This window comes from Hephaestia mangrovi, assembly GCF_019880555.1.
Classification (GTDB): Bacteria; Pseudomonadota; Alphaproteobacteria; order Sphingomonadales; family Sphingomonadaceae; genus Sphingomonas; species Sphingomonas mangrovi.
This window is the reverse complement of sequence record NZ_JAINVU010000005.1, coordinates 1-57671: the sequence shown is the minus strand read 5'-3', so window position 1 is coordinate 57671 and position 57671 is coordinate 1. Positions and strand designations below refer to the sequence as shown.

Here is a 57671-nt window from a genome sequence, read left to right as displayed (position 1 = left end):
GACCGATATCGATGCCGTGATTGAACGCGAGCTCGGCACCGAGCGAGCGACCGCTGTTCATCATGATGCCCAACTCGTGCTTGCGGTTGGCGAGCAGCGATTCAAGCTGGGGATCGCGCATGAGGCTTTTCGCCATATCGCCCATTGCCGCACGCGTCGCCTTGTGGCCGGACATGTCGCCGGCCTGGTATTGGACAGTGCTCATCGTATCGAGCTCCTGCCAGCGCTGGACGAACCGGTCCGCGCGCGAACGCGGGTTGGTGCGCACTTCGGTCTCCGTCTGGAGCGCGCGGATCGCGCGGTTGACGCGCCCGCGCGCGGCGTCAGCGGCGAGGCTGGGATCGTTGGCATAGGCGGCTTCGGCATCGCGCCAGCCATGCGGGCGCACCGCCTCGAACGCCTTGCGCGCATCGGCCAGCTCGCGGTGCTGCTCGGGTGTCGCTTGTTGACCCTGATCCTGCGCCGTGAACACCGCGTCCACCGCGCGGGCATGGCGCTTGAGCGCCTCGGTGCGCGCGTGACGAGCGACCGCTTCGGGATTGGGCGTCGCCACCGGCAGACCGAGGTCGAGCTGCCCCTGCCGCTGCATCTGGGGTGGTGCCGGGATTTCGGGTAGCGCACCGGTTTGCAGGCGCAACCCGTCGAACATCCCCCGCACCTGTTCCGGCACCTTGCGGACGATCGCTGCGATCCGCTCACGCACGGTGATCCCCCGCCTTGCTGAAGCTGGGCGACGTAGAGATGGATGTGCTCGCCAAGCGGGCCTGCCCGCAGGCTCCGCATTACCCGGCTTCTGCTCACATAAACGTCGGTGATCATGATCGCTCCTCCGCGCACGTGATGTGCGTGGGGAGCAGGAAACTATGCCGAGCCGATTACCCCAAAACCCGCAGATGCCCTGACCCTTCCACGGCCACGCGGGATAGTCGGACGCTCGGCATAAACGCCTTTATGCCGCGCGCGGCATAACGGCGTGTAGAAGGTCTTCACCAGCAGCACGCAGTGATAGAGGCGCTCGGTGGCTTGGTGCATCAAGAACGCGGCATCCTTTAGCCGTCCCTGATCACGACTTAAGATTGCGGTCTCGAGCATTCCGTTAGCGGCGGGCATCCACTCCTCGAAATACTCCTGCGCCATCTTCAACGCCTGCTCGGGCGTCTTCGGCTTGGGCTCGTGAAGCTCGGTATCCTCGGCTTGGTAGAGCGCGATGCCGTCGTCGCGGATGTCCATGAAGAAATAGCGGCCATGCGCGAGGCCGTCGTTCACTTCCTGCAGCGTATGGACGATGAAGTTAACCGGCGTCCTCAGCGTTTTCGTGATCGCCAGCTCGCGGTTGAGGCGTTCCTCGAGCTTGAGCCAGTAATCGACGCGGTCGGTCAGCCGCTTGTCGTTGACGATGATCAGGATGTCGAAGTCTGACTGATAGCCCTTAGCGGTGTGCGGCTCATCGACCCAGCCGCCGCGTGCGTAGCTGCCGTACAGGATGATCTTGTCGATCCGGCCGCGCTTCTTCCACTGGTGTCGAGCAAGCGCCAGCGCGTCGTCGAACTCCTTCCTCGAAGATGATCTGCACCACGCGTTCGAGCTCGCGCTGCTTCGCCGGCGGCAGATGATCGAGGTCGGTGCGCATCGAGTATTCCTAACAACATGATCAAGCGATTGCACTCCGCGCAACGCGATCACGCGCGGTCTTCTCGAAGGCCACCTACGCCAGCGCCTGTATTTGCGCGCCAGGGTGCACTGGTGGCGAAAACGGCATTGCGTCCTCGTGCTCCGTGCTGATCCTGGCCTTCGCGCAACACTGCGCTGCAACGAGGCATGTGATGACCGACGCTCCAGACCGCGTACTACGCCTTGCCGCCGTGCTCGACCGCACCGGCCTGAGCCGCTCTACCCTCTACCGTAAGATCGACGCGGGCACGTTTCCGAAGCAGGTTCAAATTGCACATCGCTGCGTCGGGTGGCGCGAGTCTGCCATTTCCGCCTGGCTGAGCAATCCGATGTTTTATTCGACGACGGATGATGCTGACCGCGGTCGCCTCTAGCGATCGATTGCTCCGTCGCTGCACCATTAGGCAGCCGCCACTTCGCTTCGGCCTCCAACGGGCTTTGACGCCCGCAACTCATCCAGGTGATCGCTCCACCATTGGTGCATCGCGACCGGCTCTTCCCAATAGAAACCGCGGTTATAAGTCCCGCGGACTGAATCGGTATCGGCATGGGCGAGTGACCGCTCGATCGCGTCGGGACTCCACCTGCCGCTTTCATTGAGCAAAGTGGAGGCGGTTGTGCGCAGACCATGGGCGGTTACTTCGCCAACGGCGTATCCCATCCGCCGAAATGCTTGGTTGACGGTATTCTCACTGAGTGGCCGCCGCGATGTGTGGAATGCAGGGAACACAAAGCCGCTCGGACCGGTCAGCGGCTTCAACTCGATAAGGAAGCCAGAACCTGTCGTGAAAGGGGCACTGCATGCTGGCGACGCATCTTCATGCGGTCGGCAGGAATCTTCCAGACAGCCTTCTCAAGATCGAACTCCGGCCATTCCGCCTGTCGCAATTCGCCGGGTCGGGCCATGACGTGTGGTGTTATCTGCATCGCGATGCGAGTGATCGTATTACCCGAGTAGCCATCGATCGCACGCAATAGCTCGCCGAGCAGCTCCGGATCGAGGATCGCGCTGTGGTGCTTCACCTTTGGTGTAATTAGCGCTCCGCGCAGGACCGCTGTTGGATCGGCTTCGCCGCGGCCAGTCGCTACGGCATAGCGAAAGACACGACTCGCGAATGAACGGCAGCGGCGAGCAGTTTCGTGTTTGCCCCTCGCCTCAATACGCTTGAGCGCCGCCAGCACTTCGACGGGTTTCAATTCGGACACTGGTTCAGCCGCGAGCGGCGCCAGCTGCTCCAGCAGCCAGTTCGCCTTGGTCGTTGTTGTATCGGCGCGCCCCTCTGCCACCATATTATCGATGTATTCCTTGGCGACATCGCCGAACGTGTTCGCTGCCGCGTAGCGGGCGAGCAATTTCTCCTGCCGGCGCTCCTTGACGGGATCGATCCCGTCACGGAGCTGTTGGCGAGCTTCGTCACGTTTCCGACGCGCTTCGGCCAGACTGACCTCCGGGTAGCTTCCAAAGGCTATTCGCTTGTCCTTGCCCAAGTAGCTATATTTGAAGCGCCAGAGCTTTGATCCGTTGGGCCTCACCTCAATGTAGAGACCGCGTTCATCGGTGAGTTTGTAAATCCGCTCTCTCGGCCTGAGGGCACGGATCTCCACATCTTTCAGGGCCATGACAACCATCCTCGAATCGCCTTGGCTTTGCGATCAATCGACGCCCGTCCGACCCCTAGACGGTGGCCCGCGGGCCACCACTTCCGATCGGGCCACCGTGACCCATTTGGTGGCCCGACGGTGGCCCGGATCTCATGAAATCCGGCGGGATGCCTTCGAACAAAACCAAGGGGAAAATGGCAGATTTCCGCCATTTGTCGATGACCTTGGGATGTTTTGGGGAGAGTAAATGGTGCCCAGAAGAGCTTTCGGCCGGGCGACCTAAGCGATTGATTTCGCAGTCAAATCATAGACTTACGAAGTCGCCATAGGCAGCACTAGCACGCTTTTAATTCGTGGAAAAGGCTGGACGGCGATGGACGTATCAGTTTGAGCACTCTCGACCACCAGTCGCGTCTGATCTTGGGACGGTCCCGAAAGTCTGCTCTTGGTGGCAAAACTAGTGGAACGGCCGTTCGTTCAGGCGGCTCCAGCGCGAGCGGTCGCGTCCTTCGTCCCAGTGGTGGTCTCACCCGGCTCGCGGTTAAAGGAGGGCGGCCGTCAGCCTCCCGGCGGGCCACCCAATCCTGCATCGTGATGCACTCCGGGAAATGGAGCTGCTCGTCATGGTGTAGCCAGCTCCGATATGCGCCGTCGAACCCAAGCCGTTCGAGGATGATCCGGGTAACGATTTCGCGCGCCCAGATCGTATGATCGAGCGTGTCGGGCTCCTGGTCGTCGAGGTCCCGCGATACCCGGGTATGGACGATGGTGTTGCGCTGGCCGATGACCGCTCTCAGCAACCTTCCGGGAAATCGTTCGTAACGATGCCGCGCGCGGCCACGAGCGCCAGGATCTTCTCGTCGAGTGGACGCCGGTTCAGCTCCGGCACCTTGCGCGCCATCCCTTCCGGGACATCACGCGACGCGAGCAGATCGCGCACCTAGCTTGCGATGCGCCGGAAGGCGTTCGGCCGCATGAACAGATCGACCTCGTCGAGCCCGCAGCGGTCAAGGATATTCTCCAGCGCGCTGTTCGCGCGCTGCCTGCGGTTGAAGCGAAAAATACGACAGAGCCATCCGACAATCCCCGTGCGGCACCGAATGATTCGCGCGCGCTTGGCAGCGCGCTTGGCAGAAGGCATAGCATGGCGACCTTCGCCGTTCAGGCCTGTGCCGGTGCTACGGCGGCGAGATGCTCCCGGCTCTTGGCAATCAGGCCGGCAACGAAGATCGAGCTGGTTTGCAGCACGGAATCGAGATCGACCTCATCGACGCCTTCGCCCCTGATCTTGAAGCTGGCGACGATCTGGATGCCGACATTGGGAAAGGGCGCGGCCGCTTCCCAGAAGCGATAGCTGTCATTTGCAGCGAAGTGGCCCGCAGGCACTTGCTCGATATGGTGGCCCGGCGCAAACCACTGGACGGCGTGCGCGCCCGCCGTGCCCGGCCTCAGCTCCCAATGCTTGGCCTCATTGGAGAGCGTCTTCACCGTCTTCAGATAGGCGAGATAGGTGCGGTGCTGCTCGCGGGCGGCGGTGAACAGTTCGGCCCAATCGTCGCCGATATAGAGGCGAGCCTCCGCGATCCGCTTGCCAAAAGCGTCGTCATCGTCGGTGATCGGGAAATAGAGCCTGCCAGCCTTGCCGGTGTTAGCTTGGACGCGGGCTGCGGCTGCGACATGATCCAGCGCATGGACGAGATTGTTGGCGATATCGGCGATTACCGGCTTCAATTCCCGCAGGACGGTGCGGTCCAAGGTGAGTTCGGCGGCATGCGCCATACCGTTCGCCGACGTCGATCGGCGTAAATGCCAGAGCCTTCCAGCGCCGACGCCGTTGCGCGCGTTGAATTCGCGCCGGTGTGCCTGTGCGCGATCATAAAGCAATTGCGCGTCGTCGAAATGGTCGCTTGCCCCCATTTCCATGGCATAGCCGCAATCCTGCCAGTTCGCGATTATTGAAGGTGGTTATTTGCGGTGCACCCCTTCGGCCATGGCGGAGACGACGACGCGCGACTATGCCTTCCATGAAACCGAAGGAGATACTGTCCGTGACTTACCAGCCCTTGACCCAGCCCTGACGTTCGATTTCAGCGACGACTTCACAATGACAGAGAATGGCGCCGACGCGCTCGACTACGTCGTCGATCCGCCGTCCATCAGTGCCACCAATGAAAATGGCGTTGGGTCGCTCGTCGCGCGCGTGTTCGCCGCTTGGGGACAAGCATCCGCGACGGTTTCCCTGCTGTCAAATCGCTACCAGCGCCAATGGCCCGGCGCGATCGCCGCGCTCAACGATCATAAGGGCGCCCTCATGGGCGCTTGGGAGCGTTTGGGCGAACCTGCGGGGTCACACGCGCTGGCTTGATGCTTCACGCCCTCCGAGACCGCGCAGATCTCTCACCTATACGCATGCTTGTTGACCGATTAGACAAGGTTTGGTCCCTTGCCTGAATAACAGGCGGCGTTCATCAAGCCGAACCTTTAATGGATCCGACCGCTTCGTCGGCGAGGTTTGGCGCGTCGGCTAGCTCTTCGCACAAAATGAGGTTCGAGCCATTATTGGTTGGTCGCTGCCGTATGCTCGCGTAAGGGGGAGATGGAAACTCAGCTCAGTTTTGTGGGAGAAAAAGGACAAATCCTGCAAATGTAGAAACTGAAGCGGCGCGATGCCCCGAGATCGGGAACTGTCGAGGTTGCGATGCCGGTGTCGAATTTGTCCATCGCCGCATAGACAACGTCACTGCTATAATCAGTTAGATGGGGTTTGCGTGCAAATGGGCGGTTCCTCTCGATCACTCACCAAGCTGAAAAAATGAAAGCCCACCCTTCAGTACCCATGGAACGAACCAACACCCGCAGTCGCGCAGGTGGCTCGGCGACGGGCGGCGGCATGAACTTCCAAGCAGCGGTCACAGCGATCTGTTCCGTCCGCACGGCGCGCGGTTCCGCCCTGGGCTGGCTCGACGGACTGACTCACGATGTCCCTGTTGCCGTCGCGGCGGAAACCGGCGGTCCCGGCGACGACATTCGCGTGGATCTTGCGGGCGGCGAAGTCGTCGAGATCCAGGTCAAGCGTGGCCTCAAGAAGGGCCCGGATCTGTGGCAGGCCGTGACGAGCCTGGCACAGGGACTCTTCAGTGGCGAAATCGCGTTCGGTGTCCTGGCGGTCTGCCCCAACAGCAGCCAGAAGCTTCGCCGCGAACTCGCTCGCGACATTCGCCGCCTCGGCGATGGCCTCGTCGAAGGAACGAGTGCCATCGGTCGGGAACTCGTGGCCAAACTCGAAACAGCCGGTTTCGAGCCTCGGGACATTTGCAGCAGGCTCCGCTTGGTCACGGTCTCGGCGCTGACCGGCGCCGATGCTGCATCGATCGACGCGGCCAAGGCTGAACTGGGCCAACTCTGCGAGCGGCGCGATCAGATCGACACCGCCTGGCTGGCGCTTGAGACGGATGCCGACGCGCTGATCGAGCGGCGCGGTCGTCGCGACTTAACCAGTCTCCTGCAATGCCTTCGCGCGCGCAAGATTGCGCTCACCGCCGACACTCGTGCGGGCCCCGTCGTCCTGCTCGAGCGTCTGACTCGGTGGAATTTTGAGGCCCAGGCGACTTTTTCGATTATTGGGTGCCGTAAACCGCTCCAGATCGATCACGATTGGCTTGCCCTGGCGGCGGTAGTGCGAAAAACACCCACCGAGCGGGCGACGGACGCGAACAACAGCCTGGTCAATGAGCTGAAGGCCTATCACGACTGGGAGCGGCTGTCGCGGGACCGCGATAGCCAGACGGTTAATCCAGAAACGCTGGGCCGTTTCATCAAACGCGGCGTCGTTGTGGCCGGGCCCGGCCTCGGCAAGTCCACGATGCTCAAGCGGATCGTGCGGCGATACAGCGAGGACGGCATTCCGGTCCTCAGGATTCGTCTCGCGACGATCGCCGCGAGTATGCGTGCCGGTCTGCCATTTGAAGATGCCGTGTTCCGTCACGGCCTGGATGGCAGCGGCCTATCTGCCGACGAGGTAAAGCGCGCCGGCTGGTCCAATTGGCTGCTCCTCGGCGATGGTCTCGACGAATGCGGCGACTTGCAGCACGCGGTCGCCGAAGGGGTTGAGCGGTTCGCGCAAGGCTATCCCGACAGCAGGATTCTCGTCACGACCCGGCCTGTCGGATACCGCGCCGCGCATTTTGCCGCATGGCGCCACTATGATCTCGCGCCGCTTGAGCCATCAGAAGCGCCCAGGCATGTCGCGGCATTGCTGGCCGCGCTATCCGACGACGGTGCTGAGGCCAAACAGTCCAAGTTCGTCGCCGACCAATTGAAGAGCCGAGAAATCCGCGAGATCGTCGGGCGTACACCGCTCCTGCTCGGCATGGCCGCCGCGGTCCTGGCCAATTATCAGAACCTTGGCGCAACACGAGAGATATTGTTCGAGCAGATCTTCGCGCTCATCGACGACATTCCCCGCCGCTCGGTGTCAAAGCCTGCCGCCGACGCGGTGCTCAATCGCTTGCTCGATATCCTGGCCTGGCACCTAACGGGACACCCCCTCTTGCCATGCTCGGAGATGGAACGTCTCTGCGCCGCGGATCTCGCCGCCGAAACGGGCGATCCTTTCCTGAAAGCAATCGGCATCGTACAATCAGCCTTGGCCTATTGGGAAGACGCAGGCCTGATCGAACGCGTCGGGAGCGGAAAGATTCAGGTCTACGGCTTCATCCACAAGAGCCTCGGCGAATTCGCAGCAGCGCGCCATTTGTGTGAATTGCAGGGCCCGAGGCAGGACGAGGCGCTACAGCAATGCATGTCGAGCAGCGCATGGAACGAGGTTCTGCGCTTCGCCGGTCTGCGCGGCCCTGCTGAGGAGGTCGCGGCGCAGATCGCCGGATTGCAAAAGAGCAGCCCGGGCTTAGCGGACAAGTTGGCTTACGGCGCCCGCCTTCTCGCCGAGGTGCCCGACCGAATTTCAGTGGTCACGCGCGAACGGCTGCTGACAAATATCTTCGACTTGGTCGGCGAGAACCGCGAGCCCGAGGCGTCTCGCCTAGGCATGTCGCTGATTGCCATTGCCAAGCTCTTTCCCGAGGACGTCGCCCCGCAAGCGGCGAAGGTCCGTGTAATTCCGCAGACTTGGCCAAGGTTGGTTGCCTGGAATTGTCTCGTCGCCGCTGGGCCACGCTTCTACGATATCGACGATCTGGTCGCGGCGATCGAACCCACGATCTCGGTCGGCTCCATCGGAATGGAAACCAGTCTGGGCGGAGGCCTGATCCTGCATGGTGGCGAGGCCGGCGACCTCTCGGTCGAACTGGCGCTAGCCGCTGCCCCGGACATTGCAATGCGGTGCGAGCGCTCCGACGCTGAAGCGGTTATCAGTACGATCTTCAATTTGATCGCTCGGCATAACTTTGAATTCGCTAGGCGCGCCCGCGAGCTCATCGACCTGGAAGGCTGGAACGTCAGCATCGAGCGCGATCCTCATCCTTACAGAGGTCTCGAACTAGGCGGCTGGGAAAAGGCTCAACTGCGCGGCGACCAGTTTGTGCTCGACGCCCTCGCGGGAGATGAGGTCGAAGAGGCCGACTTCGACGACTTTACGCACCTGCTCAATCTCAGCGCCTTCGTGCAGATGAGCAATATGTCGGAAGTGCCTGCTTCCGATGTCTGGGCGTGGACGAGGCAGTTTGATCCCGCACCAGCTAAACACGTGATTCAAATTTTTGCCGCGATCAGCGGGCTCGACCCTGCCGGGCTAAGAAGCGAGGCTGCCCGGGCCAAGTTCATACTCCGGGAATCACAGCAAAAGCCGGAGAATGAGCGATGGCGCTACCAGCTGCTGCAGTTGCTCGAAAGCGTCGATCCGCCCATGCCCGCGTGGAACTCCGCACGCGATCACGAAGTCGACCTCATCAAGATCGAATCCGCCGTTCATCATTCGTCTCGCTGGATCGTCTGGATGGCGGCGAATCTGCTCGAACACTGCCTGGATGGGCCTGAGCTAGAGGCCTGCGTCGAGCGCCTTTATCGCGAGGGGCACGGCATCGCGCTCTGGGCGGCCGCGGGCATAGCTGGCGAACTGCCGCCGTCGACCCGCATCGCACTGACGATGACCCAATTGGAACGGCCGCTTCGCCGCGGTTCGCAGTACCTGTTCAAGGGACTCGTGATGTGGCGTGCGCCGCTCACGCAAGATCTGATGGACGTGCTCGAGTCTGGCTTGTTCGCGTCCGAAGTCGAGGTCGCATGCGCAGCAGCGGAACTTGCCGAGCATTTGGCTGAGCTGTGCCCCGAAGCCTTCGCTGCGATGGGCGCGACGACGATCATCGACCGGAGCTGGCAGCATTGGCTTAGGCATGAGGAACCCTATCCGCAGGGCGGCGGTGTGATCCCACAAAGTCCTCGCGCGGCGCTAGCGCGCGCGCTTATCGCGCTCGGGGAAGACGGCAAAGTGATCTCGCTGGCGCGCGGCGACAGTCGATCTGATGTCAAGGACGTGGGCAATGCGCGGTTCCGGAAGGTGATCTTGGCCACGTCCGAAGCCTTCGACGGATTTCTCACCGATGTCGAGAGCGAGAAGCTCTCGCCACATGAGTTGGGCGAGATATTGCGGCAAAAGCCAGAACTGAATCGCGAGCAAATCGATCACATTGAGCGATTGCTGAGTTCGCCCTCGGATCGCCTGCGGTTCAACGCTATGGGCATTCTGAACGATCGCTACCTCGCGGGCCATGCAATCGCCTCGCATGCTAACCGGCTACGTTTGGACCAAAACAGGCAAATCAGTGAACGAGCGGCGAGGATACGGTGATGACGGTGTCAAGCGATCGCTGTTCTAATGAGCAGCAGTGCCGCGGGCGCCTGAACGATTGACCGCTTCTGCAGATTGAAAGCAGGCGGTCGAACGTCTGGTATGTTGGCGACTGCCGACCGGCGCCTCTCGATCCTCGGTTACCTCAGCCCCATCGACTTCGAACGCGAAGCTGGGGTAGCCCGATTTAGCCTATCTCGGCGTCCATCAACCCGGCAGCAGGCCACCGCGCGACGTTCTGTCCATGATTGATATCTATGAACGCGCGGCGGATCATCGCGGTAGGCAGGGCGTCGTGTTCGAGCGGGACGACGACTCGTCCTTCATGTATCTGCTCAATCTGACACCGTATCAGAATCATCAAAACGTAAAGGCGTTTGATCTGCGCAAAGTCAACGCAATGCCCGAAAACGCATCTGTACTCTCGTAATGGAATTCTGCAGCAGACGTAGCGGGCCTCTTCATCAACGGGCATTTTACTGCGCTCTTTGATTTAACGGGCGACGCCCCTTGGGGAAGATAAGCGACCTCCGAGGATGAGAGGCGGATTGTGTTTCACTGAGCGCCTGCTTTCTCCGAGGCATGGTTGACACATTGTCGCGATAACGTGCTGGGGGGTGACACCGAAACGCAGCGTCGGTACGGGCGAGGCACAAGAACGGAGCACTGTCCGAGTTAGGCGCGTCCATTGAGGCCGAATGATGGATCGCAAGGCCGCGCTGACGCGAGATAGGCATTGGGAGTTTGGATGTTCAAACCCGCACACTATGCGAGCCTGTTGGCCGTTTTGGCGGCATCCGCATCGGCTAACGCATCGAGGGACTTGCAATCGCCGACGCAACAACTGGATGCGCTCGCGAACCGGTTTGTCGATCAGGATCTCGCCCACGATCCGACACTTGCTTACGAAGCGGGCTTGGCCACGACGGTCCATGATCGATTTGAAGACCGGACACCGGCGGCTATTGCGTCGTTCGCACGGGAAGAGCGGGAAGACCTGCAAGCACTGCTGAAGCTGGACGCTTCAACCTTGCCGCCCGCCGCGATGCCGACATACGCGAGATTGCGCGAAAAGCTCGAGAGCGACCTGCAATTGCGCGTCTGCAAGAGAGAGTTGTGGAACGTCAATCACTTCGATGGCTGGCAATCGACGTTCGCTGACGTTGCTGACGCTCAACCGATCGATACCCCCGACCAACGCGCGCAGGCACTTCGGCGCTGGGCCAGCCTGCCCACCTATGTCGATGTCGAGATCGCCAATCTGAAGCGTGGCCTCGACCAAGGCTATACAGCGCCGAAGTCTGTCGTCAGGCGCGTCATTCGGCAGATGAATGGCCTTGCGACCGGCGTGCCGGAGAAATCACCCTTCTTCTCTCCCGCGGCACGCTCGAACGACGCCGAGTTCAAGGCAGCTTTCCGGCAACTGATTGTCGAACGCATCGATCCCGCGTTGAAGCGCTACGGCCAATTCCTGAAGCTGACCTATTTGCCACGCGCGCGTGTCGGCGTCGCGATATCCGACCTTCCCAATGGACCGGCTTGCTATCGCGCCTTCCTGCGCGCGGAAACGACACTCAACCGTTCACCTGGGGAGGTTTTCGCGCTTGGACAACAGACCGTTGCCGCGAACAGTGCGAAGGTCTTGCGCCTGGGTCGCGAACTCTACGGGACTTCCGATATTCCGACAACGTTGAGCCGAGTGAAGGCCGCGCCCGGCGAGCATTTCAAATCAAGAGATGAGCTGCTCGCTTTCTCGCGGCATTTTCTTGCGCGCGCCAAGTCGAAGACGGCCGCATCGCTGATCGGCCAGTTGCCGAAGCAGGATGTGGTCGTCGAGCCCGAGCGCGCCTTCGAAGAAGCAGCCGGGGTTTCCTCTCACCTCGACATCCAGCCCGATACGACGAAGCCTGCGATATACAGGATCGAACTCGGCAACTGGGCTAGCGAGACGCGGGCGGAAGCGGAAATTGTCGTGGCGCATGAGAGCCTTCCCGGCCATCATCTCCAGATCGCCTTCGCGCGCGAGATCAGTCCCGCCACTCGCTTGTCGAAATTGATCTCGAACGCCGCCTACCAGGAAGGCTGGGCGCGCTATGCCGAAGGCATGGCCGAGGAGGCCGGAATCTATGATACACCGAACGCAGCAATCCTGCGACGCATCTGGCCGGCGAGAGGCATGGTCGTCGATCCAGGTCTCCATACCTTCCACTGGACGCGCGCGCAGGCGATCAAATATCTGATGTCGACGGGACGCTTCACCCGAAAATCGGCTGACGCCGAAGTCGATCGGATCGCGGTGATGCCCGGGCAACTGACGGCTTATGACAGCGGTGCTCTGGTGATCTTTGCCCTGCGCGACGAGGCGGAGCGCCAACTCGGCAAGCGGTTCGATCTGAAGGCGTTCAATCAGGTTGTCCTGGAAGAAGGTGTGGTGCCGTTGAATGAATTACGGCGTCACGTGACGGCATGGATCGCGAGCCAGTCTCATCCCAGACAGGCAAATCACTAGCTGCCTTCCGCGAGGAGGAGCATATGTCTTGCTGCAAGCTCGACGAGGGGCTGCGGCAGTTCGGGTCAGTTCTGTATGGTGCGCGTGCCCCAAGCATCCGGCCAGCATTGTAGGTAACGTCAATAACTTGCTAGCGAGGGAACGCTTGAGTTGTTTGGCGGCAGGCAATCGACAGCTTTCCGACTTCCGTCGTTGTAAGCCGGACGATCAGCAAGCCGCCCCGAACTAAGCCATTTCGGTAGTCGGAAAATGCGATGAACGAATGACCGGTATGGGGAACCTCGCTTCGACCCCCGAGCGTCAGCAATGTTGGCGATCTACCCCACCCCTTGCAGATATAAGGTAGCAGATTCGCATCGAAACGGACCGCCGTTGACATTACGGTTATCACGTATCATGTAAAGTTACATGAGAAGAGATATCCGATTGTCGGGCGTGCTCCATGTGCTGCTGCACATGGCGGAACAGTCCGGCCCTAAGACATCCGAAACGCTGGCCCGCGCGATGGATACCAACCCGGTCGTGATCCGCCGCATCATGGCCGGACTGCGCGAGCAGGGCTTCGTGCGTTCCGAAAAAGGGCATGGCGGCGGTTGGACGATCGCTTGCGATCTTGAGGCCGTCACGATGCGCGACATCTACAACGCACTGGGGCGACCGGAGATACTGGCCATGGGCAATCGCACCGATGCGCCTGGCTGTCTGGTCGAACGGGCCGTCAATGCTGCGCTGGGGCAGGCCTTCGACGACGCCGAGACCTTGCTGCTGCGCCGGTTCGGCGAAATCACCCTGGCGCAATTGAACGCCGATTTTCACGCGCGCCTCACCGAACGCGGCGGCGCAATCACGCTGGAGACCTCGCATGCAGCATGATGCTATCATCGTAGGCGGCGGCTTTGCGGGCCTTGCGGCCGCGACCTATCTGGTGCGGGCGCGCCGCAGTGTCCGGGTTCTCGATACCGGCAAGCCGCGTAATCGGTTCGCGGAGGCCTCGCATGGTTTCCTGGGGCAGGACGGCAGCAACCCCGCTGAGATTCTTGCGACAGCGCGCGCGCAGCTTCAGGCCTATGAGAGCGTCGAGTTGACGGATGCACGGGCGAGCGAGGCGCGGGCCATTGAGGATGGCTTTGCGGTCACTCTCTCGAGTGGAGAGGAAATCACGGCGCGCAAGTTGATTTTGGCTTTTGGTCTACGCGACGAACTGCCCGATCTTCCGGGTTTGCAGGAGCGATGGGGGAAGACCGTCCTGCACTGCCCTTATTGTCACGGTTTCGAGTTCGGCGGCCAGCAGTTGGGGGTGCTCTACCGCACGCCTATGTCTATCCATCAGGCCCAGTTGATCACCGAATGGGGGCCGACGACGCTCTATCTGAACGGAGCGGAACTGTCCGGGGATGAGGCCGCTCAGCTTTATGCGTGCGGTGTCAGGATCGAGCCGCCTCCCGTTCTGGGATTGGCAGGAGAAGGAACGGACCTGTCCGCGGTCGAATTGGCTGACGGCAGGAGCAGCGCTGTCTCCGCGCTCTACATAGCGCCGCGCTCGTGCCTGAACAGTCCGGTTGCAGAACAACTCGGTGCCCGGATCGACGACGGTCCGATGGGGCCGATCATCCACACTGATGGTGACAAGCTGACAACGGTTCCGGGCCTATATGCAGCCGGCGATATCGCTCGTGCGCCTCACAGCGTCAGTTGGGCCGTCGCCGACGGCGTCACGGCAGGTACATCGGCGCACCGCGCGCTCGTCTTCGGTTGAACGATGGACACGCTGCGTCCCTTTACCGATGCGGCCGCTGTTGCCCGCTACGCCGAAGATACGCCGCGCAAGGTGCCTGGTTATGCCGATCTCCATCGCATGGCCGTGCTCCTGCTGGCGGAGCGCGCGCCGCGGGACGCTGATATCCTCGTCTATGGTGCCGGGGGCGGTCTGGAACTCAAGGCATTCACCGAAGCGCAGCCCGGCTGGCGGTTGGTCGGTGTCGACCCCTCGGCGGAAATGCTCGATCTGGCGCGGGAAATTCTCGGGCCGCTCCTGACTCGTGTCGACCTCCGGGAGGGCTATATGGAGGCGGCACCGCAAGGCCCGTTCAACGGCGCGGCCTGTCTGCTGACGCTGCACTTCCTTGAGCGGGAAGAAAGGTTGGCGGTGTTGCGGGACATTCGCCGCCGCATGAAGCCTGGCGCGCGGCTTATCGTTGCTCATCACAGCTATCCGCAGGGAAGCGAACCGCAGGACTGGCTCGCCCGTTCGGTCCTGTTTGCGGATCGGGGCGTGCAAGATGTCGCCGGAGCATCCCGTTCCGCGCAAATGATGGGCAAGCAGTTGCCGATCCTCTCGGCGGCCGAGGAAGAGGCGTTGCTCGAACAAGCGGGGTTCCGCGAGATCGCTCTTTTCTATGCCGCCTTCAGTTTCCGTGGCTGGGTCGCGACCGCGTGATACTATGCGAAGTTGAATTTACGGCAGGTTATAACGGCCCTGATCTGGACTGGAAACGACCGCTCTGTCGGCGCCTGCGGACGCGGCTGAGGTGGCTTCCGGAGCCGGCGGCATTCGACCAAAATGCGTCGCTGGGCAGTCGCGCTTCCAACGGCAGCTTCCGCCGAATCCTGTCGCTCGCACCGCTGGCACCGGAGAACGATAGTGTACGGGCAATGCTCGGCATCAATGGTGGCATACGACCGGCCTGAAGGATTTGCGCTCCCGGAGATGGGCAGACATCAGACTGCAAAGGCCGGCGGCCCGCGCCTTCAGACCACCCGCACAAATCTGAACGGCAAGCGTGCAATACTGGCCGTTCAAGAACAAATTCAAGCATCTAAATTGCCGTCATCGTTGGAAAGGAGCCGATCGAACTCGAGGCGGTAGCAGATTGCCGCGGGAGGTTCGGGCGCTCGCGAACAAGGACTCGAGGATGATCACGATGCTGGTGACCTATGCGGGTGATGTGCATACGCCGTTCGACCGCGATCATTGGATCAACGTGCACTTCCCGCTCGTGCGGGAAAGTTGGGGTCCCTATGGTCTCATCAGTGCGGCTGGCTTCTTCCCGCAAGCGGACGGTGCCGGGCTGATCGCCGTGGGCGTCGTCAACTTCGGAGACATGGCGGCCATGGAAGCGGCGCTCCAGGCGCCGGAGACGGCTCGGGTCATGGCGGACGTCGCCATCGTCACCGCCGTCCAACCCCAGCGCAGCGTCCTGCAGCCGCTCTGAGCGGCGTGCCGTCATCGTCTGAAAACCAGTGGAGCGTATGTCATGAAAACCTGGCTCATCACCGGCTGCTCGAGCGGCTTCGGCCAGCGGCTCGCCCTCGCCGCGGCACGGCGCGGCGACCGGGTCATCGCTACGGCGCGCAACGTCGAAACGATCGCGCATATGGCCGAGCCGTTCGATGGCCGGATGCTCACCCTGCCGCTGGACGTGACCGATCCGGCGGCGGCCAAGGCAGTCGTCGCGCAAGCGGTCGGCACCTTTGGCGGGTTCGACGTGCTCGTGAATAATGCGGGTTACGCGCTGTTCGGCGCGATCGAGGAAGCCACGCCCGAGGAATATCGGCCGATGTTCGAGGTCAACGTGTTCGGGCTGATCGAAACCACCAGAGCCGCGCTGCCGGTCCTGCGGCGCTCGGGAGGAATGATCGTCAGCATGTCGTCCGGCGCGGGGATCGAGGGCCGGGGCGGCGGGGGCTATTATCATGCCGCCAAATTCGCGGTGGAAGGGATTTCCGAGGCGCTCGCCGGCGAACTGAAGCCGCTGGGCATTCGCGTGCTCATCGTCGAACCCGGGCCGTTCCGCACCGATTTCCTGGGCCGGTCTATCGCCATGGCGGCCAACGAAATGCCCGAATATGCCGCGAGCTCGCGCAAGCAGTATCGCGACAAGGGCAACGGCAACCAGGCGGGCGATCCGGACAAGGCGGTCACCGTGATCCTGCAGGCGGTCGACGCCGCGGACGCGCCGCTCCACCTGCCGCTCGGCCCTGCGGCGCACGCAATCGCCGAGCGGAAGCTTGCCGCCTTCCGCCGCGACATCGACGCCTGGCGCGACATCACGATCGCCACCGATTTCGATCCCGCCTGAGCGCGGGGCCAGCGCCCCGCTTGAACATCCTATCGTATGGGAGAGCGATCGTGATCGCTGCACTGCCGGGCTTTGCCCAACAACTGGTGCCGGCGAACGGCATCAAGATCAACGCCGTCACCGGCGGCTCTGGCCCTCCGATCCTGCTGCTCCACGGCTGGCCGGAGACCTGGTGGGAATGGCACCATGTGATGCCGCTGCTCGCCGACCATTTCAGCGTGGTGGCCATCGATCTGCGCGGCGCGGGATTTTCCGACTGCCCGCAGGGCGGCTATGACAAGGCGACGATGGCGCGGGATGCGCACGGGGTCATGAATGCCCTTGGCCACGCACGCTACGCCGTGTGCGGGCACGATATCGGCGGCATGGTCGCATTGGCGCAGGCCGCCCTCTACCGAGACGCTGTCACCCATCTGGCGGTCCTCGATGTGCCGCTTCCCGGCTGGACCCAGTGGAAGGCGACCATCGCAGGCCTCTGGCATTTCGGCTTCCATGCCAACCGGGACCTGCCGGAACGCCTGCTTCACGGCCGGGAACAGGACTATATTGCGACCTTCATGGCCGAGCGCTTCTACGACCACAGCAGCTTCGATCCGGCGGACATCGAGATCTACGCGAGAGCGATGGCGCTTCCCGGCCGCACCCGGGGCGGCATGGAGTGGTATCGCACGCTCGACGCCGACCACGAAGCCGCGCTCGCGTACAAGGAGCGGCCGCTTGAGATGCCGGTGCTCGGCCTCGGCGGAGACCAGCGCTTCGGTGCGCGGATGGTGCCGATGCTCGAGGAGTTCGCCACCAAGGTGACCGGCGGCGCGATCGCGCGGTGCAGCCATTATGTCGCGGACGAGCGGCCGGAAGAAGTCGCAGCCGCGCTGATCGACTTCCTCAAGGTCGGATGAACCGGCGCCCGCGCGCATCCCGGCGCGCAATCGAACCAGCAACGAAGGAGAACGTCATGACCGCACCCGTCATTCGCGGCGTCAATCATATCGGCATCACGGTGCCCGACATCGAAGCCGCCAAAGCCTTCCTGGCGGAGGCCTTTGGCGCCCAGCTGATCTACCAGTCGTTCGGCCCGCAGGATCCGCTGCGGCAGGGGGCGGAGTTCGAGCGCGCCGTGGGCGCCTTCCCTGGAACGGTCGTTCGCGCGCAGGCAATGGTCAAGATCGGCACCGGACCCGATATCGAGCTCTTCGAAATGCAGGGGCCCGAACAGGCCCAGCCGATCCGCGCGAGCGATTTCGGCATCACTCATTTCGCGCTCTACACCGATGATATCGATGCATCGGTCGCACGCTTCGAGAAGGCGGGCGGCACCCCCCTGACGGCGCCGCGTGCCATTCCCTATGCGACCGAAAAAGGTCCCGGAAACAAGGTCTGCTATTGCCGCATGCCCTGGGGCACGACCATGGAGTTCATCACCACGCCGGATCGCATGGGCTATCATGACCAGACCGACCTGCGCAGGTGGCAGGACGAAGATTAAATAATGCAGAGGAGCGACCCGCGTCCTCCTCGCAAACAGAACCCCAAGGAGGCCGCCGCTCATGGATGAACAAAGCTTCGGTGTGCGGTTGCCCGCCGGCGTGCTTCCCGCCCCCCGCTCGATCAGTGCGGAAGCGCGCGCCGTACTGGACCGTCTCGTCGATGCCGACGGCGTGGCGATCAATGCCAAGCACCCGATGCCGGGTCTCGAGGATCGTGATGGCTGGGTCCGGATGAAGGCGGCGGTGGATGAGCACTATGCCGCCGGCATCAAGGGTCGTGCGGGCAGCGTGCGCGCCAGCGTCGAGACCGTCCGGGTCGGCGAAGCGCCCGTCCACATCGCCACGCCCGAGACCGCGACCAGCGCCGCGGGAGCGTATCTCGATCTGCACGGTGGCGCGCTGGTATTTGGCGGGGGCGAGGCGTGCCGGGTCGGCGCGCAGATCCAGGCGGACCTGCACGGCCTGCGCTGCTACGGCGTAGACTATCGCACGCCGCCCGAGCATCCTTATCCTGCCGCACTGGAGGATACGCTGGCGGCCTATGTCCATGTGCTGGAGCGTCACAAGCCTTCGGACGTGGTGATCGGCGGCAGGTCCGCAGGAGGCAACCTCGCCGTTGCCATGCTGCTGCGGGCGCGGGAGGCGGGGCTTCCCATGCCGGCCGGGCTGGTGCTGTTATCCCCCGAGGTGGACCTGACCGAGTCCGGAGACAGTTTCGCAGTGAACCGTCTGGTGGACCTAATGCTGCCCTTACCGCTGCGCGCGGCGAACCTGCTCTATGCCGACGGCGCAGACCTTTCCGATCCCGCGCTCTCCCCGCTGTTCGGCGAGCTGACTGGATTGCCGCCCACGCTGCTCCAATCCGGCACCCGCGATCTGTTCCTCTCCAACACCGTGCGCATGCATCGCGCGCTGCGGCGTGCCGGTGTTCTTGCCGAACTTCATGTCTTCGAGGCGATGCCGCATGGCGGCTTCCTGGGCGGCACGCCGGAGGATCTGGAGCTGAGCGGCGAACTCGTCCGCTTCGTCCACACCTGCTTGCGCGGCAGCTGAGGCCGTTGGCTCACTTCTTCCAGGCCCCCTATGATCGGCACCGAACGGCTCCTCCTGCGTCCCTATGAACCCGGCGACGTTCCTGCGATCCTGGCGCTGTCGGCTGATCCCGACGTGCGCAGGTTCATCGGCAATCTCCCCGACTCCGAGGAAGGCGCCTGGACAAGGGTGCTACGCTGCGCGGGCCATTGGAGCCTCTTCGGCTTCGGCACGCTCGCGGTCGTCGAACGGGCCGGCGGCCGCGTCATAGGCGAAGTCGGTGCGGGCTTCTTCCGACGGGGTGTCGATCCCGTGCTCGACAGCGTGCCCGAAGCCTCGTGGCTCTTCGCGTCCGACGTCTGCGGGCGGGGTTTGGCGTTCGAGGCAATGACCGGCCTTCTGCGCTGGCTGGCACAGGCCACGCCCCATGATCGCGTCGCCTGCCTGGTCGAGCCGGTCAACCTTCCCTCGCTGAAGCTTGCCGAAAAGCTGGGGCTCCGGTGGATCAAGGATCTCTCCTACCGGGAAAAGTCGTTCGTCCTGTTGGCTAGCCCGACCCGACCTCCCGCAGGTGCTCGTCCAGCACCGCGATGAACGCGCGGAGACGCTGCAGATGCTTCAGATCGCGATGATAGCCCATCCAGATGTCCCGGCTCGGCGGCGCCTCCGGCAGGTCGAGCAGGCGGAGCCCCGGGGTCTGCCCGCCGATGGCGCGGGGGAGGACGGCGATGCCGATCCCCTGTTTGCACATGCGCGCCTGCACGTTCCGGTTGTTCGATCGCATCACCGTCGTCGCCTTGGGGAAGCTTTCCAGCAGCCAAGCGATGTCGGGAAAATGGCCCGTGGAGGTATCATGGGTGATCAGCCGGAAGCCGGTGCCGTCGCCGAACATTGGCTCGGGCGCACCCTCGGCGATGTAGACGCCGTAGCGCAGCCGGGCCAGCCGCCGCTGGACGATGTCGGAGGTGTCGAATGGCACGATCCGGAAGGCGATGTCCGCCTCGCGCTGCGCAAGGCTGAACAGGCGCGTGCCCGTCAGGATCTCTACATCGACGTCCGGATGGGCGCGCGTATAGTCGGCGACGATCGGGGGCAGCACATAGGCACCGAACCAGTCGGCCGAGGAGATGCGCAGGCAGCCGGGCAGATTCTGCTCCTGCCCGGCAAGCCGGCGCTCCATCGCCAGTGCGCCTTCTTCCATCTGCTCGGCCAGCGACACGATCGCGCTCCCCTCCTCGGTGAGGATGAGCCCTTCAGCCGTGCGCTGGAACAGCGTCTGGCCGGTCGCCGCCTCGAGCGCGCGCAGCCGCCGGCCGATGGTGGGATGGCTGAGGCGCAGCGCGCGCGCCGCGCCGCCCAGCGTGCCGGCGCGCACCACGGCCAGGAAGATACGGACGTCGCTCCACTCCATGGCCTGTCCTTACGCGTTGCCGGGGCGGGGTACACCCTCCGGCAGAAAAGTTCGACGCAGAGTGACCGGGATCGTATCGCGAGCGAATAGGATTCATGCGCCCGGACTTTTTTTCGAGACTCATCTCAAGGCCGCCCTCGGGCGCGCCGCAGTCCGCGCCCGCGCGGCCCTCCCGCATGGCGCCCGACAGCTGGAGCGGCCTGATGCAGGCGGCCCAGAACGGGCATGGCGGCGCGTATCGGCGACTGCTGGGAGAGACGTCCGAATGGCTGACGCGCTATTTCGAGCGGCGGCTGCCGCCCGGGGAGGTCGACGATGCCGTCCAGGAAACCCTGCTCGCGATCCATCGGCGGCGCCATACCTATGATCCGCGCTATCCCTTCGCTCCCTGGCTCGCGGCGATCGCCAAGAACAAATGGGTGGACCAGCTGCGCAGCCTGGCGCGCCGTTCGGCGGACGAACTGCCCGACGCGATCGCCACCGGCGATCACGAGGCGGCGGTGGTGAGCAGCTCGGTTCTCGCCAGCCTGCTCGATCAGCTCCGCCCGGCGCAGGCCCAGGCGATCCTGCTGGTCAAGGTGCAGGGCTATAGCGTCGACGAAGCTTCCGCCCAGACCGGCCTTTCCCCGTCGGCCGTGAAGATGAACATCCACCGCGGGCTCGCCCGCCTGACGGCATTGATCGAGAAGACCCCCGATGTCGAATGAAGCCCTGATCCTCGACCTGTCATCCGACCTCGCGCCGGTCAGGCGGCGCAGCATGGTCCGCGAAGGCCTGCTGCTCCTCGCGCTTTGCGCGGTGGAACTCGCCCTTGCCCCGGCTACGGGGCTGATGCGTGCCGACATGCATCATATGGGTTGGGCGCCGCATCTGATGTGGCGGGTGGCGAGCCTCGGCCTTCTCGCCTTGGCTGCCTGCATGCTGGCGGTCCGATCCTTTTCGCCGACGGCACGACCACGGCAAGGGCTGATGCTCGCCTGCGCGTTCGCGGTGCTGGCCATTGTCGGCGGTGCGTTCGTCACGCCCGCGGGCATGGGCGAGCTGGGGCTGCTCGATCGTATCAACCCGATGAGCGGCATGCGGTGCGCGACCTCCATCTTCGTGCTCTCGCTGCCGATCCTCGCATTGCTCGGCGCCCTTATGCGCCGGGCGGCGCCGACCCAGCCCCGGCTGAGCGCTCTCGCGAGCGGCATCGCCGCCGGGGCCTGCGGTGCGTTTGTCTTCGCGTTCTGCTGTCCGTTCAACGACCCCCTCTACGTGGTGGTCTGGTACAGCGTCGGGTGCACCGCCGTGGCGGCCGTGGCGCGATGGTGCCTGCCGCAACGCTTCCGCCTCTAACCATCACCCGCGGCCGATCACCCGCCGCACATTGTCTCCACCGCCGACGATCGACCCACCCGGCTTGCCGGGCGGAGGGGGGCGCCTGCATCACAGAAAGGAACCACGCCATGAAGACCATTACCGACGCGAAGTCCCCGGACCGCGACTGGCTCAAGACCTATTATTACCTGCGCTTCGCTTTCTCCGCGATCTGGGTCGTCCTCGCCTTCGCCGTTGCCAGGACCATGCCGCCATTGGCCGCGGTGATGCTTGTCGCCTATCCGGCCTGGGACGCGCTGGCCAACTATCTCGACGCCCGCCGGAGCGGCGGCCTGACGCGGAACAAGAGCCAAATGCTCAACTTCCTCGTCAGCATCGTGACTGCCGTCGCCGTCGGCGTGACCCTGCCGCACGGCATGCACGCGGTCCTCCAGATCTTCGGCGTGTGGGCGGTCCTCTCCGGCCTGTTCCAGCTCCTCACCGGCGTGCGGCGCTGGAAATCCTATGGCGCGCAATGGGCGATGATCCTGAGCGGTGCCCAGTCCGGCCTGGCCGGCGCACACATGCTCAGCAAGGCGGCGGGCGCCGCCCCGGTCAGCATTGCCGACATCGCACCCTATGCGGCATTCGGCGCCTTCTACTTTCTGGTCTCGGCGGCCTCGCTGACGATCAGCGACGTGCGTCGCCGCGCCAAGGTCGTTGCAGCGTGATCGGACTGGAATCGGGAGGCCACGGCATGGTGATGCATACCATTCTTGCCGTGGCGGCTGCCGCCGCGACGCCCCCCAATGCCGCCTCGCCAGCCGAGAACCTGCTCCCGGTCGACGCCGCGCTTGCGCGTTGGGACATGGCCGAGGCGCGGATACTGGCGCAGGCGATGCCGAAGGGCGCCGAGCGCTGCGCGGTGGAGGGGATCATCGCCACCCGCGACAACCATCTCGACGAAGTGTCGAAATCACTCCCGCGGTGCTTGGCGATATTGGAACAGACCCATTCTCCCCGGGCACATGCAGCATTCGAGGCGCTGCTCGACTCCTACGCCCGGCAGGGCGCGTACAGGAAGGAACATGCGTTGATCGTGCGGTGGCTCGCGGCCCATGGCGAGCCCGTCGATCCCGACGAGCTTGCCGATCTGCGTGAGGCGCTCGGAATGGCGGCGGTGTTGCGCGACGTGTCCAGACCCAAGGCGACAGGCAGCAGCTCCGCGACCTTGCACAGTTACCGCAATGTGCTGGGCACGCAGAATGTCGATCTGACGGTGCGCGGCGTCACGCTCTCGTGGAATATCGATACAGGTGCCAACCTTTCCGTTGTAACCGAGAGCGCGGCCCGACGTATGCGATTGGCGGTTCGCGATACCGGCGCACGCGCGGTGGGATTGACCGGCCATTCGGTCGCAACACGAATTGCTGTCATACACAGCCTTCCGGTTGGCGGTGTGACCCTTCGAAATCTAGTCGTGATCGTCGTACCGGACAGCGCATTGTTCATCCGGTCTCCGCTAGGCGACTATCAGATCGAGGCGATACTCGGCTGCCCTGCGCTCGGGCAGCTAGGTCGATTCAGGATCGATGCCGACGGCACGTTTGCGATCGATCGAGCGGGGCCGTTGCTCAGATCGGGAGCGACGCTCTACATGAAGCAGCTGACCCCTGTGGCCGAAGTGGAGATCGCGGGGCGCAAGGGCTTGGTGAGCATCGACACGGGGGCAAACCGAAGCAGCCTCCATGCGAGCTATGCTAGCCGCTTCGCCGATCGCGCACAATTTTGGTCGAGGAAGCGAGACACGACATTGGGATTGGGTGGCGGCACCGAAGGCGATGTGGCAATCGAAACTCGACTGACGATCACGGCAGGGGTGGCGACAGTCGTCGAACGAGACGTGGCCGTGACGTTAGAGGGCGACAAGACGGCGCCCGTTCTTGGCAATCTTGGACAGTCCGCATTGACGGCCAGGGGCAGCTACACGTTCGATTTTCGTACGATGCGGCTGTTGCTTGGGCCAGAGGCTTCGAATTGATGCGCGGCTCGCTTCGTACCTGCGTAGGTAGAAGCGACCGCTGAATGTCGGCTTCTGGCGATAGCGGATGTTCAACTTATCACCACCCAATGACGGATTCGTCCCAGCGTCCGTGCCCGGCACGCCCCAGGGCACGGGCGCCAGCAGGTTCAGATCTCGGTGTTCTCGGCAAGCGCAAGTGCGTCTTCCACGTCGATCCCAAGATAACGCACCGTGTTCTCGATCTTGCTATGGCCGAGAAGGATCTGGACGGCACGAAGGTTGCCGGTGGCCCTGTAGATGATCGATGCCTTCGTTCGGCGAAGTGAGTGCGTGCCATACTCACTCCGCATCAGACCGACACCAGTCACCCATTCATCGACAAGCCGAGCATACTGCCGTGTGCTCAGGTGCCCACTATGATCAACGCGGCTTGGGAACACATAGTCGTCGACCGTGCCGCCACGCCGCTCGAGCCAGGCCAGCAAGCTGGCCCGGGCGTCCGGCAGCAGCTCAAACTGAACAGGGCGTCCCGTTTTCTGCTGCATCACGATCGCCCGCGTTCGGATCTGGCCTCCGCTGACAAGGTCGCCGATCTTCATCTGCACGAGGTCGCAGCCCCGAAGCTTGCTGTCGATCGCCAGATCGAACAATGCACGATCTCGTAGGCGACGGCGCTGGTTGAGGTAGAAACGGATCTCCCAAATCTGCTTCGGTTTCAGAGCCCGCTTTGCACCCACGGTTCTTCCGGCATTCCAGACCGGGCGCTTGGTGGCGGTGAATTCTGTTTCAGGCATGTCCATGATCGTCCTCCTTTGGCCACATTGGCCATCTGAAGAACGCTTGCCGATGAAGATGCGCACGAGTGGCAGTGCGGCTTGTGCCGACCAAAGCCAGTCGTCCACATCATTTCCGACGAATGTCGGATATCAGCACAAGCTGACGATCGCGCCGAGGCGGATCACCGGGAACGCGCCCAATGGCTGTCATCTGCTTGTTCCGGGCAAAGCTCAAAAACATGTTGCGGGATAGCTGCAGCGGTGTTCGGTCAAGACCGGCCGCACACAGCGGCGCGCTTGTTGACGCCTAACAGCGAGCATCAGGCGCATCGGACATCATCAAGGTTTGCCGCGAATCCGCCGGGCATCGAGGGATTCGACGGCGAGTCCGATCCTGCGCTTGTGCTCGTCCATCAATGAACGTTGATCGGTGACGCGTCCATCGACCCAGTTCGGAGGATCGATCTGTCTGCCAATGAACGCCAACGCGTCAGCGATGCGCGGCTCCAGCGATGGCCCGACGTGCTCGGCGCCATGTACCAACCGATAATCGTGACCGATGCCGGCGTCGAACAGGATGCGGTGCAGGAACTCGACGCCTTCATGAAGATACAACATGTCCTGATCGCCTACCTCGAGGTATATGCCGAGGTCGAACAAACGAGCTGAATCGGATTTCACGATGGTGGCGGGATTATTGGCGGCCCAGTAATTCTGGTCGACCGGCGCGCCGAAGATCGTCTCCATGAACGTGTCCGGTCGCCAGAACTTGACCCGCCGGCCGATATCGACCCAGGCAAGCGCGGGCTCGATGGCGGGTTCGATTGCGGCCACCGCGCCGAAGATTTCAGGATGCTTGAAGGCGAGCCGCAGGCTGCCGAGCCCACCCATCGACCAGCCGCCGATGAACGTTCTTTCTCGCACGTTGGAAACCTTTAGGTCGCGACGGATCTTTGGGAGGAGTTCTTCCAGCAGGAAAGTCTCCCACCGTTCGCTTCCGTCGCGATAATCCATGTAAAGCGAGCGACGCGCACCCGGCATTACGACCACCAACGGCGGCAATATCCCGTGTTCGATCGACCTGTCGATCAGCGGGACGAAGCGCAGCAAATCCTGTTCGCTGCCATTCCCGCCATGAAGCAAAAGCAGGAGCGGAAAGGACTCTGCGCTGCCGCGGTCGTGCTCATGCGGCAGGTAAATGATGATCGGCACCTCGCCTGGAACATGGTCCGATCGCAGCGTGTTCGTGACAGTCTTGCCGGGCATCCTTTTTCCAATCGTATGCAGCTAAGGGCGCCCCCGCTTTGACCTTCGGCGGGCGTGGCGCGCTTGATGCCGCCTGTGCGCAGGCGGCGCAACTTTCGGCCGCAAAGTTGGTCAGTGCGGACAAAACGCGGTGTCAAACCCGCCATTGTTTCGAACTGGAAGATGCGATGATTTCACGCCGACGGTGGCGAAGACCTCCGCTGCATCCAATGCTGCAAAAAGGGAGAGGGATGATGATGAAAGGCAATCCAATCAGCCGTCAGATGCGCGTTCTGCTCCTTGGCGCTACCGCGCTATCGGGAGCATGTCTGTTTCCCGCCGCAGCGCAGGCGCAGGACAGCGCTGCCGCGCAGAGCGTGCCTAGCGCTGCGCCGTCGGCCAGCCAGCCAACCGCCCGCGGCCAGTCTGCCGCTACCGAACAGACAAACGGTGCGACCGACACAACCCAGAACGGCGGCATCGCCGATATCATCGTGACTGCCGAGAAACATCCCGAAGGCTTGCAGAACGTACCGATCGCGATCACCGCACTGTCTGGCAGCACGCTCGAGAAATCGGGGGTCAAAACCGTCGGCGACCTTACCCAACTCGCGCCCAGTCTTCAGTTCGGCCAGCGCTCCACAAACAATTTCATCGCACTGCGCGGTATCGGGCAGGCGGGACAGGATATCGGAAGCCAATCGGGCGTCACCGTCTCGCTCGACGGTGTTCCGCTGGTCAATCAGTTCATGATGAACTCCGCTTTCCTGGACGTCGAGCGGGTTGAGGTACTGCGCGGGCCGCAGGGCACCTTCCAGGGCCGCAACGCCACGGGCGGCGCGATCAACGTGTACAGCAATCCGCCTACCGACACGACGGACGGCGCTATTTCGTTCAACATCGGCGATTATGACCGTCTAGGCGTCAACGGCTATGTCAACGCTCCACTCAGCAGTACGCTGTTCGGTCGCTTCTCCTTCCAGACCGATCGCGCCGATGGCTGGCTGAAGAACGGCTACAACGATACGCGCTATGACAATAGCAACTTCCAGGAAGTGCGGGGGCAATTGCTGTACAAGCCCAGCGACACCTTCAGCGTCCGCGCACTGGTCGATTATGCGCACAACAACGACAATCCGGAATTCAACGTCATTCTCGGCCGCGCTGATCCGACGCTGCCGACGCCGACACAGGTTGCCGGCTATCCCTATCCGCAGAACAACATCCAGGATCTGACGGTCTACATGAACGAGCCCAACGACAGGCTCGTCAACAACCTGCGCACCACGCTGGCCGCCTCTTACCATTGGGGTAGCGGGTCGTCGCTTACCTCGACGACGGGCTATATCGATTATGACATGAAGTTGAAGAACCTCGACGTCGATCTCACCCCGGCGCCGACGTCCTTCTTCAACCTGATCGGCATCTCGACCAAGCAGGTCAGCGAAGAGCTCACCTACTTCACCAACATCGGTTCTCACGCTGACCTGACCGCGGGTGCGATCTACATCCATTCCACGTCAGACGAGCCGCTTTATCTGTCGCTGGAGACGATTCCCGACTATCTGGTCTATCTTCCCACAGAGAAGCTGAACTCCTATGCCGGCTACGCGCAGTTCCGCTACAACCTGACCAGCCGCCTCCGCGCGACGATCGGCGGTCGCTACACCCGCGACGAGAAATCCTACGTGATGGACGCGACCGTCCTCACCTTCCACACGATCCTGGCGGACAAGAGCAGTTGGGGTGCTTTCACACCGCGCTTCGTTCTTGATTACACGCCCAACAGCAACTCGTTGGTTTACGCGAGCGTCTCGCGTGGCTTCAAATCGGGCGGCTTCAACACGCTTGGTGACATCACGCAGCCGGTCAACCGGTTCAATCCCGAATATGTCTGGAACTACGAGGTTGGCCTCAAGGCGTCGATGTTCGACAAGCGGCTGCGGTTCGGGCTGACCGGCTTCTATGCCGACTATACCAACCTGCAGCAAACGGTCTTCCGCATCGGCCTCGAGGGATCGGATGTCCGCTACCCGCGCGTCGAGAACGCGTCGAGCGCGACGATCAAGGGTGTCGAATTCGAGGCGCAGGCGGCGCCGTTAAAGGGGCTGTTGCTCACCGGTGCGGTGACCCGGCTCGACGCCAAGTTCGGGAAGTTCTGTAACAACAATCCTCTCTACACCGGAACCGTGACCGACCCCGCGTGTGTCGGCGCAACGGCCGACGGCGAGCCGCTGCCGGCAGGCGCGGAGGACCTGCAGGACAACACGCTGCCGCAGGCGCCGACGTGGCAGTTCAATACCTCGGCGCAGTACGTCTTCCCGATCTCAAGCACGCTCCAGATCACCGCGCACGCCGATTACAAGTGGCAGAGCAGAGTCTTCTTCGACATCTACAACAATGCGCTCAACGCGCAGGACAGATACGGACTGCTGAACGCCTCGCTGGGGATAGGATCGTCGCGGGAAGGCTGGTCGCTGTCGGGCTGGGTGCGCAACGCCTTCGACACGCGCTACATCAGCGAAGGGACCGTCTCACCCGGCGTGACGCCGTCGGTGAACGGGACGATCGGCATGCCTCGCATGTACGGCGCGACGTTCACGGTAAACTTCTGAGCGGTGACGGAGCAACTTGCGACGATGTTTCTCCGCCGGCGACGTCGCAGGTCGCCCGATCACGGGCCCTTAGCACCGATCGGCGCGGTCGCGCCCGTCGGAAGCTGTGCCATGCGAGTTCATACATGACCGGCATCGTTCCTCAATTAACGCGGTACAATGATTGGCTGCGCCAGCAACGCGGCATCGCCTTCGACACTTATGCCTCGATGTGGGCGTGGTCGACCGACGACCTGGCGGAGTTCTGGCGCACGATCTGGGATTATCATGCGCTGGAATCGACGATTGCTCCGCGTTCCATCGTGAGCGGCAAGATGCCGAACGCTGCCTGGTTCGAGGGCGTTCAGGTCAATTATGCGCGGCACGTCTTTCGCCATGTTGCCGAGGCCGATGCCGCTGGCCAGCCGGCAATTGTCGCCGACGATGAAAACGGCAGCGTACGCGAAATCGGCTGGCGCGAGCTCCGGCAGCGCAGTGCGTCGCTCGCGCTCGAACTGCGTCGGCTCGGTGTTGGACGCGGCGACCGGGTGGCAGCGTATCTGCCCAACGTTCCCGAGGCCGTTGTTGCCTTCCTAGCGTGCGCGAGCATCGGCGCGATCTGGACGATGTGTTCGCCCGACATGGGGACGCCGGCGGTGCTCGATCGCTTCCGGCAGGTCACGCCCAAGGTGCTGATCGCTGTCGACGGCGTGCTCTACGCCGGCAAACGGATGGATCGATCGGCTGCGGTCGCCGAGATGCGCCGCGGGCTGCCAAGCGTCGAGGCGCTCATCGTCGTTCACAGCGGCCACGCCGATGGGTCGCTCGACGAGGCGCTCGATTTCGCCGCCGCGCAGGCGCGCGACGACGACGCCGTTGCCGGCTTCGAGCCCGAATGGCTGCCGTTCGATCACCCGCTGTGGATCCTCTATTCAAGCGGTACCACCGGGTTGCCGAAGGCGATCGTCCACGGGCACGGCGGGGTCGTGCTGACGGGGTGCGTGACCAACATGCACTTCGACCTCGGCCCGAGCTACATCGGCGATACGGTGGGCGAGCGCTTTCACTGGTTTACCGCCACCGGCTGGGTGATGTGGAACAACCAGGTCGGCGGGTTGCTGTCGGGCACCACCATCTGCCTGTTCGACGGCAGCCCGAGCGGCACCAAGGCTCGGCCCGACTGGCTGACGCTTTGGCGGTTCGCCGCACGACACCGGGTTACCTGGTTCGGCTCAGGCGCTGCCTTCTACAGCGGATGCCGCAAGGCTGGGGTGGCGATCGGCGATGCCGGCGATCTGAGCGCGCTACGAGCGCTGGGCAGCACCGGTTCGCCGTTGCCGGGCGAGGTGCAGCGCTGGGGGACGGATCAGTTCGCCGCGATCGGCCGTCCCGACATCTGGTGGTGCAACGTCTCCGGGGGCACCGACATCGTCGCGGCGTTCATGTCGGGGAACCGGGAGCTGCCGCCGACCCCCGGCCGATTGCAATGCCGTACGCTTGGTGCCGCAGTGGAAGCATGGAGCGAGGACGGCCAACCGTTGACCGGCAGCGTCGGCGAACTGGTCTGCACGAAGCCGTTTCCTTCGATGCCGCTTCATTTCTGGGGCGACGACGACGGCAGCCGTTATCGCGCCGCCTATTTCAGCGAGTGGCCGGGCATATGGCGGCACGGCGACTGGCTGCAGATCGATGCCGACGGCAGTTGCACGATCGCCGGCCGTAGCGACGCGACGATCAACCGGCACGGACTGCGCATGGGCACGGCCGATATCTACGCTGCGGTCGAGAGCCTGCCCGAGGTTGTCGACAGCCTCGTCATCGACCTCGAGGACGGCAATGGCGGCAGCGCGCTCATCATGTTCGTCGTCGCCGCCGAAGGGCGCATGTTGGACGACGCGCTGCGGACCGCCATGGCCGCCGCGATCCGCAAGACGCTGTCGCCGCGTTTCGTTCCCGATCGGTTCGTCGCGGCGCCGGCGATCCCGCGCACCCTGTCAGGCAAGAAGCAGGAAATTCCGATCAAGCGCCTGTTTCAAGGCTGGCCCGTCGCCAAGGTGATCAACCCCGACGGGATCGAAAATCCCGAGGTGGTGCCCTGGTATTGCGCTCAGGCTGCGGTCTGGCTGCAGCAACCGGCCGAGGAAGCGAGCAAATGATGGTCGAAGGCAAAAAGGCGGGAGTCGTCGGCGCGGGGCTGATGGGTGCGGAAATCGCGCTGGTGTTCGCGCTCGGTGGCTACGAGGTCATCCTCCACGATCGTGACGCAGCGGCGCTCGACCGCGGCATCAAACGGATCGAAGCGGTGCTGCACAAGGGCGTCGAGCGCGGCAACTACGCGCGCGAGCAGGCGGACGCAGCGATGGGGCATATTCGGACGACGACCGATCTAGCGGATTTTGGTGCGTGCGACCTCGTCACTGAAGCGGTGTTCGAGGCGATCGAGGTGAAGACGGCGGTATTGCAGGCGTTGGACGCGGCGTGCGCGGAGCACTGCGTCATCGCATCCAACACCTCGACGATCCCGATCTCGACGCTCGCTGGCACGCTTGCCGAAGCGCGCCGGGCCTGTTTCATCGGTACGCACTATTTCTCGCCGGTGTCGCGGATGCCGCTCGTCGAGGTGATCCCCGGATTCGACACCGACAGGCGCGTGATTGCGTCGACCATCGAGCTCATGCGAGACATCGGCAAGACGCCGATCGTCATCAAGGACGTTGCCGGGTTTGCGGTCAACCGCATGCTGCACGCGATGATGATCGAGGCGGTGCGGCTGGTCGAGGAAGGCGTCGCAAGCCCTGAGGATCTCGATACGGCATGCCGCCTCGGGCTGGGCCATCCGATCGGGCCGTTCGCGCTGATGGACTTGGTTTCCGCCGATCTATGCCTGCAGGTGCAGTCGATCCTCCAAGAGGCTTATGGCGAACGCTTCCGCCCGCCGGCGCTGCTCAAGCAGCGCGTCGCTGCTGGACTGGGTGGCGGCCGCGGGCGGCGCGGCTGGCTCAGCGGAGCGAGCTGACCCGTTACGTCACACGATCAAAGAATCGGACAGGTTCTGCAACGTACGCGCGTCGCTCTGCCCGGAGAGATAATCGCCGAGCAGTGCCGCGACCGCCTGCGGCTGTTCGGGCAGGATAGCGTGGCTTGCGCAGCGCAGGCGGACCAGCGTGAGGCGGTCACCGATCGCGGCGGAGAGCGCGTCGGCATTGCCGGCGGGCGCGATCGGATCACCCTCCGCCTGTACCAGCAGCACCGGCGCACGTCCCGCCGTCCACCAGCGCGCGGTATCGGTGCGCTCGCTGGAGGCGAGTTGCCAATCGGCCACCTCCGGATACCAGCCCCGTAGCCATACGGAGGGATCGTTGCCGGGGAAGAAGAAGGCCGTCTTCAAGTCCGCTAGCCGCTCGCTATCGGGCTTGATGCCGTCCGCGACCGCTCCCATCAGCGCGGCGCGCACGGCCTCGCTCATCACCGTCTGGCCACCGCCCGCGAGCAGCACGACACGCCCGATGCGATCCGGCTCGATCGCCGCCAGCGCCCGCGCGACGCGATTGCCGAAGGCGTGGCCGACGACATCAACCGGCCCGAGATCGAGTGCCGCTAGCACCGCAGCGTTATCGCGCGCGAGATCGAACAGGTCGTGCGGCGGCGGCCCGGACGATCCGTCGATGCCGCGCGGCTCCGGCAGGATGACGCGATGGCCTTGCGCCGCCAGCAGTTCGGTAATCGCATTGTAATCGTTGACGCTGCGCCCCATCGACGGGATCAACAAGACCGGGCGGCCGGTGCCGACGGTACGGATGCTGATCGTGACGCCGCTTCCGGCATCGATCGTCCGCGTGTCGTACGCCACCGGCGTCAGGAAACGGCGGCAGACGTGCCGACGTCCGCGAGCAGAAGTGCCGGCTCCGTGCGGTCGGCGTGGCGCTGTTCGAGCAGCGCGATGATCTCGCCATGGCGCTTGCGCGTGAGCCGGTAGCCGAACAGGAACAGCGGCGCGACGGCGACGAGGGCTGCGGGCAGCGGCCCCGAGATCAGCCCTAACCGGTGAATCACCTCGGCCGGGACGACATAGCCTGGCCCCCGCACTGCGAGATCGGTGGGAAAACCGATCGTATCGAGCGCGACGCCGGCGATCAGGCCGCCGACGCCCGAAGCCGCCTTATACGAGAGGATCAGGCCGGAAAAGAACAGCCCCTCACGGCGCACGCCGAACAGCCATTCGTGCTCGTCGGCGGTATCGGCGAGCATCGACTGGAAGGCGACGCCGCAGACCATGATCGCGGTGCCGACGCACAGGCTGTTGGCGAACAGCACCACCGCCGCGGTGAACGGCGACAGCGTGATCGGCGCGTAGAGCTGCACCAGTGGCGGCCAGATCTGGAACAGCGCGATGGCGAAATAGGCGATGATCGCAAGCGTGCGCTTTTCCATCCGCTTCAGCGCGAAGCTGCTGATCGGCACCCCGATCAACGGCCCCAGCGAAGCGGCCAGCAGGATCAGCTGGATCGCGAACGTATCGAGCTTCCAGAAATATTTGGTCGCATAGAGCGCCAGCGCCGCATAGGCCGAATAGGCGAGGAAATAGACCATCACCGTTCCGAAGAGCACCAGGAACGAGCGATTGCGCGACAGCTCGACCATCTCGCGCGCGAACCCGGCGACGAACGGCGTGCGTTCGACGGCGGGGGCGTGCAGCCGGGGAAGCGCGCGGCGTACTGCGATGATCGCAATCGCGCCACTGACCGCAATCACGGCTGCCGCGGTCCAGGCAAACGGTACGTAGGCGGCGCGCGACAAGAGCCCGTTCGGCCCCGCCATGAACACGCCGAGACCGAGCACCACGCAGGCCAGAACACCCGCATTCTGGAAGGTCAGGCGAAAGGCGACCACGCTTGCCCGTTCGCGATAATCGTCGGTAATCTCGGCGCCGACCGCAGTGAAGGGCAGCACGAACGCCGAGAGCGCCAGCCGCAGGACGATCAGACAGATTGTGACATAGAGGAACTGGGCGCTGCCGGTCAGCGCTGCGGGCATCGAGAACAGCACCCCGAACGCGATGGCGAAGGGCACGATGCTGACTACCATGAACGGCAGACGTCGGCCCCAGCGCGTGTTTACCCGATCGCTGGCCAGCCCGATCGCGGGATCGGCAACGGCGTCGACCAGCGTTGCGATCAGCGTGGCCGAACCGGCGACGGTGCCGGACATGCCGCAGACCGCGGTGAGATAGAACAGCAGGAAAAAGCCGAAGCCAGCGCCGACCATGCCGTTGCTGATCTCGCCGATGCCATACTGCGTCTTGAGTGCGAACGACAGCGGCACGCGCCGCGCCGCGCTGGTCGTGTCGTCGGCACGCGCGGCAGGCATAACGCTGGTCACAGCAACCCGCCCAGACGAGCCGCTGCCGCCGCACGGGCAGTGTCGCGCCGATTGCGCACCGTGCCTCTCATTCCATCTCCTGACATCATTTTTGCGGCGCTGTCTTACACCGAATAATCTTGATTAGCCTTTTCCCGACGACCGAATGCCATGTCCCGTTTGACCGCATGATTTGTCCGATGTGACCACGCCGGTTCCCTTACGGTTTGGCTGGCGCTATCCTGCGCGAAACGGCGTCACAGGCGCTGGAGGAGAGGCGATGAGTGTCATAGATGCCCGGACGGCGGCAATGCCGCGGGGAGCGTCGATACCGATCCTGCCGTCAATCGCGCGTGGGTTGGACGGCGAGGCGGTCGCAGCGCTGATGGGCGGCGCGGTACTCAAGGGCTGCGATCCCGCTGAGCTGCTCGAAAGGGCCGGCATCGATCCTTCCATTTACGGCAACGTCGGCATGGCGATCGACGGCCGTTCCTATTTCCGCCTTGTCCAACAAATCCAGATCGCCCTCGACGATGCCTTTATTGGCTTTTTCCACGAAGGTTGCCGGATGGCGCTCGAGACGGAGCGCACGCGATCCTACCTCCATTGTAGCACGATGGGCGAGGCGCTGCGCGTCAGCATCCGCTTCACCCAGGCGCTGTCCAGCGACATCGGGCCGCGGTTGGTCGAAGACGGCAACGACGGCGTGATGCACGTCTGCACCTACCATACGATCGCCGGGCTCGACCGCGACATTTTCGTCTGGTTCCGGTTCGTGTGGATCTACCATTTGTTCAGCTGGATGATCGGCCGTTCGCTAAACCTGCGTCGCATCTTCGTGCGCGGCGCGCGGCCCGTACAACCCAACGGGTTCGAGCGCTTCGCGCTGTTCCATTGCCCGATCGAGTTCGGCGCGCCGATCGACGCCTTGGTCTATGATCGCAATGACCTCCACAGCAGCCTGGTTCACGGCAGCCTCGCCGAATACGAGGCCTATAATGCCGGTGCGCCCGATTGGTTCGCGCTGCCGAGCGGCGACCTGACCTGGCGCGGCCGCACTGAGCAAATGCTACGTCAGGCGCAGCGCTGCGGGGATTGGTCGCCGCCGATCGAAGAGGTCGCTCACCGCTTGCGCACCAATCCCCGTCGCCTGCGCCGCGATCTGGCGCGCGAAGGCGCATCGTTCCAGCAAATCCGCGTGCGGCTGCGCGGCGAACTGGCCGGCGCCTTTCTGCTGGCCACCGACATCCCGGTCACCGTCGTCGGCTACAAGCTGGGCTTCGTCGAACCCGGCAGCTTCACGCGCAGCTTCATCGGCTTTTCAGGCATGACTCCGTCTGACTACCGTCGCCAGTACAAATCCGACAGCACGCGCGTGGCGGTCGCGACCACGCTACTGACCGAGCAGACGCCGCCCTGAAGGTAGCATGGGCGTCTGGTCATTACGGACAAACCTTCATGTCAACGCGAACAATGTTTTTCCGTCCGCGGGAGCGCAGTCATCCTGTCGGAGATCCCGCGCTGACGGGGCGCGTAGGTCGAAGGGAGAGATCAGATGATGGTTCACGCTGACGTCGAACGGGCGCCTGCGTCGGCGGGATCGCGGATGGCGGCGGCACGGTTGTCCCGCATCCGCCCGGCGTTGCAGCGCTACATCGACGAGGGCGTAATCCCATGCGCGCAGACGGTGATCTTCCGACGCGGCGAACTGGTCCTCGAAGAGGTGCAAGGATGGGATTCAGTCGAACGACGAGAACCCCTGAAATCCGACGCGATCTTCCGCCTCTATTCGATGACCAAGCCGCTGGTCGGCGTCGCCATCCTGCAGCTCCATCAAGAGGGCCGCTTGGCGCTCAACGATCCGGTTGAGGCTTATCTGCCCGAATTCGCCGATATGCAGATCCTTGAGAACGGCGAACTGGTGCCTGCACAACGCCCCATAACGCTACACGATCTGCTGACCCATACTGCGGGGCTGAGCTACCATTTCCTGCTCGATGATCCCGTGGCCGAGCAATATGCGGCGGCCGGGCTGCACGACAACTGGACGGTGCAGGCGACTGGCATCTCGCTCGCGCACTATGTCGAAAAGCTCGCGTCTTTGCCGCTGCGTGCACAGCCGGGCACGCAGTGGTGCTATAGCGAGGCGATGAACGTGCTTGGCCGCGTCGTCGAGGTGGTGTCGGGCCAGCGATTCGGCGCCTTTCTCGACGACCGCATCATCAAGCCGCTAGGAATGGTCGACACCGGCTTCCATGCCCGCGCGGACAATCGGGACCGACTGGTCGATGTCTATCAGCCCGACGCCGAGGGCGGCTTGATGCGAATTTCGGAGACGCTTGGCTTCGAATTCGCCCCTTCCGCCGATCTCGGCGGCTCAGGGCTGGTCGGCACTGCTGCGGACTATCTGAGGTTCGCACGAATGCTGCTCGGCGACGGCGAACTCGATGGCGTGCGCATCCTCGAGCCGGAAACGGCACGCCTGCTCTTCACCAATCATCTCGGCCCGGAATTCGGCGATCGTCCGCTGCGCCGGATGCCGCAGGGGCTCTATGCGGAACGCGGCGTCGGCCACGGCTATTGCGGTGTCGTCATCACCGATCCCGCAGTGCGCGGCATCCCCGGCTCGCCCGGTGAATACTCATGGGCGGGCGCCGCCAACACGAACTTCTGGGTCGATTTCGAAGAGGACCTTATCGTCATCGTACTGAGCCAGGTGTTTCCCGGAGAATCGGCCGCCCGCGAGATCCACGGCATCGTCAGGAAACTGGTCTATGAGTCAATCCGACAGGGGTCGGCGTCGTGAGGCCCGGCATCGTGCGACTGGCCGGCGCGGCCGCCCTCGCGATGGTCTCGATTAGCGGCGTCGGCGCGCACGATGTCGTGCAGCCGACAGTCGCGACCCGACCCGATGCCGGACTGGCGGCGTTGCAGTCGGTGCTCGACGGCTATGTCAACTCGGGAAAAATTCCTGGCGTGGTGGTGGCGGTCGGCCACGGCGATGCACCGCCCACCTTTCTCTCTGCTGGTCACATCGCCGATGATCCCGGCGCTCCGGCGGCGGGGCCGGACAGCCTGTGGCGCGTCTATTCGATGACCAAGCCGATCACCGCAATGGCGGCGATGAAGCTGGTCGAGGAGGGCAAGCTCAAGCTCGATGAGCCGATCAGCGACTTTATCCCTGCCTTCAAGACCATGCGCGTGCTTGCCTCCCCGGCGACATCGCTCGAAAGTCGACCGGCGACGCATTGGATTACCGTGCGCGAGCTGCTGACGCACACTAGCGGGCTGACCTACCAATTCTTCGGCACCGCGCCGATATTTCAAGACTATGCCCGCCTGGGGCTGCTCGGCGGGCGTGTTGGCCCCGAGGCGAGCAAGGCGCAACCCGCGACGCTCGAACAGTTCGCTGATCGCGTCGCCACGGTGCCGTTGCTGTCGGAACCGGGCACCGAATGGCATTATTCGATCAGCCTCGACGTGCTCGGACGGGTGATCGAAGTCGCGTCAGGAATGCCGTTCGGCCGCTTCGTCCAACAGAGCATCCTCGACCCGCTGGGAATGACGTCGACCTTCTGGACCGTTCCGCGGGCCGGCGCGGGAAGGCTCGCCACCGCTTATTATTGGAAGGGCGATCAGCGGCTGCCTTTCGAGATCGGCGCGAGTTCGATGTGGCTGCAGCCGCCTTTGGTCGATTACGGCGGCTCCGGCCTGGTGTCCTCGGCACGCGACTACGATCGCTTCCTGGAGATGCTGGCGAACGGCGGCAGCGTAGGCAGCGTGCGCGTGCTCAAACCTGCCACCGTCAAGCTCGCGCTGTCGAACCTGCTGCCGGCCGGCGTGCAGATCGTCAGCAACGTCACCCCGGCGCCGGTTGCCGCGCACGGCTTCGGCGCCGGCGGCGAGCTGTTTCTGAAAGACGTGCCCGGCGGTGTCCATGCCGGCACGTACGGTTGGTTCGGTGCCGCGGGATCATTCGCTTTCATCGATCCCGTGAAGCGACTGCGCGTAACGGCGATGGTCAATTACTTCCCGGACAACAAGTGGCCGCTCTACGCCGATGTAGTGAAGGCGCTATATCAAGATTCTGCGCAATCATGAGCGACCTGACGCTGCCGCTCGACCGCGTGACTTGCTGCCCCGGTTTGCCAAATGATACGGCGGAAGCGCCCAGAGCTCGCACATCTTACAGCAGCGAAGGCATTTAGCGTGTATCTTGCTCGCTTTCGCCTGGAAGGCAAAACGGCGTTCGTGACCGGCGGCGCCCGCGGCATCGGCTATTGCATCGCCGAGGCACTCGCTGAGGCCGGCGCGCGCGTCACCATCGGTGACCGCGACGAGGCCGAGGTGGCGCTCGCCTGCGACCGCCTGGCAAAGGTTGGCCATGCCGTCGACAACGTAGAACTGGACGTCACCGATTCGGCGAAGGTAACGCGGATCGCTGACGATCTCGTCGCCCGATCGGGCCGCATCGATATCCTGATCAACAACGCCGGCATCGCGCGCAGCGATACCCCGGCGGAAGCAGTCAGCGACGAGCAGTGGCTCAACGTCCTCGACGTCAATCTCAACGGAAGTTTCTGGTGCGCGCGCGCGTTCGGCCGGCACATGCTCGCAAGAAAATCGGGGAGCATCGTCAACGTCGGCTCGATGTCCGGCATCATCGTCAATCGCCCGCAACCGCAAAGCTATTACAACGCGTCCAAGGCCGCGCTGCACCAGCTTACGAAGAGTCTGGCGGTCGAATGGGCGCCAAGCGGCGTGCGCGTCAACGCCGTGGCGCCGACCTACATTGCGACGCCGCTCAATGCCTTTGCCGACCAGAAGGGCGAAATGTATCGCCGCTGGATTGACGGCACGCCGCAGGCACGGCTCGGCGATCCGGAAGAAGTCGCCGCGATCGTCCTGTTCCTCGCTTCGGACGCGGCCAGCCTGATGACCGGCAGCATCGTACTTGCCGATGGTGGCTATAGCTGCTGGTAGTGATTGAGCCACTCGCTGCGATCTTGAATTGATACGCGGACGGGCGAGATCCGGCCAGATTCTGTCTGTCTGGGATTTCGGTCGGGCGACCCTGCACTGTCAGGTTCTGACACGAGCTGCCGTTCGACATGACGCGTGCGAACGTCCGGAATGTCCCACCTTAGGCCGCTAGGGCATCACGCCAAAGTGGGTAAAACGAACGTCTGGTATCGGGAGCCGAGCAGATCGGCGGGAACGACGACAATTGGGGCGCGAAGCCGCCATTCCGCTATGCGCCCCATTGTTGGTCGTTCAGCGTCTCGAAGCAGCACCTTAAAAGCAGACGCTCGTTCATCCTTCTCGACGCTGTGGTGCCCCCAAACGGATACCGCCGGTCTCCTATCGCAGAGTCGGTCAGAATGCCCGCGTGATCCCGATTTCTGTGGCAATGCGAGAATAGTTATAGATTTGCAGGCTGGACGCATTTCTCTCATAAGAGACGCGCACATAGGGCGCGAAGGACTTGACCGTCAGCGCGCGAAACGTGGCGCCGGCGCGCGCGGTAATAAGCCAGTCTCGGCGGCGGTCACCGAACAGAAACAGCGCGGCGTCGCCCTCTGTCCGCCGCAGCCCAGCTGACAGGAATACAGTAGTCTTGCCAAGCTCGCGCCAGCCAAGTCCCGATGCGCCTCCCGACCAAGTCGCATAGGCTGGATCGCGCGCCGACTGCCGGGACACGGATAACGTCAAGCTGCCGCCGGAACGCGCGGATATTGCCCGCTCAACAGATATAGAAAGATCGCCGATCGTCCCGCTCTGCAAGCTGTTTTGCAGATAGGCTGCGTGACTGATGCTACTTGATGCGACGAGTTGCGCCCGCCGGCCCAGCACGTGCAGCCAGTCGAGCGCCGCCGCGTCGGTGCGCGCGTAGAGCTTATTTCCGTACCAGCGCCAAGTTCGGCCGACGGATGGCGTAATGCGGTCCTGCTTCCGTTGCCACTCCAATCCTGCCAGCGCGGACGCCGCTACGTCGTCGAATTCGGAACGACGAAACAGGCTCGCCGACATCGATGCCCGCGGGATGAGTGTCAGATTGTCGGCCAGGCGGAGGCGCGCATAACCCTGCCCGGCGACGTGAACCCCAACGCCGGATTTCGACCGCGCATCGTCCGAGAGCGTGAGTGGCGCGATGATCGTATCGAGCGTTCGCAGCCGCGTCGCGCGATTGATGTTGGTATCCGGAGCCAAGGCGAACTCGAAGGACCCACCATATCGCTTCAGCGAGCGTAGGCTACGGTCAAACTGCCCCACAGTCACGGCCACGCTGGGAGGTAGGCCGGTCGCTTCCACCTGGCGAAGTTCGCGCCGAGCAGCGGCTTCGTCACCGATCGCCGCCAACATGCGTGCAAGCTCCAACCGCGCGCGTACTGCATCGGGCTTCTCGTCAAGCAGCGCGCGAAAGGCAACCGCAGCATCGCGGTAACGCCGCAGCCCCGCTAGCATCATGCCTTTGCGAAAACGCGCTTCGGCTTGGACGTCGGGATTGGGATCGTGCGACAGCGCATCGTAGAAACCAATGGCATCGTCGATGCGATTTGCGGCGCGAGCACGGTCGGCAAGGGCGAACATCGCGACTGGCGACAAGTTGTCGATCCGCACAGACGGCGGTTCGGCGCTTGGCGCAGGCTGGACCGGAGCCGCCTGCGCCGTTGCTGCCAGCGCAAGTAAGACTATCACTGCCGTTTGGCGACCGTGATGCCCTGAATTGACGTGTTGTCGCCTTGCGTTCCGGGCGGGTTATAGATCGAGAAGGGGCCGGCAATCTCCTCCCCGTCGGGTCCGTAGAACTGGCTTGTCAACTCACCGACCTTTTGCCCGTCGCGCGTGATGTCGGCCACGGTGCCACCGTTATAACTGCCCAGTTTACCGGTGAAGTCGTAGCTCCCGAAATCGATGCCGGCACTGCCGCTACGCGAAGTACCCGCCATGGTCATTCCGCCCGTGTAGCTCTGGCTGCCGAAGTCGACGTCAAACTGCGATGTGCCGTGGACGTCATAGTGGCCCCCTGCCCCATTCATCGCATCACCATAAACGACGCCGATATAATGGCCGGAGCCCGTTTTACCGGCGAGCAATCCGGCCGGAGTGGACAGACCGTATGTAAAATACTGATCTTGCGGCTGGGCGTTGCCGTAGCTTCCGCTCGACGACCAATGACCGAAGCTTGCATAGGTAAGCGCCAGCTCTGAGTTCCCGGAACCCGGCTTGTACAATTGCAGCACCACATCCTCGCTGCCGATCGTGCCAGTAAAAGTCTTGCGGTAAGTGGTGAAGTTCGGGTCGGCACTCGCGACCTTGTCGTTGATCGAAAACTGCCCGCCGTAGAGGTCGGAGGTCGGCGGCGAGATGGTAAAGGTCTCGGAATTGAGCCAGTCAAGTTGGCCGACGAGGTTGCCGTCATAGCGCGTGTAGAATAGCTGCTCGTGAGAAAGATTGGTCAGGCTCAGATTGTCCGGCGTCAGGCTCCCATCGGCCTGGCCGGTGAAGGAGCCGGCTACTGCCAAGCCGTCAGGTCCTTGCGCGTTGAAGCTGGCGCCGAGTTCCTGACCAACTGGACCGTAGAAGCGTCCGCTCAGGCTACCGCCGGCGCGGCCAAGGCTGCTTTCATACAGGGCGTTCCCGCTGAAAGTGCCGTCCGTCGAGGACAAATGCCCTCCCGCGATCAGATCGATACCACCACCAGTCGTGGTGCTTCCCGAAACTAGACCCATTTCGGTAGTATAGGCTTGGGCCGAGAAAATGCCCGCCCCGAAATCCACGCTGAAGGTTCCGTGACCTTGAAATGCTAGCGGTTCTTGCCCGGGTTTGGACGCGATGCCGAAGGTGTCAATTCCGAACGCACCAGTGCCAGTACGCGGCACCGCCGACGCAACCGTGGGAAAGCCGTAGGTGAATGTCGAGTAATTGGTGCTCTGCTGCGTTCCCGACACGACGTTGCGCTGCCAATAACCGAGCCCGACATATTGGGTCGCCGTCGTGCTGGTATAGGGAACTTTGACGAGGGTAAGGTAATCGCGGTTAGTGCCATCGGTCTTTTGATAGAGCGTCTGGTCCGCATCACTCGACTTCACATCGGCCTGGCCGAATGTCTGGCTCCGACCGTCAACGGCGACGGTGTAGCTCTGGCTCTTCGCATCATAGCTGATCGTCAGCGTGCTGGCGTTGCTCTTTCCGGATATGCCGGTCGACGTGGTCAGGTCGAGGGTCAAGTCCGCCGTAGCCGCGTCGTTCGTAAAGGTTTGACTGGTCTTGAGATCGTTAAGCGAACTGTTGGTCGGTGTTGGCGTCGGCGCAGGGGGCGGTGGCGTGCTGCCCACACTAGACGGCCCACTCCCGCTGCCGCACCCGGCAAGAGCGACAAGACTAGCGACCCCTAACAATACCTTCGACTTAATCATTTAGCCCCCCTTCGGTGCCCCTGATCGGCACAGCTGCCCCCGCCCGCGCCCCGTCGGCTGTTCCCTATGCGACGACGGTGAACGGTCCGTCAACTTATTGGATCACTTGGTCGATTTTGGCTGCGCAGATTTAGGACGATCATCCAAAGCTGGGATGCACTGGACGAATTATCTAGTAAACCTCCAAGGCGTCGTTCAAATACTCGCGGATGGGGGACTTCCCGATGCGCTCACCACAAGCGATCTCGTCGCCTTCAGCAGCCCTCTAACCGCGCTTGAATGACAAAATCTACGTGCTGCCGTCGTTGTCCCGTTTCAGCAGTTGAACGGCGGCTTCGGCCGTGAACTTTGCCGCGACCCGCCATTCCGCAAACGGCCCAATTGCAGCCGATGTACGAAGGCGACCTAGCAGACGTGGACTGTCTGCTTATGTCATGATCTGACGTTCAGCTCGGAAATCGGGGACCGCAGCTTCGTCCCAGTGCCGGTCGGTCTTCGTACCGCGACAGCCGGATGAACGAAGGGCGGGTTTCAGCGAGTAGCTTCGAGCCGTCGAATGTCGCCTTTGTCGGCGAACACCGCCAGAACGGGCAGTTTCGGAATGTCGTTGTGCGTCGCTCGTCAAGAAGGCGGCAGCTCCGGTGGAGCGAAGAACCAAGAGAGAGTGGCCCGCAGCAGAGATTCGCCTACGCGGGTGCCGCCCGTCGGGCCACGCTGTCAATCTTGCCAGCAATCTGCTGCCACACCCTGGCCGGTAGATCGTGTCCCATCCCGTCGATCAGCAGGAGTTCGGCGCCCGGGATCGTACCGGCCGTATCCCGGCCGCAGGCGGGCAAGAACAGCGGATCGTCATTGCCGTGAATGACCAAGGTTGGCGCCGTTACGGTCGACAACTGCGCGCGCCGATCCCCCGCCACGGCGATGGCAGCGATCTGGCGTGCGGTGCCAGCTGGTTCATGGCCACGCCTGATCTCCTCTAAAACCAGCGCCCGGTGCGCTTCTTTGTCGAAAGGATAGCCCTTTCCGGCGATGCGGCGCGCGAAGGCGGAGCTCCGCGACAGGAACCCCTCAAGATCCAAGGCAGGATCGGGCATCGGCTCCATCATCATCGCCATGGCGTCAGGTTCGGCCGGCGGAAGCGCCGGATTGCCCGTGCTCGACATGATCGAGGTAAGCGAGAGAACGCGGCTGCGAGTTTCGCTGGCCATGATCTGCGCGATCATGCCGCCCATCGACCGACCGACCACGTGAACCCGCCCGATCGAAAGAGCATCGAGAAGTCCAATCGCGTCCGCTGCCATGTCGTACAGCGTATAAGGGACCTCGGGTCGGCGTCCGGCCGAAAGAGCGGAGGCCAGCGCATCAAAATTCGGTAGCGGGCAGGCGCTGAGGTGCGTCGAGCAGCCGGCGTCACGATTGTCGAAACGGATCACGCGATAGCCAAGGGCCGCCAGTCCTTCGCAGAACGGCGACGTCCAGCGGACCATTTGTGTGCCGAGCCCGGAAATCAGCAGCACCGCCTCACCGTCGATGTCGCCGAAACTTTCCCATGCCAGCTTGATGCCATTTGCCTCAGCGATGTTCATAGGTGCGGTTTCTCTCGCTTGCAGGGCGCACCGCGCTGATTCGGAACGGGCTCCCCCCCCCATTAGAGCGAACGGTCAGTGGATCGGAAGGCCTGCGATTGGGAACGGCGACCCTGCCCTTCTATTTCCATTTGTGGAGTGTCAGGATCCGGAATAGCGGCTTCTCACTATTCGTGCCCCAGAACCAGTCGTTCTGAAAACGCTCCAAATCTCAGTCAATTTCGGGATGCCGACATTGCAATGAATGTAGGGCGGCTTTCGACGAACTCGCCGGGCGCCGCGAACGGCCGTTATGTTGGCGAAAGCCGACCAGGCAGTAGAGCAGGCGCTCAGCGCCGGCCTCCACTTGGCGGTGTACGCGGACCGCCTGGTTTCTTGAGGCCGCGACGTGGGTGACGATCGCGGTCAGGATCCCGGCGAGACGCTGGGCGCGGCGCTGCGGGCGACACGCTTTTTGCTTCTGCGATCACATAGCCATTCTTCTGCAGCTTAGAGAAGGCATCGCGGACACTGAATGCGACCGCCTTTTGCACTGCGAGTGGCAGGTCGCCGAATGCGGTGTTGGCGTGGATCGCGGCCAGGTCGCGCATCAACGCGTTCGGCAATCCCTGAGACGCGTCCTTCAGTGCCACGATCGCGTCTACGACTGCGGCGTTTATTACGTCCCGAACAATATCCGTCGCTGATTGGGTCATGGCTTATTCCAAGGCACGATGCGCTAATCTCGTCAATCGTGAGCAGCAAGCAATTCGATTTGATCCACGGAAGGCATCCGCCGGCTCAGGTTTGCGATGCATCGCTGGGCAAGTGTTTCAGCAGGGGGCTATTCGCCAACAGATCATCAAGTGTGAATCGATCGAGGTGCGCTAGGAAGGCATTCAATGCGCCGCCAAGCACGCCGCGCAGGGTGCAATGTCCCGCCAGCCGGCAACTCGAACAATCCACGATATCGAAATCACATTCCATCAGCCGCACGATCGCGCCGAGGTTCATCGCGGCCGCCGGCCGCGCCAGCGCCACGCCGCCCGTCCGCCCCCGGATGCTACGCAGATAACCCGCCGTGACGAGCTGGTGGACGATCTTCATCAGGTGGTTTTTCGAGATTGCGTGGGCCGCGGCGATCTCGGCGATCGAACAATGCCGCTCGGGATGCTCGCCAAGGTAGAGGAGCACACGCAGGCCGTAATCGGTGTGACGTGTCAGTCGCATGCTGTTGTCGAACCGCCTTTCGGTGCGGGCGGCGATCCGTAACTCTACCTAGAGCGTCGCGGAGTCGCGCCCGATACATGCATCGCCGATACATGATTTGGAGCTCGCCGATGGCCCGGCATACCACCGCCACCGAACAGAATATCCGCCAACTGGTCGACACATTCTACGCCCGTGTGCGCGCTGACGACCTGATCGGCCCTCTGTTCAATGATACGATTGCCGACTGGCCGCATCATCTCGACAAGCTCGCCGCCTTCTGGTCGTCGGTCATGCTGACCAGCGGCCGCTACAAGGGCCGGCCGATGCCGGCGCACCTGAAGCACCGTGATCGGATCGCGCCGGCGATGTTCGATCGCTGGCTGGCGCTGTGGCGGCAGGCCACGGCGGCGCTTTTCGCGCCACAGCTGGCCGCCGTTTTTCAGGACAAGGCTGAACGCATCGCCGAGAGCCTCAGCCTCGCCCTCTTCTTCACCTTGGACAATCGCAAGACCGACGCTGTGCCGGCCTGAACAGGAGGAGTAACATCAATGTCCGATCTGCCGTTCGTCGACCTGAGCGTGCATCACCAGCCCCATGGCCTGTCCGACCGGATTGCCTTCGGCTTTACCAAGATGCTGCGCTTTTGCGCCGATACCTTTTTCGCCAAGCGCTACGGGCATCGCGCCATCGTGCTGGAAACCGTGGCAGCGGTGCCGGGGATGGTCGGCGCCACGATCAACCATCTGAAGTGCCTGCGCCGGATGTGTGACGATCGAGGCTGGATTCGCACGCTGATGGAGGAAGCGGAAAACGAGCGGATGCACCTGATGACCTTCATCGAGATTGCCAAGCCTACGCTGTTCGAGCGGCTGGTCATCCTTGCCGTGCAATGGGTGTTCTACGTCGCTTTCTTCGCCCTCTATCTGATCAGCGCGCGCACGGCTCACCGTGTCGTCGGCTATTTCGAGGAAGAGGCGGTTATCAGCTACACGCTCTACCTCAAGGAAATCGACGAGGGGCGCAGCGCCAACGTTCCTGCCCCAGCGATTGCCAGGCATTACTGGAAGCTGCCTGACGACGCGACGTTGCGCGACGTGGTGCTGGTGGTCCGCGCCGACGAAGCGCATCACCGCGACGTCAATCACAGCTTCGCGAGCGAACTGGCCGGCACCGAGCAACACACAACGGCCGCCCCCTATCCCGATCACGCCGGCGATATCCGCATGGTTGCCTGAGGGGCCGGTGTGGGGCCGCGGCGACGCCGTGGCCCCAACGCAACGAATGGTCGATTTCGACAACCGAGCGAGACACGCTCACGTCGGGAATGCCGGCGATTACCGATAGTTCGCAAACCCAGCCTAAACGCCAGTTTTCTAACATATTTGGGCGCTCATTGGTCGAAAATACCGCAGCTTAGCCTGGAGCTGGCGAGGAACGTTCAAGATCGCGCAAATCGACGCCACGGGTCTCGGGGCCGAACCTCAGCACCAGGGCCAGCGCAAGGACGGTCGGCACCAGCATGATCAACGCGGCACCGCCCAATGCCGGCTCAAGCGCCAGAATGCCGCTCAACTGGGCGATCAACCCGCCGCCCTTGCTGCAGGCCGCGACCCAGCCGGTAGCGCGCCCTCGTGTTCGCAGCGGGAAGCTTTCGGCTGCATACGGCAGCAAGGTCGCAATCACGCCGTTCGATCCGAGGATCAACAGCGCCACCGGGCCAACCGGACTACCGCCAACGCGATCAAGCCACAGCACGCCGAGCAACCCCAATGCGGTGATTATGATCATCGCCGTAACGGTCCACCGCGTGCTCCAGCGTGCGTATAAAGTCGCCGCGACGAACACCATCGGCAGCCCGAGGAGCGCTGATTCGGCAAGCAGTTTGCTCGACACCGCGATGCTGTAGCCACGCGCGACGAGATCGGCGGGCAGCCAAAGGATCAGCCCGAAGTTGATCAGTCCCCAGGCCAGGGCGGCGAGGCTGAGCGCGATTAGCTTGCCCGCGGTCGAGCGTTCGATTTGCGGCGTCCGTGTTTTTCCTGTCGGCGGCGACGCAGTCCGCGCTCGCGCGCCGAATGCCTGCATGACACGATCGGCTTCGCGCCGCCGCCGCCGCGCGATGAGGAACGCTGGGGATTCGGGGAACAGGCCACCGAGCGCGACCAACAACAACCCGGTCGGCAGGTTCAGTAACCACAGGATGCGCCAGCCGAAGATCGGTTGCAGCAGCGCCGACGCGCCGCTCGCCGCGACATAGCCCCCGACCGCACCGAGCCCGCCAACGAGTACCAGCGCCCAGCCGCGATGGCGCACCGGCATCGTCTCGGCCAGCAATGCGTAGGTGACGGGCAACATGCCGCCAGCGGCAAGCCCCATCAGGAAGCACATCGCGATGTTCCAGTTGAGCGACGGCATCGCGCCGCAGATCGAGGTGCCGACGAACATCACAGCCGACAGCAAGATCGACGCCTTGCGGCCGTAGAGGTCGGCGATCGCTCCCCACATGACCGATCCCGTGACCGTTCCGGAGATCGCCGAGAACGGCACCAAGGCGGCGTGTGCCGGAGTCACGCCATATTCACCAATCATGCCGGTCATGGTGAAACCGAGCGTCGCCGGCTTCATCACGTCGATGGTCAACGCGACGACCAGCACGGCCATCAACCGCCAATGGGCTGGCGAAAGCGCGGCATCCTCGGGTGCGGCAACGACTATTGCGTGTGCGTCCTGTGTCTTCCGCGCTTTGACGGGGAGCAGACCGTAGCCCGCAACGAGGATGCCGACGACGATTGCCGCCATACCGATCAGCATGCCGGTGCCCATCGGCATGCCCGCCATGCGATAATGCATCGGCGCGCTGGCGATGAACATCGGCAGGTGGAGCACGACGCCGGCGGTAACGCCCAGGCAGCCGAGCAGAAACGCCGCAATGCCCCGGCGCTCGGCGAACGTCCCCTCGCTCATAGCGCATCGAGCAGGCGAAGCAGCAGTGGACGAAGCCGGCGCAATTCGGCGCGATGACTGTCCGAAAGCGAGGTCAGTATGTCGCGGGCACGACCGCTCAACATGATCCGCACCTGGCGGCGATCGTCGGTCGTGGCGTGACGGGTCACGAGGTCGTGTTCGGCAAGCCGATTGACGAGTTCGGACGTGCTGTGCGGCTTGAGCAGGAGATGCTCTGCGAGGTCGCCAACCAACATCCCCTCGTCTCCTGCCGCCCGGATCGCAAGCAGCGCCTGATGCTGTTGCGGCGTGAGACTGGCCTCGCGTGCGGCGGTTTCCGAGAAATGCAGGAAGCGCCGCAATTCGAGCCGGAACGCCGCCAGCGCCGCATAATCTTCTTCGTCGATCTCGTCCGTCAACGATCCAATCCTTGATATATATCGTGATCCGACATAGCTGGCGGCGCAGCTTCGTCCAAGAGGAACATGATGGCCGATACCGACACACCGCGTCCCGCGCGGATCGCGGCCCGCCGCCCGCGATTGGCGGATCATAGCGCCGATTCGCGCATGCTGGTGCTCGCGGCAATGGCGCTGGTGACCGGCACGGGGGGCGCGATCGCCGCCTGGGTGCTGCTCCACCTAATCGCTGTCGTCATCAACCTCTTCTGGTTCCAGCGCGTCTCTGCCGCACCGGCACTCATCGTCGATGCCGCGACCGGGCCGCTGGTGGTGGTGGCGCCAGTCGTCGGCAGCCTTATCGTCGGACTGATGGCGCGCTTCGGCTCGGACAAGATCCGCGGCCACGGCATCCCCGAGGCGATCGAGGCCATCCTCTATGGCGAAAGCCGGCTGAGCCCGCGCGTGGCGATCCTCAAGCCGCTGTCGTCGGCCATCTCGATCGGTTCTGGCGGACCATTCGGCGCAGAGGGACCGATCATCATGACCGGCGGCGCGATCGGCTCGCTGTTCGCGCAGTGCTTTCGGCTGTCGGCGGCCGAACGCAAGACGCTGCTGGTCGCCGGTGCCGCCGCGGGCATGACGGCGATCTTCGGGACACCTTTCGCCGCGATCTTGCTGGCGGTCGAGGTCATGCTGTTCGAGTGGAAGCCGCGCAGTTTCGTGCCGGTGATGGTCAGTTCGCTGGTCGCCTTCGCCTGGCGACCGCTGCTGGTCGGCGCCGGGCCGATGTTTCCGTTCGAAGCGGCCGTGCCGACGACCGCGCTGGGTATCGCGCTCGCTGTCGGGCTCGGCATCGTCGCCGGCGCGCTCGCCAGTCTGCTATCCAGCGCGCTGTACGCGATCGAGGACGGGTTCCACCGACTGCCGATCCACTGGATGTGGTGGCCGGCGCTGGGCGCGGTCATCGTTGGTCTGGGCGGATGGATCGAGCCGCGGGTGCTGGGTGCGGGGTATGCCAGCATCCAGGATTTGCTCGACGGGCACCTGTTGCTAGCCGCGCTTATATTGCTGCTGGTCGTCAAGGCGATTGTCTGGCTGGTCGCGCTGGGCTCCGGCACCTCGGGCGGCATCCTTGCCCCGTTGCTCATCATCGGCGGCGCGCTGGGCGGCATCGCCGGGCTGTGGCTGCCGGGCGGCAGCGGGCCGTGGGCGATGATCGGAATGGCTGGCGTGATGAGTGCGGCGATGCGCGCACCACTCACCGCCGCGGTGTTCGCGGTCGAGCTGACCGGCCACTTCCCAGCGCTGCCCGACACCGTCGCCGCGTCGGGCGCGGCGTTCGCCGTCGCCGTGCTGGTGCTCAAACGCTCGATCCTGACCGAGAAGGTGTCACGGCGCGGCCGCCATATCAGCCAGGAGTTCAGCGTCGATCCCCTCGCGCTCGGCATGGCCGGCGAGTTGATGACCAATCATCCGAAGGCACTGCCGGAATCGATGCCGATCGCCGAGGCGGTCCGCTTCTTCATGGTTGAAGCCGAACATCGCAGCTATCCGGTCGTCGATAATGAACATCGCCCGATCGGCCTCGTCTCGCGGCGCGATGCGCTACGCTGGCACCAGAGTCAGACGGGCGATGCCACGACAATCGGTGACCAGCTGTCCGATCGCTCAATCCCGGTCGTAACCCCGGATACGCCTGCCGATACGGTCGCCAATCTGATGATCACCGAGGATACCGGACGGATCTGCGTCGTGTCCCCGGCCGATGGCCGGCTTATCGGCATTGTCGCCCGTCGCGATCTCCTGCGCTCGCGTGCCGACGTCCTGCGCGCGGAAGTTCAGCGGAAGCGCTAGCCGTGGGCTCGACACGACCCTCGATCTGCAATTTGTGCGGTGGCGAGCGCCGCACGGCGTATGAGCCCGACGGCGACAGACGCGAACGCTTATCGCGCTACGCATATATCACGTGCTGATGGAAGAGGTGATCGCCCGCTATCGCTGCGTCGCCTCGCTTGAGCCGATCGAGCGTCCCGCGCGAACCCAGCGAGGACGATCGCGTGACTATGCTGCTCGTCGTGGGCATCAAATAGCGGCGTCACGTGCCGCGCGTTCCGAGGCAAGGAATGAAGGGCCCGTTTTCGGGGAGCCGATTTGACCCACAGGACGGCTGCTCTGTCGGCGAGACTGTGTCGGGAACGGAAATTCTGGAAATGGAGGGCGTTAGTCATCCGTATCGCCGAGCCAAGCTGGCATGTCCCGCTTAGCGTGAAGCACGCGCCAGACATCTACATGGGTTTCGAATTCAACATAGAAAACGAGCCAGGGAAACCCTTTGAGCCTTATGGTCCTCAGCCCAGGCAGGTTGAGTTCATGAGACCAGCGTGGAGATCCCGCCGCCGGCATTCGCCCAATGAAGGTATAAGCTTCTTCAAGCGCATCAACGAAGCTGACAGCCACATCCACATTGGCTTCGCCCGCATAATACTCGACTGCAAGGTTGATGTCCTTCCGCGCTTCGGCGCGCGGTATGATCGGCTTTTCAGTCACGACCCCGTGCGTTGCGTTACACGATCACGAAGCCCTTGGAAATATCCGGCATCGACCGGAGCGGTGGCTGCAGAACCGGCACCGTCGAGTAGCATTTCCCGAAGGCGCTGAATGTCCTGGTCCTTGCGAATCAATTCCCGCACATACTCGCTACTGGTACCATAACCACGCATGTTGACCTGCTGGTCCACAAACACCTTGAGCGCATCCGGAAGGGAGATGTTCATCGTCGACATGGAGCGCGACGTAGTGAGTTTGGCAAAATTTGGCAAGCTTTTGCGAGCCCGACATCACGGGCAAGGCGACATGCCGATATCTTCGGATCGGCCAATTTCGGCCGTCGGAGAATTATCATGGGACACTCAGACCTCGATCCCGCCATACATGATCGGCGTCCTTGGAATGCAGGACAGAATGTAGGACCCAAGCGCCCGCTGAAGCCCCGCGATATCTGGGCTATCCGTTTCTATCTCGACGAACACAAGCGGCTGCGCGACCGCGCACTGTTCGATCTCGCTATCGACAGCAAGCTGCGTGGGTGCGATCTGGTCAAGATCAGAATAGGCGACCTGATGAGCGCAGGTTCGTTTCGTGATCGCGCCACTGTCATCCAGCAAAAGACTGGCCGCCCCGTACAATTCGAAATCATGTCCGAAGCAAGAACGAGTCTGAAGGCGTGGCTTGAGCGGCGCGGCGGGACGATCTGCGATTTCGTATTCCCAAGCAGGATCGATTATCTCGGCCACTTGAGCACACGGCAATATGCGCGCCTCGTCGACGAATGGGTATCAACGATCGGTCTCGACAGGCGGGAGTACGGAACGCACTCGATGCGAAGAACGAAGGCTTCGCTCATCTATAAGGCAACGGGCAACCTGCGGGCGGTGCAAATCCTGCTTGGCCATACCAATATCGAGAATACGGTCAGATACCTCGGCGTCGATGTGGACGATGCCCTGACACTATCCGAGCGCACCGAAATTTGACCATTTACCGGCCTTTGATGTCCTCAAAGGCCGGTGATTCTCATTATGAACAGATGGCAGCTTCCGACGGGCGGGTGCGGAGCGGCTAACGGCCGCTTTGTTGGCGCACTGCGACCAACGGAAACCCTGTCGGTGCTCCGTCTTCGAGAAGCGGAAGGCTCCCGCGGGCGTTGCATTTGACCAACGAGTCCTACGAATAGAGCTTCAGCTGGGGCCAGAGCACCCGAAGTGGCGGCCTTACACCGCGACAGAGCGCTATGACCTTACCGTTCTCGAAAGACATCGCGTAGCGGGACCAGGTCTTCCCGAGGAGAGTGACGTGCTCGCAATACGGGCGCATGGCCTCTACATCGTCTTGGACCGAGAGAACATTGATCGGATTCTGCCCGCGTAGGCCCCAAAGGTAATACTGGTTATGGCCGCTGACCGCCGGTGGCAGGCCGGTGCCGTACAGATCCAGGGCGGCCGCCTCACCATAATTGTCGACCTTGATTGCGGTAGCCGCGCGTTCGGACGCCGGGATACGGTTCCATGCCACCTCGACCTGTCTTACGAAGTCATGCCAACCCAGTTGATCTGCCATAACTTGCGGTAACGTTGTGCCTTTGAAGCTTCGCTCTTGCTGCTGGGGCGCGATGCCGAGCCGATGAATATAAGCCTCGAGAGCCGGAGGAGAGAGGATCGGCAGCGCCATCGGTGCCGCGAGCGCAGAAAACGCCACTGCTGCTGTCACCCCTGCCGTGGCCAGCACCTTGCCGGCACGGCGATGAACCGATGGTGCCAGCGCCACCGCGCCGATCACGAACAACGTGGGATAAAGGGGGGCGAGATAATAGTCCTTGCCGTGACCAAGGCGGACGATGACGACCACTACGAGCGCCGCGATCACCAGGAAGCGCAGGTCCCTGAGAGGTTTGGTAACGAAGGGCGCGATGAGGCCGGCAATCCATATTGGTGCAAGGGCGGGGTTCATCACGAAGAGCTGATTGGTGACAAAGGGCAGCAACGCAGTGTCGGCGTTCTTGCCTTTTGCGGCTGCGCCAAGTTCCAGAAACGGGAAGCCATGGACATATTGCCAGAGGAAGGATGGAAGCGCGATCAGCGCCGCCAACCCCGCACCGATCCAGAACGCCGGCCGCAGCAGGATCCGGCGCTCGGGCATCGCTACCAAACCAACGGTCAGGCCGAGCATCCAGAACACCATCGAGTATTTGATCTCGAGCGAGAGGCCCGCCACCAGGCCGGCGAAGATCAGCGCGCGGTCATCCCCCTCGCGACCTGCCTTGACCAACAGATACGCAATAGCGGTCCAGGCAAGCGGATCGAAGGCAGATGTGTTCAGCGTGGCCACCAGGCCCATCAGCATCGGAGCGATCGCACAGGCGAGCCCGGCAAGTCCTAACGCGAGACCTTCTCCGCCCAAGAGGCGGACAAAGCGCATGGCCAGCCACACCAGGGCGCCGGCAGCAATGGCGGTTGGCAATCGCAGTCCCCAGGCGCCGAGACCCAGCTTGTAGAGAGACGCCGCCATTAGTGGGACCGCAGGCGGCTGATCGACATATCCGAAGGCGGGATGCTGACCGCAGACGATGAAGTAGAGTTCATCGCGAAACAGGTCGTAGCGGCCGCCCAAAGCGAGGTGGAGGACCACAACGACCAGCGCGGCGACAAATAGAGCAGGGCTCGTCTGACGCAATTGATGGATTGCTGACTGCACCGCGTTCCCCCCGCCTTCAAAACGTCCCATCCAACCGTGTTGCATATACAATACACGTGTCAATGGGCTCGATGCTCCTGATTGCCTGGGCACCGCCGGCATAGCCCGCGGGCGGGAAATGGCGCTGCACGCGTCAACGTATGGTTCGGGGCACCTCAACGCCGCAGCGCTCCATCGCAATCGGCTCGGGACCAGGCACACGGCCTAGTAATGCGCCCTCTGATGAACGAATGACCGGTCTCGACTGCCACGCGAAGCTTTGTGAACGTCGGCTATGTTGGCGTTAATAGTCAGCCGCATGCAGCTCGGCGGCCAAGGCAACAACAAGATCGGCAGCGGGCATAGCTCGGGACAAGCAAGCGCTTTGACCCGCCCATTGCGCCGCCTAGCCATCTTCGCCCGCCGCTTTGGCGGCAGCGATCAGCGCCTTGCCGGCATCATAAGTCATGGGATAGCCGGGATGAGCAAGGCCAACCTTCCGGCCCCAGTCGGTAAACCGGTTGGGCAAACTACGGGCAGGTCGGCCCGATATCGCGGCCGTCATCAACGTGTGTTCCGCAGCTGGCCCCGCCAGCGCTCGCCGGTAAGCCGCATCGGCGCTGCTTTCGGGGCAGGGGACGAAGGCGGTCCCCATCTGAGCCGCGATAGCGCCCAGATCGAGCGCGGCCTTGATCCCCTGACCGTCCATGATGCCGCCCGCAGCAACGACGGGTAGACCTGCGCGGAGCACCAGCAGGCGGGTAAGAGCCAAAGTTCCCAACTGATCGTCCGGCGCCTCCGGATTGAATATGCCCCGGTGACCACCCGCTTCCCAGCCTTGCGCGACGATCGCATCCATCCCGGCCGCCCTGGCGGCCAGGCCCTCCGCAAGGCTGGTAGCTGTTGCGATCAGCGTGCACCCAGCAGATTTGAGCGCGGAAACCTTATCGACGTCTGGCAGGCCGAAGTGAAAGCTGACCACTGGAGGCCTGACCGCTAGAAGCATGGCGAGCATGGCGTCATCCTCGACGAAGCTCATGTATATCGGGCGTAGGGCGGCCGGGGGCTCGGTGCCGAACTGATGGAAGATCGGGGCGAGCGCGGCCAACCATGGGCCTTCCCGTTGGGGATCGCGCGGGCTCGGTTCATGGACGAAGAGGTTGACGTTGAAGGCCTTGGCCGTGCGCTGACGTACCTCCTCGATCATCGTGCGCGCACCTGCGGCATCTGTCGCGCCCACACCGATCGAACCGAGGGCGCCGGCATTGGATACCGCCGCCGCCATTTCCGGCGTCGATACCCCGGCCATCGGCGCTTGTATGATCGGGAGCAAAACGCCGATATTTTCCAGCAATGTCATGGGCCCTCGTAGCACTCGGCGGCACCTACCCCTATACCGGCGATCTATCGCAGTAATTCTGCCTGAGTGTCGGACCGCCTTCAGCAGGGTGATGTGGACAGCTAAACAATCGCACTGTTTGCAGCTGGTGTCTGATCAGTCGGATTGGCGGAATGTCTATATCTGAAAGTCCGGCCCCGTAGGGCGGCCGGCGGCCCAAGCCGCGACCGCACTCGGCGTGCACAATGGCGTTATGCTTGGAAAATATGCGCCGCGTGAAAATTCGCGTTACCAATTGTTATCGGCAAGATTGTCTTCCTTGCCTTGGACAGGTTTGCAGCGAGGCCCCAGCCGCCGAAAATGATCGAGGATGAAGAGCTCAATGCTTGGTTCGTACAAGAGGTGCTGCCTCTCGAGCGGGCGCTGACGTCCTTCGTCCGGCGTAACTGGAGGGTCCCAGAAGACGTGTTCGAACTGCGACAGGATATTTACGAGCACGCCCTGATCGGCGCGCGCAAGGCGTTGCCTCAGAATACCCGCGCCTATGTCTATACCGTGGCCCGTAATCATCTCATCAACCAGGCCAAGCGCGCGCGGATCATTCCGATCGAAACCATCGCCGATCTCGACACGGTTCCGCGCGACATAGACACGTTCGAGGCCGAGAGGGCGCTGACGGCGCGCGACGAACTGCGGCGCGCCAAGGAAGGGATCGACAAGTTGCCGGTCAAATGCCGTGAGGTCGTCATATTGCACAAGGTCGACGGGCTCACTGATCGCGAAGCGGCTGAAGTGCTCGGCGTGTCGATCGAGACGGTACGCCGGCAGGTGAAGCTGGGCATGAAGGCGCTTATCGATCACATGCTCGGTGGTTCCGGCCGGATTGTACGGAAGAGCTATCCGCGCCGCTCCAAAAGAGAGGTCCGGCCATGAACCGGCAGGAGGCAATCGAAGACAGGGCGCTCGAATGGCTCATTCGGCGCAATAGTCCTGACTGGAGCGATAATGAGCAGTCCGAGTTCGATGCGTGGCTCGAGGAGTCGATGGCGCACAAGGCCGCGTTTTGGCGCGCCGATCATGGCTGGCAGCAGGCCGATCGCATCCGCTCGCTCGGGTTCGGCAACGAAGATTGGCCGATAGAAAATTCACCGCAGCGCAGCTGGCGGAAGATGGCAGCGATCGCGGCCAGCCTTCTGGCGATCGTGGCGGTAGGCGGACCTGCCGTGATCCCTCACTTGGGCATGACGCAGCAAACGTCGATGGAAGTGGCGCATTTTGCCACGCCAACCGGTGCTCGAAAGATCGTCAATCTGACCGACGGTAGCATGGTCGAGCTTAACACGCAGACGACGCTGCGCACTGGCTTGAGCGAAAACAGCCGCAAGGTCTGGCTCGACTCAGGGGAAGCGTTCTTCGACGTCGTTCACGACGCTAAGGCACCATTTGTTGTATATGCCGGGCAGCAAACGATCACGGACCTGGGCACGAAGTTCTCAGTGCGCCGTGAAGGTGATCGAGTGACGGTTAATGTCCTTGAGGGGAAGGTCCAGGTGCAGGATAGCCAAGGGCCCGAGGCGCACGCTGCGATCATCACGGCCGGCGATACAGCAATTTCGCGCGGTCCATCGACACTCATCGTACCAAAGTCGACCGAGCGGGTTCAGAACGCACTCGCTTGGCGTGACGGACTGCTCGATTACGACCAAGCTCCGCTCTCCACGGTCGTTGCCGATTTCAACCGTTATAATCAGACCCAGATCGTCGTGACCGACGCGTCAGCAGGAAGAATACTTATCGGAGGTTCCTTTAAGGCCTCCAGTGTCGACTCCTTTACGCGGTTGCTCCGAGACGCATACGGGCTCAAGGTCGAGCGCGATGGCAACAGAGTGATAATTTCGAGTTCATAGCGTTACCCAAAACGACGTCCCGATTGTCGGGGACTCCCATCGGGCGGATAAGCCGCCCAGGCAAAGGGGGTTTGATGGTCCGGACTTTCGCAGCAGCGCTCGCCACCAGCACCTGCATCGTCTCGCTTGCAGTACCAGCATCAGCGCAGACACGTGAATACAATATTCCGGCAGGACCGTTGAAGGAGGCGCTCGACGCCTATGTGCGGCAGTCCGGACAGCAGATCGTGTATCGCGCCGATCAGATTCGGAGCGCCCGGTCACCCGGAGCGCACGGATCGCTTTCTCCGTCCGCCGCCCTTGCAGCGCTTCTTGCGGATTCCGGCTTTACCGTGCGCGTCGACGGAAACCTGATCGCTATCGTGAAAGCCTCGGGAAACGGCGACGCCGCCACTGACCACATCGCGTTGAATGGCGTTACTGCGGCTGACGACGCCTCGCAAATCGTCGTGACAGGTTCAAGAATTCGGGGCGGCAGCACAGCTTCGCCGGTCATCACCATTAACTCCGAACAAATCCGCCAGGAGGGTCTGACCGATCTCGGCGAAGTGATGCGTAGCATTCCGCAGAATTTTGAAGGCGGGCAGAACCCCGGGGTCGCAGTAGGCGCCTCCCAGGGAAGCCCTAGCAATCAAAATGAACCGCGCCGGGTTTGCCGGAGGCCTTGGGTTGTGAGTCACGCTGCCATATCGATGTTGTCCGCGGCAGCATAATATTGGTCTTCCGCTTCGGCAGGCGGGATGTTGCCGATGGGCTCGAGCAGC

51 protein-coding genes and 3 pseudogenes (1 of these 54 running past the window's edge) are annotated in these 57671 nt (G+C 63.0%); 32 read left to right on the top strand and 22 right to left on the bottom strand.

Annotated elements, in window-relative coordinates; all coding sequences use genetic code 11:
- On the bottom strand, positions 1-703 hold the 5' portion of the coding sequence (locus tag K7G81_RS12295; protein WP_223031106.1) for a conjugal transfer protein TraA. The gene continues 23 nt to the left of window position 1, outside the view; only the first 703 of its 726 coding nucleotides appear in the window; the start codon lies at positions 701-703; the stop codon falls past the left edge of the window.
- Between the two features lie 266 nt (positions 704-969).
- Positions 970-1630, bottom strand: a pseudogene (locus tag K7G81_RS12290) (nucleotidyltransferase domain-containing protein); the annotation flags it as partial.
- A 193-nt stretch (positions 1631-1823) separates the two neighbouring features.
- On the opposite strand from K7G81_RS12290, the gene K7G81_RS12285 reads away from it, so the two are divergent.
- Positions 1824-2045 carry a helix-turn-helix transcriptional regulator gene (locus K7G81_RS12285; RefSeq protein WP_223031105.1) on the top strand — a complete coding sequence of 74 codons (222 nt, stop codon included), beginning with the start codon at positions 1824-1826 and terminating at the stop codon, positions 2043-2045.
- Positions 2046-2071: 26 nt separating this feature from the next.
- Here the strand turns inward: K7G81_RS12285 and K7G81_RS12280 are convergent.
- From K7G81_RS12280 to K7G81_RS12265, 4 genes and pseudogenes are all read right to left on the bottom strand, one after another.
- Positions 2072-3291, bottom strand: a pseudogene (locus tag K7G81_RS12280) (tyrosine-type recombinase/integrase).
- 775 nt (positions 3292-4066) lie between these two features.
- On the bottom strand, positions 4067-4213 hold the full coding sequence (locus K7G81_RS12275) for a hypothetical protein (RefSeq protein WP_223031104.1): 147 nt from the start codon (positions 4211-4213) through the stop codon (positions 4067-4069).
- Positions 4214-4414 carry a hypothetical protein gene (locus K7G81_RS12270; protein ID WP_223031103.1) on the bottom strand — a complete coding sequence of 67 codons (201 nt, stop codon included), beginning with the start codon at positions 4412-4414 and terminating at the stop codon, positions 4214-4216. It lies immediately after the preceding gene.
- A gap of 20 nt (positions 4415-4434) precedes the next feature.
- Positions 4435-5196 (bottom strand): hypothetical protein, encoded by a 762-nt coding sequence (locus K7G81_RS12265; RefSeq protein ID WP_223031102.1) that lies wholly within the window; start codon positions 5194-5196, stop codon positions 4435-4437.
- Between the two features lie 67 nt (positions 5197-5263).
- Between K7G81_RS12265 and K7G81_RS12260 the strand changes: the two genes are divergently transcribed.
- The 13 genes from K7G81_RS12260 to K7G81_RS12200 all read left to right on the top strand — a co-directional run bounded on the left by K7G81_RS12260 (position 5264) and on the right by K7G81_RS12200 (position 19779).
- The gene (locus K7G81_RS12260; protein ID WP_223031101.1) at positions 5264-5638 is read left to right on the top strand and encodes a hypothetical protein; all 375 of its coding nucleotides are present in this window, start codon (positions 5264-5266) and stop codon (positions 5636-5638) included.
- Between the two features lie 471 nt (positions 5639-6109).
- Entirely contained in the window at positions 6110-10078 is a 3969-nt protein-coding gene (locus tag K7G81_RS12255) for an NACHT domain-containing protein (RefSeq protein ID WP_223031100.1), read from the top strand.
- Positions 10079-10322: 244 nt separating this feature from the next.
- Complete coding sequence (locus K7G81_RS12250) at positions 10323-10508, top strand: hypothetical protein (protein ID WP_223031099.1); 186 nt, start codon at positions 10323-10325, stop codon at positions 10506-10508.
- Positions 10509-10826: 318 nt separating this feature from the next.
- Positions 10827-12587 carry a DUF885 domain-containing protein gene (locus K7G81_RS12245; protein WP_223031098.1) on the top strand — a complete coding sequence of 587 codons (1761 nt, stop codon included), beginning with the start codon at positions 10827-10829 and terminating at the stop codon, positions 12585-12587.
- 408 nt (positions 12588-12995) lie between these two features.
- The gene (locus K7G81_RS12240; protein WP_223031097.1) at positions 12996-13460 is read left to right on the top strand and encodes an Rrf2 family transcriptional regulator; all 465 of its coding nucleotides are present in this window, start codon (positions 12996-12998) and stop codon (positions 13458-13460) included.
- The gene (locus K7G81_RS12235; RefSeq protein WP_223031096.1) at positions 13450-14343 is read left to right on the top strand and encodes an NAD(P)/FAD-dependent oxidoreductase; all 894 of its coding nucleotides are present in this window, start codon (positions 13450-13452) and stop codon (positions 14341-14343) included. The genes K7G81_RS12240 and K7G81_RS12235 overlap by 11 nt, the downstream gene beginning before the upstream one ends.
- Positions 14344-14346: 3 nt before the next feature.
- Complete coding sequence (locus tag K7G81_RS12230; protein ID WP_223031095.1) at positions 14347-15024, top strand: class I SAM-dependent methyltransferase; 678 nt, start codon at positions 14347-14349, stop codon at positions 15022-15024.
- Between the two features lie 475 nt (positions 15025-15499).
- Entirely contained in the window at positions 15500-15799 is a 300-nt protein-coding gene (locus K7G81_RS12225) for an EthD family reductase (protein WP_223031094.1), read from the top strand.
- A 42-nt stretch (positions 15800-15841) separates the two neighbouring features.
- A complete protein-coding gene (locus tag K7G81_RS12220; RefSeq protein ID WP_223031093.1) occupies positions 15842-16666 on the top strand; it encodes an oxidoreductase in 825 nt (274 codons plus the stop codon).
- 50 nt (positions 16667-16716) lie between these two features.
- Positions 16717-17565, top strand: a complete 849-nt coding sequence (locus tag K7G81_RS12215) for an alpha/beta fold hydrolase (RefSeq protein ID WP_223031092.1) — start codon at positions 16717-16719, stop codon at positions 17563-17565.
- A gap of 56 nt (positions 17566-17621) precedes the next feature.
- Positions 17622-18152 carry a VOC family protein gene (locus K7G81_RS12210; protein ID WP_223031091.1) on the top strand — a complete coding sequence of 177 codons (531 nt, stop codon included), beginning with the start codon at positions 17622-17624 and terminating at the stop codon, positions 18150-18152.
- Positions 18153-18213: 61 nt separating this feature from the next.
- Positions 18214-19206 (top strand): alpha/beta hydrolase, encoded by a 993-nt coding sequence (locus K7G81_RS12205; protein ID WP_223031090.1) that lies wholly within the window; start codon positions 18214-18216, stop codon positions 19204-19206.
- 30 nt (positions 19207-19236) lie between these two features.
- Positions 19237-19779: a GNAT family N-acetyltransferase gene (locus K7G81_RS12200; protein WP_223031089.1), complete on the top strand. Its 543-nt coding sequence runs from the start codon at positions 19237-19239 to the stop codon at positions 19777-19779.
- On the opposite strand, the gene K7G81_RS12195 is transcribed toward K7G81_RS12200, so the two are convergent.
- On the bottom strand, positions 19733-20596 hold the full coding sequence (locus tag K7G81_RS12195) for a LysR family transcriptional regulator (protein ID WP_223031088.1): 864 nt from the start codon (positions 20594-20596) through the stop codon (positions 19733-19735). The genes K7G81_RS12200 and K7G81_RS12195 overlap by 47 nt on opposite strands.
- 176 nt (positions 20597-20772) lie before the next feature.
- Here K7G81_RS12195 and K7G81_RS12190 point away from each other — a divergent pair, with 176 nt between their 5' ends.
- From K7G81_RS12190 to K7G81_RS12175, 4 genes are all read left to right on the top strand, one after another.
- Positions 20773-21303: a sigma-70 family RNA polymerase sigma factor gene (locus K7G81_RS12190; RefSeq protein WP_255586988.1), complete on the top strand. Its 531-nt coding sequence runs from the start codon at positions 20773-20775 to the stop codon at positions 21301-21303.
- Complete coding sequence (locus K7G81_RS12185; protein ID WP_223031086.1) at positions 21293-21934, top strand: NrsF family protein; 642 nt, start codon at positions 21293-21295, stop codon at positions 21932-21934. Before K7G81_RS12190 ends, K7G81_RS12185 begins: the two co-directional genes overlap by 11 nt.
- 110 nt (positions 21935-22044) lie before the next feature.
- Positions 22045-22626, top strand: a complete 582-nt coding sequence (locus K7G81_RS12180) for a DUF308 domain-containing protein (protein WP_223031085.1) — start codon at positions 22045-22047, stop codon at positions 22624-22626.
- Between the two features lie 26 nt (positions 22627-22652).
- Positions 22653-23936: an aspartyl protease family protein gene (locus K7G81_RS12175; protein ID WP_223031084.1), complete on the top strand. Its 1284-nt coding sequence runs from the start codon at positions 22653-22655 to the stop codon at positions 23934-23936.
- Between the two features lie 149 nt (positions 23937-24085).
- Here the strand turns inward: K7G81_RS12175 and K7G81_RS12170 are convergent, their stop codons facing one another.
- Entirely contained in the window at positions 24086-24718 is a 633-nt protein-coding gene (locus K7G81_RS12170) for a tyrosine-type recombinase/integrase (protein ID WP_223031083.1), read from the bottom strand.
- A gap of 315 nt (positions 24719-25033) precedes the next feature.
- Entirely contained in the window at positions 25034-25960 is a 927-nt protein-coding gene (locus K7G81_RS12165) for an alpha/beta hydrolase (RefSeq protein WP_223031082.1), read from the bottom strand.
- Between the two features lie 38 nt (positions 25961-25998).
- On the opposite strand from K7G81_RS12165, the gene K7G81_RS12160 reads away from it, so the two are divergent.
- The 3 genes from K7G81_RS12160 to K7G81_RS12150 all read left to right on the top strand — a co-directional run bounded on the left by K7G81_RS12160 (position 25999) and on the right by K7G81_RS12150 (position 31549).
- Entirely contained in the window at positions 25999-28554 is a 2556-nt protein-coding gene (locus K7G81_RS12160; protein ID WP_223031081.1) for a TonB-dependent receptor, read from the top strand.
- A 125-nt stretch (positions 28555-28679) separates the two neighbouring features.
- The gene (locus K7G81_RS12155) at positions 28680-30689 is read left to right on the top strand and encodes an acetoacetate--CoA ligase (protein ID WP_223031080.1); all 2010 of its coding nucleotides are present in this window, start codon (positions 28680-28682) and stop codon (positions 30687-30689) included.
- Positions 30686-31549, top strand: coding sequence for a 3-hydroxyacyl-CoA dehydrogenase family protein (locus tag K7G81_RS12150; RefSeq protein ID WP_223031079.1), 864 nt, complete (start codon positions 30686-30688; stop codon positions 31547-31549). The genes K7G81_RS12155 and K7G81_RS12150 overlap by 4 nt, the downstream gene beginning before the upstream one ends.
- A 9-nt stretch (positions 31550-31558) precedes the next feature.
- On the opposite strand, the gene K7G81_RS12145 is transcribed toward K7G81_RS12150, so the two are convergent.
- Both K7G81_RS12145 and K7G81_RS12140 read right to left on the bottom strand, forming a co-directional pair.
- Positions 31559-32383, bottom strand: coding sequence for an alpha/beta fold hydrolase (locus K7G81_RS12145; protein ID WP_223031078.1), 825 nt, complete (start codon positions 32381-32383; stop codon positions 31559-31561).
- A 5-nt stretch (positions 32384-32388) separates the two neighbouring features.
- Positions 32389-33912, bottom strand: a complete 1524-nt coding sequence (locus tag K7G81_RS12140) for an MFS transporter (protein ID WP_223031077.1) — start codon at positions 33910-33912, stop codon at positions 32389-32391.
- 259 nt (positions 33913-34171) lie between these two features.
- Between K7G81_RS12140 and K7G81_RS12135 the strand changes: the two genes are divergently transcribed.
- The 4 genes from K7G81_RS12135 (at position 34172) to K7G81_RS12120 (ending at position 38874) form a co-directional block, all read left to right on the top strand.
- Positions 34172-35311, top strand: a complete 1140-nt coding sequence (locus K7G81_RS12135; protein ID WP_223031076.1) for an AraC family transcriptional regulator — start codon at positions 34172-34174, stop codon at positions 35309-35311.
- A 135-nt stretch (positions 35312-35446) separates the two neighbouring features.
- Complete coding sequence (locus tag K7G81_RS12130) at positions 35447-36697, top strand: serine hydrolase domain-containing protein (protein WP_223031075.1); 1251 nt, start codon at positions 35447-35449, stop codon at positions 36695-36697.
- Positions 36694-37992: a serine hydrolase domain-containing protein gene (locus K7G81_RS12125; protein WP_369412100.1), complete on the top strand. Its 1299-nt coding sequence runs from the start codon at positions 36694-36696 to the stop codon at positions 37990-37992. The genes K7G81_RS12130 and K7G81_RS12125 overlap by 4 nt, the downstream gene beginning before the upstream one ends.
- A gap of 108 nt (positions 37993-38100) precedes the next feature.
- A complete protein-coding gene (locus tag K7G81_RS12120; RefSeq protein WP_223031074.1) occupies positions 38101-38874 on the top strand; it encodes an SDR family NAD(P)-dependent oxidoreductase in 774 nt (257 codons plus the stop codon).
- Between the two features lie 393 nt (positions 38875-39267).
- On the opposite strand, the gene K7G81_RS12115 is transcribed toward K7G81_RS12120, so the two are convergent.
- From K7G81_RS12115 to K7G81_RS12095, 5 genes are all read right to left on the bottom strand, one after another.
- Positions 39268-40482, bottom strand: a complete 1215-nt coding sequence (locus K7G81_RS12115) for a surface lipoprotein assembly modifier (RefSeq protein WP_223031073.1) — start codon at positions 40480-40482, stop codon at positions 39268-39270.
- Between the two features lie 104 nt (positions 40483-40586).
- A complete protein-coding gene (locus K7G81_RS12110; RefSeq protein ID WP_223031072.1) occupies positions 40587-42122 on the bottom strand; it encodes a transferrin-binding protein-like solute binding protein in 1536 nt (511 codons plus the stop codon).
- Between the two features lie 875 nt (positions 42123-42997).
- Positions 42998-43897, bottom strand: coding sequence for an alpha/beta fold hydrolase (locus K7G81_RS12105; RefSeq protein WP_223031071.1), 900 nt, complete (start codon positions 43895-43897; stop codon positions 42998-43000).
- A gap of 329 nt (positions 43898-44226) precedes the next feature.
- On the bottom strand, positions 44227-44592 hold the full coding sequence (locus K7G81_RS12100; protein WP_223031070.1) for a hypothetical protein: 366 nt from the start codon (positions 44590-44592) through the stop codon (positions 44227-44229).
- An 85-nt stretch (positions 44593-44677) separates the two neighbouring features.
- Positions 44678-45106, bottom strand: coding sequence for an RrF2 family transcriptional regulator (locus tag K7G81_RS12095; protein ID WP_223031069.1), 429 nt, complete (start codon positions 45104-45106; stop codon positions 44678-44680).
- A gap of 110 nt (positions 45107-45216) precedes the next feature.
- Between K7G81_RS12095 and K7G81_RS12090 the strand changes: the two genes are divergently transcribed.
- Positions 45217-45618: a group III truncated hemoglobin gene (locus K7G81_RS12090; RefSeq protein WP_223031068.1), complete on the top strand. Its 402-nt coding sequence runs from the start codon at positions 45217-45219 to the stop codon at positions 45616-45618.
- 18 nt (positions 45619-45636) lie between these two features.
- Entirely contained in the window at positions 45637-46323 is a 687-nt protein-coding gene (locus K7G81_RS12085; protein WP_223031067.1) for an alternative oxidase, read from the top strand.
- Between the two features lie 178 nt (positions 46324-46501).
- Here K7G81_RS12085 and K7G81_RS12080 read toward each other — a convergent pair whose 3' ends face one another.
- Entirely contained in the window at positions 46502-48052 is a 1551-nt protein-coding gene (locus K7G81_RS12080; RefSeq protein WP_223031066.1) for an MFS transporter, read from the bottom strand.
- Positions 48049-48450: a MarR family winged helix-turn-helix transcriptional regulator gene (locus K7G81_RS12075; RefSeq protein WP_255586986.1), complete on the bottom strand. Its 402-nt coding sequence runs from the start codon at positions 48448-48450 to the stop codon at positions 48049-48051. The genes K7G81_RS12080 and K7G81_RS12075 overlap by 4 nt, the downstream gene beginning before the upstream one ends.
- A 69-nt stretch (positions 48451-48519) precedes the next feature.
- Between K7G81_RS12075 and K7G81_RS12070 the strand changes: the two genes are divergently transcribed.
- A complete protein-coding gene (locus tag K7G81_RS12070; protein ID WP_255586985.1) occupies positions 48520-50286 on the top strand; it encodes a chloride channel protein in 1767 nt (588 codons plus the stop codon).
- A gap of 366 nt (positions 50287-50652) precedes the next feature.
- Here the strand turns inward: K7G81_RS12070 and K7G81_RS12065 are convergent, their stop codons facing one another.
- Together K7G81_RS12065 and K7G81_RS12060 are read right to left on the bottom strand one after the other, a co-directional pair.
- Positions 50653-50979, bottom strand: coding sequence for a type II toxin-antitoxin system RelE/ParE family toxin (locus K7G81_RS12065; RefSeq protein WP_223031063.1), 327 nt, complete (start codon positions 50977-50979; stop codon positions 50653-50655).
- Positions 50976-51215 carry a ribbon-helix-helix domain-containing protein gene (locus K7G81_RS12060; RefSeq protein ID WP_223031062.1) on the bottom strand — a complete coding sequence of 80 codons (240 nt, stop codon included), beginning with the start codon at positions 51213-51215 and terminating at the stop codon, positions 50976-50978. Before K7G81_RS12060 ends, K7G81_RS12065 begins: the two co-directional genes overlap by 4 nt.
- A gap of 117 nt (positions 51216-51332) precedes the next feature.
- Here K7G81_RS12060 and K7G81_RS12055 point away from each other — a divergent pair, with 117 nt between their 5' ends.
- On the top strand, positions 51333-51965 hold the full coding sequence (locus tag K7G81_RS12055; protein ID WP_223031061.1) for a tyrosine-type recombinase/integrase: 633 nt from the start codon (positions 51333-51335) through the stop codon (positions 51963-51965).
- A gap of 190 nt (positions 51966-52155) precedes the next feature.
- Here K7G81_RS12055 and K7G81_RS12050 read toward each other — a convergent pair whose 3' ends face one another.
- Both K7G81_RS12050 and K7G81_RS12045 read right to left on the bottom strand, forming a co-directional pair.
- Entirely contained in the window at positions 52156-53712 is a 1557-nt protein-coding gene (locus K7G81_RS12050) for an ArnT family glycosyltransferase (protein ID WP_223031060.1), read from the bottom strand.
- Positions 53713-53965: 253 nt separating this feature from the next.
- Positions 53966-55021, bottom strand: a pseudogene (locus K7G81_RS12045) (NAD(P)H-dependent flavin oxidoreductase).
- A gap of 339 nt (positions 55022-55360) precedes the next feature.
- On the opposite strand from K7G81_RS12045, the gene K7G81_RS12040 reads away from it, so the two are divergent.
- The 3 genes from K7G81_RS12040 (at position 55361) to K7G81_RS12030 (ending at position 57620) form a co-directional block, all read left to right on the top strand.
- On the top strand, positions 55361-55933 hold the full coding sequence (locus K7G81_RS12040; RefSeq protein ID WP_223031059.1) for an RNA polymerase sigma factor: 573 nt from the start codon (positions 55361-55363) through the stop codon (positions 55931-55933).
- Positions 55930-56907 carry a FecR family protein gene (locus tag K7G81_RS12035; RefSeq protein ID WP_223031058.1) on the top strand — a complete coding sequence of 326 codons (978 nt, stop codon included), beginning with the start codon at positions 55930-55932 and terminating at the stop codon, positions 56905-56907. The genes K7G81_RS12040 and K7G81_RS12035 overlap by 4 nt, the downstream gene beginning before the upstream one ends.
- 74 nt (positions 56908-56981) lie before the next feature.
- Complete coding sequence (locus tag K7G81_RS12030; RefSeq protein ID WP_223031057.1) at positions 56982-57620, top strand: secretin and TonB N-terminal domain-containing protein; 639 nt, start codon at positions 56982-56984, stop codon at positions 57618-57620.
- The last annotated feature ends 51 nt before the right edge of the window (positions 57621-57671 follow it).

Excerpts from the sequence above, each read along its gene's own strand:
- K7G81_RS12165 (WP_223031082.1), bottom strand. The coding sequence starts at position 25,960 with ATGCCCGGCAAGACTGTCACGAACACGCTGCGATCGGACCATGTTCCA.
- K7G81_RS12030 (WP_223031057.1), top strand. The coding sequence starts at position 56,982 with ATGGTCCGGACTTTCGCAGCAGCGCTCGCCACCAGCACCTGCATCGTC.
- K7G81_RS12150 (WP_223031079.1), top strand. The coding sequence starts at position 30,686 with ATGATGGTCGAAGGCAAAAAGGCGGGAGTCGTCGGCGCGGGGCTGATG.
- K7G81_RS12040 (WP_223031059.1), top strand. The coding sequence starts at position 55,361 with ATGATCGAGGATGAAGAGCTCAATGCTTGGTTCGTACAAGAGGTGCTG.
- K7G81_RS12115 (WP_223031073.1), bottom strand. The coding sequence starts at position 40,482 with ATGTTCGCCCTTGCCGACCGTGCTCGCGCCGCAAATCGCATCGACGAT.
- K7G81_RS12155 (WP_223031080.1), top strand. The coding sequence starts at position 28,680 with ATGACCGGCATCGTTCCTCAATTAACGCGGTACAATGATTGGCTGCGC.
- K7G81_RS12210 (WP_223031091.1), top strand. The coding sequence starts at position 17,622 with ATGACCGCACCCGTCATTCGCGGCGTCAATCATATCGGCATCACGGTG.
- K7G81_RS12105 (WP_223031071.1), bottom strand. The coding sequence starts at position 43,897 with ATGAACATCGCTGAGGCAAATGGCATCAAGCTGGCATGGGAAAGTTTC.
- K7G81_RS12220 (WP_223031093.1), top strand. The coding sequence starts at position 15,842 with ATGAAAACCTGGCTCATCACCGGCTGCTCGAGCGGCTTCGGCCAGCGG.
- K7G81_RS12080 (WP_223031066.1), bottom strand. The coding sequence starts at position 48,052 with ATGAGCGAGGGGACGTTCGCCGAGCGCCGGGGCATTGCGGCGTTTCTG.
- K7G81_RS12235 (WP_223031096.1), top strand. The coding sequence starts at position 13,450 with ATGCAGCATGATGCTATCATCGTAGGCGGCGGCTTTGCGGGCCTTGCG.
- K7G81_RS12245 (WP_223031098.1), top strand. The coding sequence starts at position 10,827 with ATGTTCAAACCCGCACACTATGCGAGCCTGTTGGCCGTTTTGGCGGCA.
- K7G81_RS12285 (WP_223031105.1), top strand. The coding sequence starts at position 1,824 with ATGACCGACGCTCCAGACCGCGTACTACGCCTTGCCGCCGTGCTCGAC.
- K7G81_RS12265 (WP_223031102.1), bottom strand. The coding sequence starts at position 5,196 with ATGGAAATGGGGGCAAGCGACCATTTCGACGACGCGCAATTGCTTTAT.
- K7G81_RS12050 (WP_223031060.1), bottom strand. The coding sequence starts at position 53,712 with ATGGGACGTTTTGAAGGCGGGGGGAACGCGGTGCAGTCAGCAATCCAT.
- K7G81_RS12130 (WP_223031075.1), top strand. The coding sequence starts at position 35,447 with ATGATGGTTCACGCTGACGTCGAACGGGCGCCTGCGTCGGCGGGATCG.
- K7G81_RS12055 (WP_223031061.1), top strand. The coding sequence starts at position 51,333 with ATGGGACACTCAGACCTCGATCCCGCCATACATGATCGGCGTCCTTGG.
- K7G81_RS12205 (WP_223031090.1), top strand. The coding sequence starts at position 18,214 with ATGGATGAACAAAGCTTCGGTGTGCGGTTGCCCGCCGGCGTGCTTCCC.
- K7G81_RS12260 (WP_223031101.1), top strand. The coding sequence starts at position 5,264 with ATGGCGGAGACGACGACGCGCGACTATGCCTTCCATGAAACCGAAGGA.
- K7G81_RS12135 (WP_223031076.1), top strand. The coding sequence starts at position 34,172 with ATGAGTGTCATAGATGCCCGGACGGCGGCAATGCCGCGGGGAGCGTCG.
- K7G81_RS12180 (WP_223031085.1), top strand. The coding sequence starts at position 22,045 with ATGAAGACCATTACCGACGCGAAGTCCCCGGACCGCGACTGGCTCAAG.
- K7G81_RS12240 (WP_223031097.1), top strand. The coding sequence starts at position 12,996 with ATGAGAAGAGATATCCGATTGTCGGGCGTGCTCCATGTGCTGCTGCAC.
- K7G81_RS12195 (WP_223031088.1), bottom strand. The coding sequence starts at position 20,596 with ATGGAGTGGAGCGACGTCCGTATCTTCCTGGCCGTGGTGCGCGCCGGC.
- K7G81_RS12170 (WP_223031083.1), bottom strand. The coding sequence starts at position 24,718 with ATGGACATGCCTGAAACAGAATTCACCGCCACCAAGCGCCCGGTCTGG.
- K7G81_RS12225 (WP_223031094.1), top strand. The coding sequence starts at position 15,500 with ATGATCACGATGCTGGTGACCTATGCGGGTGATGTGCATACGCCGTTC.
- K7G81_RS12035 (WP_223031058.1), top strand. The coding sequence starts at position 55,930 with ATGAACCGGCAGGAGGCAATCGAAGACAGGGCGCTCGAATGGCTCATT.
- K7G81_RS12175 (WP_223031084.1), top strand. The coding sequence starts at position 22,653 with ATGGTGATGCATACCATTCTTGCCGTGGCGGCTGCCGCCGCGACGCCC.
- K7G81_RS12090 (WP_223031068.1), top strand. The coding sequence starts at position 45,217 with ATGGCCCGGCATACCACCGCCACCGAACAGAATATCCGCCAACTGGTC.
- K7G81_RS12085 (WP_223031067.1), top strand. The coding sequence starts at position 45,637 with ATGTCCGATCTGCCGTTCGTCGACCTGAGCGTGCATCACCAGCCCCAT.
- K7G81_RS12270 (WP_223031103.1), bottom strand. The coding sequence starts at position 4,414 with ATGCCTTCTGCCAAGCGCGCTGCCAAGCGCGCGCGAATCATTCGGTGC.
- K7G81_RS12100 (WP_223031070.1), bottom strand. The coding sequence starts at position 44,592 with ATGACCCAATCAGCGACGGATATTGTTCGGGACGTAATAAACGCCGCA.
- K7G81_RS12070 (WP_255586985.1), top strand. The coding sequence starts at position 48,520 with ATGGCCGATACCGACACACCGCGTCCCGCGCGGATCGCGGCCCGCCGC.
- K7G81_RS12200 (WP_223031089.1), top strand. The coding sequence starts at position 19,237 with ATGATCGGCACCGAACGGCTCCTCCTGCGTCCCTATGAACCCGGCGAC.
- K7G81_RS12185 (WP_223031086.1), top strand. The coding sequence starts at position 21,293 with ATGTCGAATGAAGCCCTGATCCTCGACCTGTCATCCGACCTCGCGCCG.
- K7G81_RS12255 (WP_223031100.1), top strand. The coding sequence starts at position 6,110 with ATGGAACGAACCAACACCCGCAGTCGCGCAGGTGGCTCGGCGACGGGC.
- K7G81_RS12095 (WP_223031069.1), bottom strand. The coding sequence starts at position 45,106 with ATGCGACTGACACGTCACACCGATTACGGCCTGCGTGTGCTCCTCTAC.
- K7G81_RS12060 (WP_223031062.1), bottom strand. The coding sequence starts at position 51,215 with ATGTCGACGATGAACATCTCCCTTCCGGATGCGCTCAAGGTGTTTGTG.
- K7G81_RS12250 (WP_223031099.1), top strand. The coding sequence starts at position 10,323 with ATGATTGATATCTATGAACGCGCGGCGGATCATCGCGGTAGGCAGGGC.
- K7G81_RS12230 (WP_223031095.1), top strand. The coding sequence starts at position 14,347 with ATGGACACGCTGCGTCCCTTTACCGATGCGGCCGCTGTTGCCCGCTAC.
- K7G81_RS12190 (WP_255586988.1), top strand. The coding sequence starts at position 20,773 with ATGGCGCCCGACAGCTGGAGCGGCCTGATGCAGGCGGCCCAGAACGGG.